Origin of the sequence: Dongia sp. (assembly GCF_041910485.1) — a bacterium.
GTDB lineage: Bacteria > Pseudomonadota > Alphaproteobacteria > Dongiales > Dongiaceae > Dongia.
This window is the reverse complement of record NZ_JAYRQR010000026.1, coordinates 110,654-166,887: the sequence shown is the minus strand read 5'-3', so window position 1 is coordinate 166,887 and position 56,234 is coordinate 110,654. Positions and strand designations below refer to the sequence as shown.

The 56,234-nt window shown below is 62.1% G+C and carries 54 protein-coding genes and 2 tRNA genes (2 of these 56 running past the window's edge); 39 read left to right on the top strand and 17 right to left on the bottom strand.

Annotated elements, in window-relative coordinates; all coding sequences use genetic code 11:
- A protein-coding gene (locus tag ACE3PP_RS08270; RefSeq protein ID WP_374380380.1) for a histidine phosphatase family protein crosses the window boundary here: on the bottom strand, positions 1-240 show its 5' end (the start). Its footprint begins 357 nt before the window's first position; only the first 240 of its 597 coding nucleotides appear in the window; it begins with the start codon at positions 238-240; the stop codon falls past the left edge of the window.
- A 250-nt stretch (positions 241-490) separates the two neighbouring features.
- On the opposite strand from ACE3PP_RS08270, the gene ACE3PP_RS08265 reads away from it, so the two are divergent.
- Positions 491-1,000 (top strand): hypothetical protein, encoded by a 510-nt coding sequence (locus ACE3PP_RS08265; RefSeq protein ID WP_374380377.1) that lies wholly within the window; start codon positions 491-493, stop codon positions 998-1,000.
- Here the strand turns inward: ACE3PP_RS08265 and ACE3PP_RS08260 are convergent.
- Genes ACE3PP_RS08260 through ACE3PP_RS08245 form a run of 4 tightly spaced genes read right to left on the bottom strand, consistent with a single transcriptional unit; the run spans position 997 to position 8,015 of the window.
- Positions 997-1,533, bottom strand: a complete 537-nt coding sequence (locus tag ACE3PP_RS08260) for an RBBP9/YdeN family alpha/beta hydrolase (protein ID WP_374380374.1) — start codon at positions 1,531-1,533, stop codon at positions 997-999. The genes ACE3PP_RS08265 and ACE3PP_RS08260 overlap by 4 nt on opposite strands.
- Positions 1,530-2,003, bottom strand: coding sequence for an NUDIX domain-containing protein (locus ACE3PP_RS08255; RefSeq protein ID WP_374380371.1), 474 nt, complete (start codon positions 2,001-2,003; stop codon positions 1,530-1,532). The genes ACE3PP_RS08260 and ACE3PP_RS08255 overlap by 4 nt, the downstream gene beginning before the upstream one ends.
- A gap of 4 nt (positions 2,004-2,007) precedes the next feature.
- On the bottom strand, positions 2,008-6,555 hold the full coding sequence (gltB, locus tag ACE3PP_RS08250; protein ID WP_374380368.1) for a glutamate synthase large subunit: 4,548 nt from the start codon (positions 6,553-6,555) through the stop codon (positions 2,008-2,010).
- A gap of 14 nt (positions 6,556-6,569) precedes the next feature.
- Positions 6,570-8,015, bottom strand: coding sequence for an NAD(P)-dependent oxidoreductase (locus ACE3PP_RS08245; RefSeq protein WP_374380365.1), 1,446 nt, complete (start codon positions 8,013-8,015; stop codon positions 6,570-6,572).
- Between the two features lie 300 nt (positions 8,016-8,315).
- On the opposite strand from ACE3PP_RS08245, the gene ACE3PP_RS08240 reads away from it, so the two are divergent.
- Positions 8,316-9,137, top strand: a complete 822-nt coding sequence (locus tag ACE3PP_RS08240) for an undecaprenyl-diphosphate phosphatase (protein ID WP_374380362.1) — start codon at positions 8,316-8,318, stop codon at positions 9,135-9,137.
- Between the two features lie 150 nt (positions 9,138-9,287).
- Here ACE3PP_RS08240 and ACE3PP_RS08235 read toward each other — a convergent pair whose 3' ends face one another.
- Together ACE3PP_RS08235 and ACE3PP_RS08230 are read right to left on the bottom strand one after the other, a co-directional pair.
- Positions 9,288-10,022, bottom strand: a complete 735-nt coding sequence (locus ACE3PP_RS08235) for a type 1 glutamine amidotransferase (RefSeq protein ID WP_374380360.1) — start codon at positions 10,020-10,022, stop codon at positions 9,288-9,290.
- 5 nt (positions 10,023-10,027) lie between these two features.
- Positions 10,028-10,969: a complex I NDUFA9 subunit family protein gene (locus ACE3PP_RS08230; RefSeq protein ID WP_374380357.1), complete on the bottom strand. Its 942-nt coding sequence runs from the start codon at positions 10,967-10,969 to the stop codon at positions 10,028-10,030.
- A 168-nt stretch (positions 10,970-11,137) separates the two neighbouring features.
- Between ACE3PP_RS08230 and ACE3PP_RS08225 the strand changes: the two genes are divergently transcribed.
- The 9 genes from ACE3PP_RS08225 (at position 11,138) to ptsN (ending at position 18,726) form a co-directional block, all read left to right on the top strand.
- Positions 11,138-11,222, top strand: a tRNA-Leu gene (locus ACE3PP_RS08225).
- A 98-nt stretch (positions 11,223-11,320) separates the two neighbouring features.
- The gene (locus ACE3PP_RS08220) at positions 11,321-11,944 is read left to right on the top strand and encodes a ribonuclease D (protein ID WP_374380354.1); all 624 of its coding nucleotides are present in this window, start codon (positions 11,321-11,323) and stop codon (positions 11,942-11,944) included.
- A gap of 211 nt (positions 11,945-12,155) precedes the next feature.
- Positions 12,156-13,154, top strand: coding sequence for an SIS domain-containing protein (locus ACE3PP_RS08215; protein ID WP_374380351.1), 999 nt, complete (start codon positions 12,156-12,158; stop codon positions 13,152-13,154).
- Positions 13,155-13,166: 12 nt separating this feature from the next.
- On the top strand, positions 13,167-13,847 hold the full coding sequence (gene lptC, locus ACE3PP_RS08210) for an LPS export ABC transporter periplasmic protein LptC (RefSeq protein ID WP_374380348.1): 681 nt from the start codon (positions 13,167-13,169) through the stop codon (positions 13,845-13,847).
- The gene (locus ACE3PP_RS08205; protein ID WP_374380345.1) at positions 13,844-14,752 is read left to right on the top strand and encodes an LptA/OstA family protein; all 909 of its coding nucleotides are present in this window, start codon (positions 13,844-13,846) and stop codon (positions 14,750-14,752) included. Before lptC ends, ACE3PP_RS08205 begins: the two co-directional genes overlap by 4 nt.
- The gene (lptB, locus tag ACE3PP_RS08200; RefSeq protein WP_374380342.1) at positions 14,749-15,600 is read left to right on the top strand and encodes an LPS export ABC transporter ATP-binding protein; all 852 of its coding nucleotides are present in this window, start codon (positions 14,749-14,751) and stop codon (positions 15,598-15,600) included. The genes ACE3PP_RS08205 and lptB overlap by 4 nt, the downstream gene beginning before the upstream one ends.
- Positions 15,601-15,612: 12 nt before the next feature.
- Positions 15,613-17,187, top strand: coding sequence for an RNA polymerase factor sigma-54 (gene rpoN / locus ACE3PP_RS08195; RefSeq protein ID WP_374380340.1), 1,575 nt, complete (start codon positions 15,613-15,615; stop codon positions 17,185-17,187).
- A gap of 411 nt (positions 17,188-17,598) precedes the next feature.
- On the top strand, positions 17,599-18,195 hold the full coding sequence (hpf, locus tag ACE3PP_RS08190; protein WP_374380337.1) for a ribosome hibernation-promoting factor, HPF/YfiA family: 597 nt from the start codon (positions 17,599-17,601) through the stop codon (positions 18,193-18,195).
- A 63-nt stretch (positions 18,196-18,258) separates the two neighbouring features.
- Complete coding sequence (gene ptsN, locus ACE3PP_RS08185; protein WP_374380334.1) at positions 18,259-18,726, top strand: PTS IIA-like nitrogen regulatory protein PtsN; 468 nt, start codon at positions 18,259-18,261, stop codon at positions 18,724-18,726.
- A 92-nt stretch (positions 18,727-18,818) separates the two neighbouring features.
- Here the strand turns inward: ptsN and ACE3PP_RS08180 are convergent, their stop codons facing one another.
- Positions 18,819-19,049 carry a DUF1150 family protein gene (locus tag ACE3PP_RS08180; RefSeq protein WP_374380331.1) on the bottom strand — a complete coding sequence of 77 codons (231 nt, stop codon included), beginning with the start codon at positions 19,047-19,049 and terminating at the stop codon, positions 18,819-18,821.
- 5 nt (positions 19,050-19,054) lie between these two features.
- A complete protein-coding gene (locus ACE3PP_RS08175) occupies positions 19,055-19,525 on the bottom strand; it encodes an Hsp20 family protein (protein WP_374380328.1) in 471 nt (156 codons plus the stop codon).
- A 237-nt stretch (positions 19,526-19,762) separates the two neighbouring features.
- Here ACE3PP_RS08175 and ACE3PP_RS08170 point away from each other — a divergent pair, with 237 nt between their 5' ends.
- The 3 genes from ACE3PP_RS08170 to ACE3PP_RS08160 all read left to right on the top strand — a co-directional run bounded on the left by ACE3PP_RS08170 (position 19,763) and on the right by ACE3PP_RS08160 (position 22,744).
- A complete protein-coding gene (locus ACE3PP_RS08170) occupies positions 19,763-20,302 on the top strand; it encodes an ankyrin repeat domain-containing protein (protein WP_374380326.1) in 540 nt (179 codons plus the stop codon).
- Between the two features lie 23 nt (positions 20,303-20,325).
- Entirely contained in the window at positions 20,326-20,832 is a 507-nt protein-coding gene (locus ACE3PP_RS08165; RefSeq protein WP_374380323.1) for a PAS domain-containing protein, read from the top strand.
- A 220-nt stretch (positions 20,833-21,052) separates the two neighbouring features.
- Positions 21,053-22,744, top strand: a complete 1,692-nt coding sequence (locus tag ACE3PP_RS08160) for a methyl-accepting chemotaxis protein (protein ID WP_374380320.1) — start codon at positions 21,053-21,055, stop codon at positions 22,742-22,744.
- A gap of 67 nt (positions 22,745-22,811) precedes the next feature.
- On the opposite strand, the gene ACE3PP_RS08155 is transcribed toward ACE3PP_RS08160, so the two are convergent.
- Together ACE3PP_RS08155 and ACE3PP_RS08150 are read right to left on the bottom strand one after the other, a co-directional pair.
- A tRNA-Ala gene (locus ACE3PP_RS08155) sits at positions 22,812-22,887 on the bottom strand.
- 144 nt (positions 22,888-23,031) lie between these two features.
- Positions 23,032-23,361, bottom strand: a complete 330-nt coding sequence (locus ACE3PP_RS08150; protein WP_374380317.1) for a TIGR02300 family protein — start codon at positions 23,359-23,361, stop codon at positions 23,032-23,034.
- 264 nt (positions 23,362-23,625) lie between these two features.
- Here ACE3PP_RS08150 and aroA point away from each other — a divergent pair, with 264 nt between their 5' ends.
- The 12 genes from aroA to ACE3PP_RS08090 all read left to right on the top strand — a co-directional run bounded on the left by aroA (position 23,626) and on the right by ACE3PP_RS08090 (position 36,308).
- Positions 23,626-24,975 (top strand): 3-phosphoshikimate 1-carboxyvinyltransferase, encoded by a 1,350-nt coding sequence (aroA, locus tag ACE3PP_RS08145; protein ID WP_374380314.1) that lies wholly within the window; start codon positions 23,626-23,628, stop codon positions 24,973-24,975.
- Positions 24,972-25,637 (top strand): (d)CMP kinase, encoded by a 666-nt coding sequence (gene cmk, locus ACE3PP_RS08140; RefSeq protein WP_374380312.1) that lies wholly within the window; start codon positions 24,972-24,974, stop codon positions 25,635-25,637. The genes aroA and cmk overlap by 4 nt, the downstream gene beginning before the upstream one ends.
- Before the next feature lie 93 nt (positions 25,638-25,730).
- On the top strand, positions 25,731-27,467 hold the full coding sequence (gene rpsA, locus ACE3PP_RS08135; RefSeq protein WP_374380310.1) for a 30S ribosomal protein S1: 1,737 nt from the start codon (positions 25,731-25,733) through the stop codon (positions 27,465-27,467).
- A gap of 272 nt (positions 27,468-27,739) precedes the next feature.
- Positions 27,740-28,096, top strand: coding sequence for an integration host factor subunit beta (gene ihfB / locus ACE3PP_RS08130; RefSeq protein ID WP_374380307.1), 357 nt, complete (start codon positions 27,740-27,742; stop codon positions 28,094-28,096).
- 121 nt (positions 28,097-28,217) lie between these two features.
- Complete coding sequence (locus tag ACE3PP_RS08125; protein ID WP_374380304.1) at positions 28,218-28,586, top strand: lipopolysaccharide assembly LapA domain-containing protein; 369 nt, start codon at positions 28,218-28,220, stop codon at positions 28,584-28,586.
- An 8-nt stretch (positions 28,587-28,594) separates the two neighbouring features.
- The gene (locus tag ACE3PP_RS08120; RefSeq protein WP_374380301.1) at positions 28,595-29,986 is read left to right on the top strand and encodes a UbiA family prenyltransferase; all 1,392 of its coding nucleotides are present in this window, start codon (positions 28,595-28,597) and stop codon (positions 29,984-29,986) included.
- On the top strand, positions 29,983-31,314 hold the full coding sequence (locus ACE3PP_RS08115) for an FAD-dependent oxidoreductase (RefSeq protein WP_374380298.1): 1,332 nt from the start codon (positions 29,983-29,985) through the stop codon (positions 31,312-31,314). Before ACE3PP_RS08120 ends, ACE3PP_RS08115 begins: the two co-directional genes overlap by 4 nt.
- Positions 31,311-32,069, top strand: a complete 759-nt coding sequence (locus ACE3PP_RS08110) for an SDR family NAD(P)-dependent oxidoreductase (protein ID WP_374380295.1) — start codon at positions 31,311-31,313, stop codon at positions 32,067-32,069. The genes ACE3PP_RS08115 and ACE3PP_RS08110 overlap by 4 nt, the downstream gene beginning before the upstream one ends.
- Entirely contained in the window at positions 32,069-32,998 is a 930-nt protein-coding gene (locus ACE3PP_RS08105) for an NAD-dependent epimerase/dehydratase family protein (RefSeq protein ID WP_374380293.1), read from the top strand. The genes ACE3PP_RS08110 and ACE3PP_RS08105 overlap by 1 nt, the downstream gene beginning before the upstream one ends.
- A 9-nt stretch (positions 32,999-33,007) precedes the next feature.
- Entirely contained in the window at positions 33,008-34,291 is a 1,284-nt protein-coding gene (locus ACE3PP_RS08100; RefSeq protein ID WP_374380290.1) for an NAD(P)/FAD-dependent oxidoreductase, read from the top strand.
- On the top strand, positions 34,288-34,746 hold the full coding sequence (locus tag ACE3PP_RS08095) for a GtrA family protein (RefSeq protein WP_374380287.1): 459 nt from the start codon (positions 34,288-34,290) through the stop codon (positions 34,744-34,746). Before ACE3PP_RS08100 ends, ACE3PP_RS08095 begins: the two co-directional genes overlap by 4 nt.
- Positions 34,743-36,308 (top strand): hypothetical protein, encoded by a 1,566-nt coding sequence (locus tag ACE3PP_RS08090; RefSeq protein WP_374380284.1) that lies wholly within the window; start codon positions 34,743-34,745, stop codon positions 36,306-36,308. The genes ACE3PP_RS08095 and ACE3PP_RS08090 overlap by 4 nt, the downstream gene beginning before the upstream one ends.
- Here the strand turns inward: ACE3PP_RS08090 and ACE3PP_RS08085 are convergent, their stop codons facing one another.
- Positions 36,309-37,496 carry an ROK family protein gene (locus ACE3PP_RS08085; protein WP_374380281.1) on the bottom strand — a complete coding sequence of 396 codons (1,188 nt, stop codon included), beginning with the start codon at positions 37,494-37,496 and terminating at the stop codon, positions 36,309-36,311.
- A gap of 255 nt (positions 37,497-37,751) precedes the next feature.
- Here ACE3PP_RS08085 and xylF point away from each other — a divergent pair, with 255 nt between their 5' ends.
- The 3 genes from xylF (at position 37,752) to ACE3PP_RS08070 (ending at position 40,942) form a co-directional block, all read left to right on the top strand.
- On the top strand, positions 37,752-38,816 hold the full coding sequence (gene xylF, locus ACE3PP_RS08080) for a D-xylose ABC transporter substrate-binding protein (protein WP_374380278.1): 1,065 nt from the start codon (positions 37,752-37,754) through the stop codon (positions 38,814-38,816).
- Between the two features lie 97 nt (positions 38,817-38,913).
- Positions 38,914-40,179, top strand: coding sequence for a sugar ABC transporter permease (locus tag ACE3PP_RS08075; RefSeq protein ID WP_374380275.1), 1,266 nt, complete (start codon positions 38,914-38,916; stop codon positions 40,177-40,179).
- A gap of 16 nt (positions 40,180-40,195) precedes the next feature.
- On the top strand, positions 40,196-40,942 hold the full coding sequence (locus ACE3PP_RS08070; RefSeq protein WP_374380272.1) for an ATP-binding cassette domain-containing protein: 747 nt from the start codon (positions 40,196-40,198) through the stop codon (positions 40,940-40,942).
- Here the strand turns inward: ACE3PP_RS08070 and ACE3PP_RS08065 are convergent.
- Positions 40,939-42,384, bottom strand: a complete 1,446-nt coding sequence (locus tag ACE3PP_RS08065) for a Fic family protein (protein WP_374380269.1) — start codon at positions 42,382-42,384, stop codon at positions 40,939-40,941. The genes ACE3PP_RS08070 and ACE3PP_RS08065 overlap by 4 nt on opposite strands.
- Positions 42,385-42,714: 330 nt before the next feature.
- Between ACE3PP_RS08065 and ffh the strand changes: the two genes are divergently transcribed.
- From ffh to leuC, 7 genes are all read left to right on the top strand, one after another.
- Entirely contained in the window at positions 42,715-44,112 is a 1,398-nt protein-coding gene (gene ffh / locus ACE3PP_RS08060; RefSeq protein WP_374380266.1) for a signal recognition particle protein, read from the top strand.
- Positions 44,109-44,513, top strand: coding sequence for a VOC family protein (locus tag ACE3PP_RS08055; protein WP_374380263.1), 405 nt, complete (start codon positions 44,109-44,111; stop codon positions 44,511-44,513). The genes ffh and ACE3PP_RS08055 overlap by 4 nt, the downstream gene beginning before the upstream one ends.
- Before the next feature lie 42 nt (positions 44,514-44,555).
- Complete coding sequence (gene rpsP / locus ACE3PP_RS08050) at positions 44,556-44,924, top strand: 30S ribosomal protein S16 (RefSeq protein WP_374380260.1); 369 nt, start codon at positions 44,556-44,558, stop codon at positions 44,922-44,924.
- 26 nt (positions 44,925-44,950) lie between these two features.
- On the top strand, positions 44,951-45,505 hold the full coding sequence (rimM, locus tag ACE3PP_RS08045) for a ribosome maturation factor RimM (RefSeq protein WP_374380257.1): 555 nt from the start codon (positions 44,951-44,953) through the stop codon (positions 45,503-45,505).
- 13 nt (positions 45,506-45,518) lie between these two features.
- Positions 45,519-46,271 carry a tRNA (guanosine(37)-N1)-methyltransferase TrmD gene (gene trmD, locus ACE3PP_RS08040; protein WP_374380254.1) on the top strand — a complete coding sequence of 251 codons (753 nt, stop codon included), beginning with the start codon at positions 45,519-45,521 and terminating at the stop codon, positions 46,269-46,271.
- Positions 46,272-46,328: 57 nt separating this feature from the next.
- A complete protein-coding gene (gene rplS / locus ACE3PP_RS08035) occupies positions 46,329-46,724 on the top strand; it encodes a 50S ribosomal protein L19 (protein ID WP_374380251.1) in 396 nt (131 codons plus the stop codon).
- A gap of 200 nt (positions 46,725-46,924) precedes the next feature.
- Positions 46,925-48,322, top strand: coding sequence for a 3-isopropylmalate dehydratase large subunit (gene leuC / locus ACE3PP_RS08030; RefSeq protein ID WP_374380249.1), 1,398 nt, complete (start codon positions 46,925-46,927; stop codon positions 48,320-48,322).
- A 118-nt stretch (positions 48,323-48,440) separates the two neighbouring features.
- On the opposite strand, the gene ACE3PP_RS08025 is transcribed toward leuC, so the two are convergent.
- Positions 48,441-48,923, bottom strand: a complete 483-nt coding sequence (locus tag ACE3PP_RS08025) for a PAS domain-containing protein (protein WP_374380246.1) — start codon at positions 48,921-48,923, stop codon at positions 48,441-48,443.
- Between the two features lie 490 nt (positions 48,924-49,413).
- Here ACE3PP_RS08025 and ACE3PP_RS08020 point away from each other — a divergent pair, with 490 nt between their 5' ends.
- Positions 49,414-51,423, top strand: coding sequence for a methyl-accepting chemotaxis protein (locus tag ACE3PP_RS08020; protein ID WP_374380243.1), 2,010 nt, complete (start codon positions 49,414-49,416; stop codon positions 51,421-51,423).
- Here ACE3PP_RS08020 and ACE3PP_RS08015 read toward each other — a convergent pair.
- Together ACE3PP_RS08015 and ACE3PP_RS08010 are read right to left on the bottom strand one after the other, a co-directional pair.
- Positions 51,420-51,941 (bottom strand): L,D-transpeptidase, encoded by a 522-nt coding sequence (locus ACE3PP_RS08015; RefSeq protein ID WP_374380240.1) that lies wholly within the window; start codon positions 51,939-51,941, stop codon positions 51,420-51,422. The genes ACE3PP_RS08020 and ACE3PP_RS08015 overlap by 4 nt on opposite strands.
- Positions 51,938-52,786, bottom strand: coding sequence for an MBL fold metallo-hydrolase (locus ACE3PP_RS08010; protein ID WP_374380237.1), 849 nt, complete (start codon positions 52,784-52,786; stop codon positions 51,938-51,940). Before ACE3PP_RS08010 ends, ACE3PP_RS08015 begins: the two co-directional genes overlap by 4 nt.
- A gap of 165 nt (positions 52,787-52,951) precedes the next feature.
- Between ACE3PP_RS08010 and ACE3PP_RS08005 the strand changes: the two genes are divergently transcribed.
- Positions 52,952-54,142, top strand: a complete 1,191-nt coding sequence (locus tag ACE3PP_RS08005) for an MFS transporter (RefSeq protein ID WP_374380234.1) — start codon at positions 52,952-52,954, stop codon at positions 54,140-54,142.
- On the opposite strand, the gene ACE3PP_RS08000 is transcribed toward ACE3PP_RS08005, so the two are convergent.
- Positions 54,139-54,834: a response regulator transcription factor gene (locus ACE3PP_RS08000; RefSeq protein WP_374380231.1), complete on the bottom strand. Its 696-nt coding sequence runs from the start codon at positions 54,832-54,834 to the stop codon at positions 54,139-54,141. The genes ACE3PP_RS08005 and ACE3PP_RS08000 overlap by 4 nt on opposite strands.
- A 222-nt stretch (positions 54,835-55,056) precedes the next feature.
- Here ACE3PP_RS08000 and ribA point away from each other — a divergent pair, with 222 nt between their 5' ends.
- On the top strand, positions 55,057-56,234 hold the 5' portion of the coding sequence (gene ribA, locus ACE3PP_RS07995) for a GTP cyclohydrolase II (RefSeq protein WP_374380228.1). The gene runs 1 nt beyond the window's last position; only the first 1,178 of its 1,179 coding nucleotides appear in the window; its start codon is at positions 55,057-55,059; only part of the stop codon is in view: it crosses the right edge, with 2 bases visible at positions 56,233-56,234.

The following is a 56,234-nucleotide window of genomic DNA, read 5'->3' as shown; positions in this document are numbered from 1 at the left end:
GTTGAGAATCTCGGCCGTGCGCCGCGCCCGCAAGAGGGGCGAGGCGGCAATGCTCGCAAAGCCGAAGCGGTCGCCGCTTTGGGCGAGGATCGCAGCCAGGCTTTCCGCTTGGCCTTCGCCCCGCGCATTCAAGGGAATGTCGGCCCAGCCTTGCAGGCGCCCGGCGCGGTTCCAGTCGGTTTCCCCGTGGCGGACGAAATGAAAGGATATTTTCGGGATCATGGTCGGCAAGCTGGTCATGCAAGCGATCAACTTGACCTAATCCGCTGCTTTGTTAAAGTCCCCTCATGACCTCGTGGCGCCACAGCGCGTTCATCGCGCGAATTAGCACCCCGGCCTGATCCGTTCAGGCCGGGCCCGTTGACGCGCCCGCAAAGCTTCCTCGTCGCGATTTCTCCCGATCGAGACCAGCCTTCGCTGCGGCGCCTTTTCCAAAGACGATGGGAATGCGCTTTCCGTTCCGCGCCTTCCGCAGCCAAGGTCAGACATCATGTTGATGAACCATGCAGGCGCTGCTGCCCAGCGCCACCGATCGCAAACGCTGCTGCAACCGCAACCGGTGGGCGATGCCCGCAGCGAGCTGCAGCTTTTCTTCAAATCCTACGATTCCGGCATGCTCGATTTCGACGCGGATCAACTGGCGGGACAGTTCGATCTTCCCTGCCTGCTGAGTGCGCCGGAAGGAAGCGGCAGCTTTTCAGCCAGAGGCGAGCTGCGCGCGGCCCTTGCCCGCACCTTCCTTGAATACCGTCATCAGGGTCTGGTTTCCGCAAGCCTTGCTGCCCTGTCGCTCACGGCCCTCTCGCATGACTTTGCGCGGGCCGAGGCGGTCTGGTCCTTCTGCAACGGGCGCGGCCAGGAAATGCGCAACATCGCCTGCGCCTACACGCTGCGCCGCTCGCCACCGGGTGAGATCGGGCGCTGGCGGATCGTTCATGCCGTGTCGCTCGATGCACCGCTGCGCCATCGGCCGCGCGGCGAAACGCTGAGCCTGCGTTAGCGGGCGAGTTCGCCCAGCAGCAGTCGGCCGAGCGGCCATTCGCCGAAGCCGGAGGCCGTGTTGATATGGCCGGCGGCACCGATATCGACAAAGCGGCTGCCCCAGGCCAAAGCGAAGGCCTGCGCCCGCGCACGCGCGACATAAGGGTCGTCGCCGCTGGCGACGACGGTGCTGGGAAAGGGCAAGCGGCTCATGGGCATCGGGCGGAAGCTGCGCGTTTCCGGTGGCGTGTGCGTATCGGAATCGACATCGGCCGGTGCCACCAGCAGGGCGCCGGCCACCGCGCGCGCCGCCTTCGCCACCCAATGCGCGACCAGGGCGCAGGAGAGGCTGTGCGCGACGAGGACCGGCGGTACCGGCAGATCGGCGATGACCCGGTCGAGCCGCGCCACCCAATCGGCGATGTTGGGCCGGTCCCAATCATCCTGTTCGACCATCCGGGCGTTGTTGCCGAGTTCAGCCTGCCACAAGCGCTGCCAATGCAGCGGGCCGGAATTGCCGAGACCCGGAATGATGACGATGGGGCGCATCATGGCACGGCTCGGAAAGGTGCCGGCGGCCGCTCGACGAAATCATGCCAGATATCGCTGACCGCGCGGCGCTGGCCGGCAAAGCTGAACAAGGAGAGGGCCCGCTCGCGCGTGCACCATTCGAAGGCGTCGCTGCCGTGATCGAGCACGACCGGCACTTCCTGTGCTACGAAGGTGACGAAGATCGGCATCAGCTCGACCACATTGTCGGGCGCGAAATAGAAGGTCTCGGTGAGGCCGCTGGTGTAGAGCGCGGCCGCCCGAATGCCGGTCTCCTCGGCGATTTCGCGCCGCACGGCTTCGGTTGCCGTCTCGCCCGGCTCGATGCTGCCGGTGACGAATCCCCAGGCACCGCCCGCGACCTCGCCGGCCCGGCGCAGGGCCAGGATTTTGGCGGCCGGTCCCGTGCCGGCAATGATCGCCGCCGCTACCGCCCGGCAACGCAAGGGAACGTCGCCATAGCGATTGCCCATGATCCTACTTCGCCTTCTTGGCCGTGGGCTTTGCCGGTTGATCGCTCAAGGGTTTGTCGCTGAGCGGCTGGCCCAATTTGTCGAGCATTTCCTTCGGCACGATCTGCCAGAATTTCTGCCGCTCCTCGGCCCAGTCGTTAAGGATGCTGCCGGCCCATTTCGACTGGGTCTCGGCGGCATGTTCGTCGATGAGTGCCTTGAGGCGGCCCTCCCAATGCGGGCTTTCCAGGCGCTGCCAGATGACGGTCTCGGCATTGACGCGCAAGGGGAAGCGGCCGTCTTCGTCATAGACGAAGGCCATGCCGCCCGACATGCCGGCGCCGAAATTGTCGCCGACGGGACCCAAGATCACCGCGGTGCCGCCGGTCATGTATTCGCAGCCGTTGGAACCGCAGCCTTCGATCACTACATCGGCGCCGGAATTGCGGACGGCGAAACGCTCACCCGCTTGCCCCGCGGCGAAGAGCTTGCCGGCCGTCGCACCATAGAGCACCGTATTGCCGATGATGGTGTTGCGGTTGCTCTCCAAGGGCGAGGAGGGCAGGGTCCGTACCACGATGGTCCCACCCGACAATCCCTTGCCGACATAATCATTGGCATCGCCGAAGACTTCGAGCTTCAGCCCCTGCACCGCGAAGGCACCGAGCGACTGGCCGGCGGACCCACGCAGGCGCACGGTCAGATGGTTGGGCTTCAGCCCACTCATGCCGAAGCGCTTGGTGATGTGCGAGGAAAGCCGCGTGCCGATGGCGCGGAACGTGTTGCGGATATTGTATTGGAGCTGCATCTTCTCGCCGGCCTGGAACAAGGCCGCGGCATCCGTCACCATGCGTGCATCCAGCGTGTCCGGCACTTCGTTGCGGCCTTCCAGCGTGCAATAGCGCGCTTCGTTGCCGGGATCTGCCTGCGAGAGCAGCGGATTCAAATCGAGATCGTCAAGATCGGCGGCGCCGCGGCTCACCTGCTCGATGAGCTCCGTGCGGCCGATCACCTCGTTCAAGGTCTTCACACCCAGCTGCGCCAGGATCTCGCGCACTTCCTCGGCGATGAAGCTGAAGAGGTTGACGACCTTCTCCGGTGTCCCCGTAAATTTCGCGCGCAAGGCGGAATCCTGGGTGCAGACGCCGACGGGGCAGGTGTTGGAATGGCACTGCCGCACCATGATGCAACCCATCGCGACGAGGGACGCCGTGCCGATGCCAAATTCCTCGGCACCCAGGATCGCGGCAATGACCACGTCGCGGCCCGTCTTGATGCCGCCGTCGGTCCTGAGCTTCACGCGGTGGCGCAGGCGGTTGAGCGTCAGCACCTGATGCACTTCCGCCAAGCCCATTTCCCACGGGATGCCGGCATATTTGATGCTGGTATGGGGCGAGGCGCCGGTCCCGCCGACATGGCCGGAAACCAGGATGACGTCGGCCTTGGCCTTGGCGACACCGGCGGCGATGGTGCCGATGCCGGAGCGGGCCACCAGCTTCACGCAGACCTTGGCCTCCGGGTTGATCTGTTTGAGGTCATAGATGAGCTGCGCCAGATCCTCGATCGAATAGATGTCGTGATGCGGCGGCGGCGAAATGAGCGACACGCCCGGTGTCGCATGGCGGAGCTTCGCGATCTCCAGCGTCACCTTGAAGGCCGGCAGCTGCCCGCCCTCGCCGGGCTTCGCCCCTTGCGCCACCTTGATCTCGATCTCGCGGCAATTGACCAGATATTCCGCCGTGACGCCAAAGCGGCCAGAGGCGATCTGCTTGATCGCGGAATTCGCATTGTCGCCATTGGGCTGCGGGCGGAACCGCGCCGGGTCCTCGCCGCCTTCGCCGGAATCCGATTTGGCGCCGATGCGGTTCATGGCGATGTTGAGCGTGCCGTGCGCCTCCGGTCCGAGTGCCCCGAGGCTCATGCCGGGGGTGACGAAGCGCTTGCGGATCTCGGTGATGCTTTCGACCTCGTCGGTCGAAATGGCCGTGGTCCCCGGCACGAAATCGAGCAGATCGCGGATGGCGACCGGCGGCAGCTTGGCAACCGCCTCCGAATAGCGCTTGAAGGTCTGGTAGGATTCGGTCGACACCGACGTCTGCAGCGTGTGGATCAGTTCCGGCGCCCAGGCATGGGTCTCGCCGGATTTGCGGAACTTGTAGAAGCCGCCGACGGGCAGTGCCACGACCGCCTCGTTCCAGGCGCGCTTATGAAGATCGACCACGCGGTGCTGGATGCCGGTCATGCCGATCCCGGAAATGCGGCTCGGCATCGACGGGAAATATTCGGCGACCAGCGTGCGCGAGAGGCCCAGCGCCTCGAAATTGGCGCCGCCGCGATAGGAGGAGATAACCGAGATCCCCATCTTCGACATGACTTTAAGAAGGCCCTGGTCGACAGCAGAGCGGTAATTGTCGAGGCAGGCTTCAAGCGTCAAATCGCCGAAGAGGCCGCGCTTGCGGCGGTCTTCGATGGCGGCCTCCGCGACATAGGCGTTGACGGTGGTGGCGCCGACGCCAATGAGCACGGCGAAATGATGCACATCGAGACATTCGCCCGACCGCACATTGAGGCTGGTAAAGGTCCTGAGCTGCTGGCGCAGCAGATGCACATGCACGGCACCCGTGGCGAGAATGGTGGGGATCGCCGCGCGCGTGGTGCTCACATGCTCGTCGGAGAGAATGAGATGTGTCGCCCCACCGCGCACCGCATCCTCGGCCTGACGGCGAATGAGCTGGATGGCTTCGCGCAGCGCATTGTCATTGCCGGTGACATCGAAGGTGCAGTCGATCTCGGCGACACTCTCGCCCATATAGGCGCGCATGGCCTGGAATTCGGCGGTGGTGAGAACCGGGCTGTTGAGCTGCAGCAGACGGCACTGGCTTTCATCCTGATCGAGCACGTTGCCGAGATTGCCCAATCGCGTCTTCAGGCTCATCACCCGCTTTTCGCGAAGCGAGTCGATCGGCGGGTTCGTGACCTGGCTGAAATTCTGCCGGAAGAATTGGTGAAGGCCGCGATAGCGGTCGGACAGAACCGCCAGGGGCGTATCATCGCCCATCGAAACGACGGCTTCCTTCGCTTCCTCGACCATCGGCTGAAGGACGACTTCCATATCCTCCATCGTGAGGCCGGCCGCGACCTGGCGGCGGCGCAAATAATCCTTCTCGAAGATCGCGGGCTCGCCGCGCTTCTTCTTGATGAGATCGTCGATGACGGTGATGTTCTTGACCCAGGCGGAGAAGTCGGCGGTCGCTGCCAACTTGTCCAGGATCGAATTGTTGTCGTAGAGCCTGCCTTCGGCGAGATCGAGCGCCAGCATCTGCCCCGGCCCCAGGCGGCCCTTGGTCTTCAACCGCGTCTCGTCGAGGCGCACCATGCCGGTTTCGGACCCCGCGACCAGGATGCCGTCCTCGGTGATCGCATAACGCAACGGCCGCAGACCGTTGCGGTCTAGCCCTGCCACAACCCAGGTGCCGGCAAAGCCGCAAATGGCGGCTGGTCCGTCCCAGGGCTCCATCACCGAATTGCAGTAAGAGAACATGTCCTTGATGTTCTGCGGCATGGTCACGCGCCCGTCCCAGACATCGGGAATGAGCAGACTTTTCACCATCGGCAGCGGCCGCTCATGGGTGGTGAGAATCTCGAACACATTGTCGAGCTGCGCCGAATCCGATCCGCCCGCCTGGATGACGGGTTTGAGATCCGCCATGCGGTCGCCATAGACGCTGGAATAGAGCCGTGTCTCATGGGCGCTCATCCAGTTGACATTGCCTTTCAGCGTGTTGATCTCGCCGTTATGGGCAATGACGCGGAAGGGCTGGGCGAGGCTCCAGGTCGGAAAGGTGTTGGTCGAATAACGCTGGTGATAGATGGCGAAGTTGGAAACGAAACGCTCGTCGAGGAGATCGGGATAGAAGGAGGTGAGCTGTTCGGCGAGGAACATGCCCTTGTAGATGACCGACCGGCAGGAGAGGGAGCAGATGTAAAGTTCCGGCACCTGCGCCGCCACGGCCGCGCGCTCGATGCGGCGGCGGATAATGTAGAGGTCGGTCTCGAACTCTTCCTCGCTGACGCCGCGCGCATTGGCGATCATGATCTGCTCGATCTCGGGCCGTGTCGCATTGGCCTTCTCGCCGATGATCGAAATGTCGATCGGCACCTGGCGCCAGCCATAGATCGTGTAGCCGGCATTGAGGATTTCCTGCTCGACGATGACGCGGCAGCTCTCCTGTTTGCCCAGATCGTTGCGCGGCAGGAAGATCTGCCCGACCGCGAACTTCCCCGCCTGCAAGGTCTGCCCGGCGCGGCGGATGAAATCCTCGAAGAAAGCATGCGGAATCTGCACATGGATGCCGGCGCCGTCGCCGGTCTTGCCGTCGGCATCGACAGCCCCGCGATGCCAGACGGATTTCAGCGCCTCGATGCCCATGAGGACGACTTCGCGCCGCGGCTTGCCGTCGAGGGCTGCGATAAGGCCGACGCCGCAGGCATCGCCTTCATCGGCCGGGTCATACATGCCCGTCGCATTGAGATGCGCGGCGTTCTTCCGGAAGAGCTCGATTTCCTGGGACATGTCGTCGGCCCTCCTTATTCCGCCGCGGCCTTACGCGCGGCTGTTTCCTGCAAATAGGCGTCGATCCCGGCGGCGGCGTCGCGGCCGTCGCGGATCGCCCAGACGACGAGCGAGGCACCGCGCACGATGTCGCCCGCCGCGAAGACGCCGGGGATGGTGGTGGACAAATTGCGCCAGTTGACGCGCACCGTATTGCCCTTGGTGACGGAGAGGGCCGGGGACTTCAAACGCTGCGGCAGATCCTCGGGCTCGAAGCCCAGCGCCTTCACCACCAGTTCCGCCGGCATGTCGAAGGCAGAGCCTTCGATGATGCGCGGTGTCTGTCGGCCGCTGGCATCGGCAAGGCCCAGATGGATGCGCTCGGCGCGCACGGCTTTCACCTTGCCCAACTCATCGTCGAGGAAGGCGGCGGGGGCCGATTGCCAGATGAACTCGACGCCTTCTTCTTCGGCATTCTGCACTTCGCGCTGCGAGCCCGGCATGTTGGCGCGGTCGCGGCGATAGAGGCACTTCACCGATTTGGCGCCCTGGCGGATGGCCGTGCGCACGCAGTCCATCGCCGTGTCGCCGCCGCCGATGACGATGACGTTTTTGCCCTTGGCGTTGAGTTCACCGCCCGCAATCTCGGCCACCTGATCGCCGAGCCCGTCGCGGTTGGCGGCGGTGAGATATTGGAGGGCCGGCACGATGCCCTTGGCGCCCGAACCGGGGGCCGCGAGATCGCGCGCCTTGTAGACGCCGGTTGCGATCAAGACCGCATCGTGGCGCGCGCGGAGTTCATCCAGGCTGATGTCACGCCCGATCTCGATATTGAGCTCGAACTTGATGCCGCTTTCGCGCAGCAGGCGCTCGCGCCGGGCGACCACCTGCTTGTCCAGCTTGAAATTGGGAATGCCATAGACGAGGAGGCCGCCTACCCGGTCATAACGGTCATAGATCGTCACCTGATAACCCTTGCGACGCAGCGCTTCGCCGGCGGCAAGACCAGCGGGTCCGGCACCGATGATGCCGATCGATAGCGTGAGCTCGCGCGTGGGCTTCACCGGCTGCACCCAGCCCATCTCGAAAGCCGTGTCGGTCACATGCTTTTCGATGGCGCCGATGGTGACGGTGCCGTGGCCCGATTGTTCGATGACGCAATTGCCTTCGCACAGGCGGTCCTGCGGGCAGATGCGGCCGCAGATCTCGGGAAAGGTGTTGGTGGCCGAGGAGATTTCATAGGCCTCCTCCAGCCGGCCCTCGGCGGTCAGCTTCAGCCAGTCGGGGATGTTGTTGTTGAGCGGGCAATGCACTTGGCAGAAGGGGACGCCGCATTGCGAGCAGCGGCTGGCCTGCACCTGGGCGGCCTTGGCCGCGAACTCGGTATAGATCTCGCCGAAATCGGCGCGGCGCTCGGTTGCCTGGCGCTTTTCCGGCATGGCCCGGGTGACGGAAACGAATTTCAGCAACTTTTCGGCCATGGCGCCCTCTCCTGGGGAAACCTTCGCACCCGCGAAGGCCGGCCACCATAACACCCTCATTTGTCAGAGCAATGACGAAATGGCCGTTTAGGACATTAAAACTGACTTATTATTTATCCGACAGGTCAGATCGAGATCTTTCAGACTCGCGACATCGCTCCGGGCGGCAAAAATAGTTCCAATATGGGACCAATTATCCAATCGGCAGGATTCGGGTCGCGTGCTATAAGCCAAGGCACTGATTCACTTGAGTCTCTGTGACAGGCAGCGCCAGACCGCTGCCTTGGGGATGGCTGCTTCGTGCCGAATATCGACATTCTGATCCTGGCCATCGTGCAGGGGATCACCGAATTCCTGCCTATTTCCTCTTCGGGCCACCTTATTCTGGTGCCAAAGCTCTTTTGCTGGCCCGACCAGGGTTTGACCCTCGACGTCGCCGCCCATGTCGGCACGCTGGTCGCGGTGCTCGTCTATTTCTGGCGCGACGTCGCCAATATGGGGGCGGGGCTCATCAAGCTGGCGCGCGGCAAGCGCGACAACCGGGCCAGGCTCGTCTGGCTGCTGCTGGTGGCCTCGGTGCCGGCCCTCGCCATCGGCTTCGCGCTCGACAAATGGGCCGGCGACGCGCTCCGGGACACGCGCATCATCGCGGCGACGCTCATTGGCTTCGGCATCCTTCTTTATATCTGCGACCGCGTCGGCCTCACCGTGCGGCGCATCGAGCACATGACGGCCGGCTCGGCGCTCGCCATTGGCATTTTCCAATGCATCGCCTTCATCCCCGGCACCAGCCGGTCCGGCATCACCATGACGATGGCGCGGCTCCTCGGCTATGAACGGAAGGAAGCGGCCCGCTTCTCCTTCCTGCTCTCGATTCCGACCATCGCGGCGGCCGGCCTCTACAAGGGCTATCAGTTGGTCAGGGGCGGCGACTTTGCCGAAATGGAACGGGCGGCGATGATGGCGGGCTTCTCCGCCATCGCCGGCTTTCTCGCCATCGCCTTCATGATGTACTGGCTGCGCCGCGCGAATTTCGCGCCCTTCGTCATCTACCGCATCATCCTGGGCGCCGTTCTGCTGTGGTCGATCTATGGCGGCGGCTGGCAGAACGTTTGCTCGTGAACGCCTGAACTTTTCTTTGAACCATCCGGCGCGTGCCGGCGACACAGGGTTGGCAGCCGAGTCCGGCCGGCCGTCCCCTGTGCCAGGGCGGCTGCCTCGGGTGTCGCCGCCGGTTCCCCTAAAGATCCGGCAGCGATGCCCGATTTTATTCTATTGGGCCGCGCGCGAATTCAAGCGCACCAGCCCCATCCAATTTTCATAGAGCTGCCTGGCGGCGCGGTTGAAGTCTGGCATCAAGGCAGCGGCCGCGTCGCGCAATTTCGGCAGCGCGCCCTTGCCCAGCGTATCGTCAAGCGAACAGGCATAGGCCGGTACTTCGCCCCATTCCGGCACGGTGCGGCTGGTGAGCTCCATATGATATTGCAAGCCATAAGCAAGCGCGCCGACACGCATCGCCTGGTTTGGGCAGAGCGGCGATGAAGCGAGGATGATGGCGCCCGCCGGTGCGGTCTGCACTTCTGCACCGTGCCATTGCAATGCTTTCTGTCTGGTTGCCATGCCAGCAAAGATCGGATCGGCACGGCCTTCTGCCGTGAGCTCGACATCGAGGATGCCGACCTCCGGCGCTTTCATTTTGCCGACCTTGCCGCCGAGGGCTGCTCCCAGCAATTGATGGCCGAGGCAGAGGCCGAGATAGGGCATTTTGCGCGTCAGCACGGCTTCGCGGATCGCCGCTTTCTCAGGCTTCAGCCACGGATGCTGGTCTTCTTCCCACACATCCATCGGTCCGCCCATCACCCAGAGCGCATCATATTTGTCGAGCGCCGGAATGGCCTCGCCTTCATCGAGTTCGACGGCGTCGTAAGGGATGCCGTCTTCCTTCAGGAAATCGCGGAAGATGCCGGGATGCTCGCAGGCGATGTGTTGGAACACGAGAAAGCGCATGTGCATCAGCCCTTGTTGTAGAAGCCCGATGGCCGGTATTGATCGAGATAGGTGGGCAGGATCGATTCGAGCGGCGTCGGAATGAGTCCCAACTCCTTGAAGCCGGCCGCGTTGGCGCCCACCACATTGTCATGGCGCAGCAGCCGCACCTGATCGACGGTCAGCAGTTTCACCGGCAGCAATTGCAGAAAGGCCGCCTTGATCGTGGCGATCGCGAAGGGCAGCGGCACCAGCAGACGGCAGCGACCGATCCCTTTCAGCAGCATCTCCATCAACGCGCGGAAGGTATAGGTGCGCGGGCCGCCCAGTTCGTAAGTCTTGCCCATCGTCGCCGGATCGCCCAGCGTGCGTTCGACCGCGGCGGCGAGATCGCCCACATAGACGGGCTGGAATTTGGTATGTCCGCCACCGATCAGCGGCAGGGCCGGCGACATCAGCGCCATGCGCGCAAAGCGGTTGAAGAAATCATCCTCCGGCCCGAAGACGATCGAGGGGCGCAGGATGGTGACATCTGGAAAGGCGCGCTTGGCCGCTTCCTCGCCTTCCGCCTTCGATCTTGCGTAGCGCGCTTCGGATTGCGGGTTGGCGCCGATCGCCGAGATCTGGATGAGGCGCTTAGCCCCCGCTGCCTTCGCCGCCGCGGCGATGCGCGCGGCACCCTTGGCCTGGACCGTGTCGAAGCGCTGTGGCCCACCTTCCGCCAGAATACCTACGAGATTCACCACGGCATCGGCCCCGGCGACGGCGGCGGCCACTGATGTGTCATCGCGGATGTTGGCGGCGATGGGCGTCACCTGTCCGACATCGCCCGCTGTCTTCAGAAACAAGGCTTCGTCGGGCCGCCTGACGGCGATTCGCACCTGCCAGCCGGCTCGGGCGAGGCGTTGCACGACATAGCGGCCGATGAAGCCGGAACCGCCGAAAACGGTGACGAGACCCTGTGACATGGTGCTTCTCCTGCCTCCGAAAACGCCCTGTAACCGGCCTTTTACGCCCCCGAATTCACCCCGGATTATGGACCGGGAGCGCGATTTGGCAACTTGCCGGCCAAACCTCACATATCGGGGTTGACTTTCGGATGCTCCTGAAGAGAATGCGCGGGCTTTCGGCCCCCTGCCCAGGTGGCGGAATTGGTAGACGCGCAGGTTTCAGGTACCTGTGGGGCAACCCGTGGAAGTTCGAGTCTTCTCCTGGGCACCAAACTCCAGCTTCGTGTTGGGGGCTCATCCTCCCTTTTGGAGCTATAGCCCCCACTGGCGGGGTGGCGCCGAAATTTCGGCTGCGCTCAAGGAGGCTTCATGACGATCCATCTGCATCAGGGCGATCTGCCGGAAGGCCTCGATTTCGGGGCGAGCGTTGCCATCGATACCGAGACGATGGGTCTCAACCCGCATCGCGACCGGCTGTGCCTGGTGCAGCTTTCCGCCGGAAACGGCATCTGCCATCTGGTCCAGATCCCGCTCTGCCGGCCTGATCGGCCGCACCGGGCGCCGCGCCTTCAGGCCCTGCTTGAGGACCCGGCGGTCCTCAAGATCTTCCATTTCGCCCGATTCGATCTCGGCGTCCTGTGGCATTACCTGGGAATCGCGTGCCAACCGGTCTATTGCACCAAGATCGCGGCGAAGCTCACCCGCACCTTCACCGACCGCCACGGCCTCAAGGATTTGTGCAAGGAACTGCTCGGCGTCGAAATCTCGAAGCAGCAGCAGAGTTCCGACTGGGGGGCGCCGCAGCTCAATGACGATCAGCTGAAATACGCGGCCTCCGACGTCCTCCACCTCCACCGGTTGAAAGAGAAGTTCGACGAAATCCTCTTGCGCGAGGGCCGGGTCGAGCTGGCCAAGGCCTGTTATGACTTTTTGCCCAGCCGGTCACGGCTCGACCTGCTGGGGTACGAGGACCCCGACATCTTCGCCCACTGAGGTCGGTGCCGATGTTGCCGCAGAGGGGCTAACCCCTTGGTGCCATTGGGGGCTTTTGCTTGACAGGAATCTGCCCTCACCCTAGTTAAGACGGGGGGTGCGCTCTTGGTGGATTCGCCCTTCATTTGGCGCTAGTTTGAAGCCCCGACAGTGAAATTTACATTCCCGCAATCCCGATTCTGACTGTTTGAGAATGGCTTCGGTGCCCATCATGAGCCAAGCGAGCGCCCCGAAAGCCGGGGAAAATGGCGGCCTGGCGGCAGCGCTCACGGTGCTGGCCGAGGAGCATGCGGCGCTGGGTCAGCTTTTTGCGACCTTCGACAGCCGGGACGGCCGGCACCTCGTCGCCAAGGCGCTCGACATCCTCCATGCCGCGACCGGGCGTGTGATCGTCACGGGCATGGGCAAGTCCGGCCATGTCGCCCGCAAGATCGCCGCCACCATGGCCTCGACCGGCACGCCGGCGCAGTTCGTCCACCCGGCGGAAGCCAGTCACGGCGACATGGGCATGGTGACGTCGGCCGATGCGGTCGTGGCCCTGTCCAATTCAGGTGAGACAGCGGAGTTGGCGGACCTCATCACCTATTCGCGGCGCTGGTGCATTCCGCTCATCGCCATCACCAGTCGCCGCAATTCGACCCTGGGGAATGCCGCCGACGTGACGCTGGCGCTGCCGGCGACCGGCGAAGCGGGCGCCCTGGGGCTTGCCCCCACATCCTCGACCACGATGATGCTGGCACTGGGCGATGCCCTGGCGCTGGGGCTCCTCGACCGCAAGGGCTTCTCGGCGGAGGATTTCCATCAGCTGCATCCCGGCGGGAAGCTGGGACAGAAGCTGCTGCGCGTTGCGGATCTGATGCATGTCGAGAAGGAAGTTCCCCTCATCGCCGAGACGGCACCCATGAGCCAGGCGCTCATCGAGATGACCAGCAAGACTTTCGGCTGCGTCGGCGCCGTCGACCACAAGGGCGATCTGGTCGGCATCATCACCGACGGCGACCTGCGCCGTCACATGGGTGGCGATCTGCTGGCGCAGAGTGTCACCGCCGTCATGACCGCCCATCCGCTGACCATTGCCACCCAGGCCCTGGCGGCTGAAGCAGTGCGCATCATGAACGAGAAATCGATCACGTCACTTTTCGTCGTCGACGGCGCACGGCCGGTCGGCATCATCCGGCTTCACGATTGCCTGCGCGCCGGCGTGGCTTGAGGCACTGAACCGATGTCGATGCGCGATTTCATGGATAAGCTGAGGGCGCCCAAGGATCTGGTGGGTCCCAAACTGTCGGACCCGCGCGCCATCTTCAACCGCAAGCGCAGCCGGCTGTTGTGGCTCAAGATCAGCCTGCCCATCCTCGCCCTCGGCGTTATCGGCTATCTGACCTACAGCTCCTATGTGTCGCAGAGCAATACGCGCGTCGCGATCGACAAGGTCGAGGATGCGCCCAAGCTTGATGTCGGCATGAAGGTGAGTGGCATTTCCTTCGAGGGCAAAAGCAAATCCGACCGGCCCTTTTCAGTGACCGCCCTGTCGGCGACCGAAGCCAAAGACAACAAGGATCTGGTCGATCTGGAGGAGCCGCAGGCCGAGATCGAGCTTTCGCAGCAGACCTGGATCGCCATCACGGCCGAACAAGGTCTTTATGACCGCAAACTCGACAAGGTCGACCTCAAAGGCGCCGTCACAGTCTATCACGATAACGGGCTGGTCTTCGTGACCGATGAGGCGGCGATGGATTTGAAGGCCAATACCGCTTTCGGCTCGGCCGCCGTCACCGGCACCGATGACCGGCGCGAAATATCCGCGGAAGGGTTCGAGATGCTGGATGACGGTGCGACCGTCGTCTTCAAGGGGAAATCGCATCTGAAGATCCTGCCGAAACAGAAGGGAAGCGGCGAATGAGTGGGGGTGCCATGACCGCAACTGGCGCTGGCGGCAAGCGCGTCTGGCTCGCTGGAGCCGCCATTTTCGTAGTGTTGGCGCTCGGCACCATGCAGCCTGCCTCGGCGCAGGAAACGACCGACGCTGCGGCACCGGCCGAGACAGCCGCGCCAGCCGCAACCGGCGGCGGCATGGATTTCGGCGATGATTCGCAACCCTTTGAACTCGGTGCCGATCAGGGCATCGAATGGCGCAGCAAGGAAAAGACCTATACGGCGCGCGGCAATGCCGTCGCCACACAGGGCGATTCCTCGATCGGCGCCGACACGCTGGTCTTTTATACCAGCGGCGAGGAAGGCTCGTTCGACCGCATCCTTGCCACCGGCAATGTCAAAGTAACGTCGGGCAGTTCGGTCGGCCACGGCGACAAGGGCGAATATGACGCGACGCAGAAGCTTCTGCTGCTGACCGGCAACAATTTGAAGATCGTCAGCGAGAACGACACGGTGACGGCGCGGGACCGGATCGAATATTGGACCGGGCGCAACGCCATCACGGCGCGCGGCAACGCGGCTGTCGTGCGCAACGACACGCGTATTTTCGGCGACACGGCGACGCTCTATTTTGCCAAGGATGCAGAAGGGAAGAGCAAGCTTTCCCAGATCCAGGCCGACGGCAAGGTGAAGGTGCTGAACAACGGGCAGACCATCTATGCCAAGCATTTCGCCTACAATCCCGACACCGACATCGCGCTGATGACGGGCGATGTGCGCATCGTCGACGGGCAGAACGAATATCGCGGCCAACGCGCCGAGATCGACAACAAGAACAAGGTGAGCCGCATCCTGGGCGGTGGCCAGCGCGTGCATACGTTCATCAAGCCGAAATCGAACGACAACCAGAATTCGGGCACCAACGGTCAATGAGTGACGGCGCCGACAAGAATGAAGACGTGATCGGCCAGCAGGCCGACGCCGCGCCGGCGGCCGATGCCGGCGTCAACGGTCATCCGGCCTTCGTGGTCAACGGCACGGTCATCGATCCGACATCCGTGCAGGGTCTGTGCGCCTATCATCTGGGCAAGAAGTACAAGAAGAAGCCCGTGTTGCGCGATGTGTCCGTGGGCGTCCGGCGCGGTGAAGCCGTGGGCCTCCTGGGACCCAACGGCGCCGGCAAGACGACCTGCTTTTATATCATCACCGGGCTCATCAAGGCGGATGCGGGCGCCATCTTCCTGGACGGCAGCGAAGTGACCGACCAGCCGATGTTCGAGCGCGCGCGCAGCGGCATCGGCTATCTGCCGCAGGAAGCATCCATCTTTCGCGGCATGAGCGTCGAGGACAACATCCTGGCAGTGCTGGAGGTGGTCGACGGCGACGCTGCTTCCCGTGAGGCGAAGCTGGAACAATTGCTGGCGGATTTTTCCGTTTCGCACCTTCGCAAGGTGCCGGCAATGGCCCTGTCCGGCGGTGAACGGCGCCGTGTCGAAATCGCGCGCGCCCTGGCGACCGGCCCCAGCTATATCCTCCTCGACGAGCCGCTGGCCGGCATCGACCCCATCACGGTCAACGAGATTCGCGATATCATCTCGCATCTCAAGGACCGGGGGATCGGCGTTCTCATCACGGACCATAATGTCCGCGACACGCTGGAAATCGTCGATCGGGCCTATATCCTGCACGAAGGGGAAGTGCTGCGCGAAGGCACGCCCGCCGACATTGTGTCCGACGAGGATGTCCGGCGCGTTTACCTTGGAGAAAGATTCTCGCTGTAGTACGCTGAACCTATGGCGATAACGCAGCGCATGGATTTGCGCCAGGCGCAAAGCCTGGTGATGACACCGCAGCTTCAGCAGGCGATCAAGCTGCTTGAGCTTTCCAACCAGGAACTGGCTGCCTATGTCGAGCAGGAGCTGGAGCAGAATCCCTTGCTCGAGCGCGGCGAGGACGAGCGTGCCATCCTTGGTGACGAGAGCGGGCGCCTGGCCAGTATGGAGGCGCTGACCAACGAACCGGCCGAAGCCCCAGCAGGGGATCGCGTGCTCGACAGCAGCGAATATGTGCAGAGCGAGTCGATGGCCGACGATCGGCAATCGCCGCTCGATACCGATTACGACAATCTCTACAACACAGCCGAGGACAGGAGCGCCGAGCGCGGTTCCGATGTGGCGGCCGAATCCGGATTTGCGGAGAACTGGTCGGGCAGCGGGTCCGGCGGGGGGCGCAACGATTTCACCGATTCGGAATTCGGGCTTGAGCAGACGCTGACCAAGGCCGAGACCCTGCGCGAGCATCTGGAGCGGCAGCTCTATCTCGACCTCCAGGACCCGACCGAACGCCTGATCGGGCTGCAGCTCATCGACATGCTGGATGAGGCCGGCTATCTGGCCGGTGATCTCGGCGGGCTAGCCGAGCGTCTTGGCTGTCCGCTGCCACAGGTGGAACGGGTTCTCGTGAAACTGCAGCAATTCGACCCAACGGGCGTCTTTGCACGCTCGTTGTCGGAATGCCTGGCGCTGCAGCTCAAGGAACGCAACCGGCTCGATCCGGCGATGCAGGCGCTGCTCGACAATCTCGAACTTCTGGCCAAGCATGATCGCCATCAGCTGATGAAGCTGTGCGGCATCGATGCCGAAGACCTTGCCGACATGGTGGCGGAGATCCGCGCCCTCAACCCGAAGCCCGGTGCAAGTTTCGAACAGGCGGATGTGCAGGCGGTCGTTCCCGACATCATGGTCTGGCGAAGGCCGGACGGATCCTGGTCGGTCGAACTCAATGCCGAGCAATTGCCGCGCCTTCTCGTCAATCAGCAATATCATGCGCGCGTGCTGCCCAAGACGCAGAGCAAGGCGGAGAAGGACTATCTCAACGAGCGCCTAGCCACCGCCAACTGGCTGGTGAAGACGCTGCACCAGCGCGCGACGACCATCCTTAAAGTGGCGAGCGAGATCGTGCGCCAGCAGGAGGCCTTCTTCCTGCACGGCGTCCAGCATTTGAAGCCGCTCATCCGCCGCGACATCGCCGAAGCGATCGGCATGCATGAAAGTACGGTGAGCCGCGTTACGACGAACAAGTTCATGGCGACCCAGCGCGGTGTGTTCGAACTGCGCTATTTCTTCACGGCGGCCATCCAGGGCGCCGACGGCCAAGCGGCCCACTCCGCCGAGGCCGTTCGGCAGCGCATCAAGGAATTGATCGATGCCGAAGCCGCGAACGATATCCTATCCGACGACCGGCTGGTCACGATCCTGCAATCCCAAGGTGTCGATATCGCCCGTCGGACGGTTGCTAAATATCGGGAATCATTAAGAATTTCTTCGTCGGTACAGCGCCGGCGCGAGAAAGCCTTGCGTTCGGCCTGATTGGGGCCACATCATTTGTTATGGGGGGATTGCGACCGCCCGGTCGCAGCGATTCCTTAACGCCCACCAGAGTATAAGGAGGTGTTAACGCCGGTAGGATGAGGCCTTGAATATGGTCCTCGACCCGCCTCGGTAGACGTTGACATCGCCAACAAGGTCGCTATGGTCCCGGCCGCGCCGCCGGACCTCCATGAGACCGGCGGCGTGACGCTTCTGGAGGAATCTTTCGGGTTGGAAAACCCGGGTCGTGGATTTCGCTGGCCGGCATGGCAGGTGGCCTTTTGGCGCCTGTCGGAATGACCGACCGAAGTGTCGATGGGTTCGATCGTCCGGTGACGCAGGAACGGGTTGGCAGGCCGTCAGCTCTCATTCCATCACCGAGGATCGCACCAAGTTTGCAGGAACATGCCCATGAACCTGACCGTCAAAGGTAAGAACATCGAAATCGGCGACGCGCTGAAGACCCGCGCGGCCGAAAGCCTCGACCATGTGTTCGCGAAGTATTTCTCGAACCCGATCGAAGCCACGGTGACGATGTCACGCGAAGCCCACCTGTTCGCTGCGCAGATTTCCGTCCATGTCGGACGCGGCATCATGCTGCAGTCGGAAGGCGAGGCGGAGACCGCCAACGGTGCCTATGATCTTGCCGCGGAAACGCTGGCCAAGCGCCTGCGGCGCTACAAGCGACGCCTGCGCGACCATCATCGCGCCGCGACCGAGGAGCGTCGCTCGCAATATTACGTCCTGGCGCAGGAAGGTGATGAGGCGGAGGAGCCGGAGCACACGAACGGCACCGACAGCGTCCACCATCCCGTCGTCGTCGCGGAAATGCAGACCAGCATTCCGACCCTGACCGTGGGCGAGGCGGTGATGCGTCTCGACCTCGCCAATCAGCAGGCCATGATGTTCCTGAACCGCGCGCATGGCGGCTTGAACATGGTCTATCGTCGCAACGACGGCAATATCGGCTGGGTCGATCCCGGTCTCGAAGCCGCGGCGCGCGCATAGCGCGCTTCATTCCGGCGCCGCCGACCGCTCATCCGGCCGGCGGCGTCTCACGAGGCAAGGCAAATGGAAATCGAAGATCTGCTCGCAAGCCCCGCCCACGTTCTGGCGAAGCTGAAAGCTGGCAACAAAAAACAGGCGTTGCAGGACATGGCGCGCCGCGCCGCCGAGCTTTCGGGCCTGCATGAGCGCGCCATTTTCGACGTGCTGCTGGAACGCGAGCGTTTGGGCACCACCGGTGTCGGCAACGGCATCGCCATTCCGCATGGCAAGCTGCCGGAAGCCAAGAAGATGTTCGGTCTCTTCGGCCGTTTGGAAACGCCCATCGATTTCGACGCGATCGATGAGCAACCGGTCGATCTCATTTTCCTGCTGCTGGCGCCGGAAGGTGCCGGTGCGGATCATCTCAAAGCACTTGCACGCGTTTCGCGCCTCTTACGCGACCGCGCCATCTGCGAGAAGCTGCGCGGCACCACAGAAGCCGATGCGATCTATGCCTTGCTCACCGACGGCGCGCATTCGCACGCCGCCTGATCGGCACATCAATCGATCGACATGAAAACGCCCCGCTTGCGCGGGGCGTTTTTTCTTATCTGTTCGGCGGAGGTGCGACCAGTGAATCGGGATTAGTGGATCGTCACCGGTGCGAGGCCATTTTCCCAGACGGCCGCTTCGGCCGCCTCGCGGTCGGGAAGAACGGCCAGCTGCTGGCCGTTGGCGGCGAAGATGCCGAAGGCGGTCCCGCCGTCGACTTCCACATCGCGCACATAGGCCACGTTGTTGAGGCCGAGGGCCAGCAATTGCTGCTGCGTCACCGCGGGTGAGGTATCGGTCTTGATCGTGCTCTTATTGGCCATGTGGGTCACTCCCTGGCCGCGGCGTCGACATTGTCGATGGCCACGCGGCCTTCATGATTGTCGCCGGTCGCTTTGCGGATCGGCACGGTACGAACGCGACTCTCGATCTTGGGTCGGTTGAGTTCGATCGACAGCAAACCGTTGTCCAGCGCGGCAGTGCCTACCTCGATGCCGTCGGCCAGCACGAAGCTGCGTTGGAACTGCCGCGCGGCGATGCCGCGATAGAGATAGACGCGGGCAGGGTCGTCCTTCTGCTTGCCGCGCACGGTGAGCTGATTGTCTTCGATCTGGATGTCGAGATCGTCGAGCGCGAAGCCGGCAACCGCCAAGGTGATGCGCAGGCGATCGTCGCCGACCTGCTCGATATTATAAGGCGGATATCCTTCGGCGCCGGCCTTGGCGACGCGGTCGAGCGTGCGCTCGAACTGGTCGAAGCCCAGAAGAAGCGGGCTGTTGAAGAGTGACAGGCGTGACATGGCTCCTCCTTTCGAGCGAGCGGCGGATCGACGGACCCGGCCCCCGCTCAGGCGGCGAACCGGTCTTCACGGCCCAGTCGGCAGCGGCCTCGATGAGGCCGCGCGCAAGAGGCGCCGTTGACAATTGAGATAGTAATCTAGGTTAAGAAATCAAGTCAGCGCTCTGTTGCAAATATCTTGCACTTGGGGGACGCCACGCTAAAGTATTAAAAGACATGGAATATTCGGGGGAATGACATGATCTTGAAGAAATCGCGTCGGCACATGCTGGGCCGACTCGCGGGTTTTGCCGTGCTGGGCGCCGTGGCGCCGATGGTGATCGGCTGCGCCGGCCCGGGCGGCGGCTCGGCTGACGCCGCCCCTGGCCGGCTGGAGATTCCGGACCAACCGGCAAGCCAGGCCACCAAGGATCTGTGGAAGGCATCGGCGGACGGCGATGTGGCGGCGGTAAAGGCAGCCCTTGCCGCCGGCGCCGACATCGAGGGTATCGACTTTTCGGAGAACAAGAACGGCCGACGGGCGCTGAACTATGCCGCCCTCAACGACCATGCAGACGTGATCGAGGTGCTGCTTGCAGCCGGCGCCAATATCGAATCGCAGAACCGCACGCGCTTCACGCCGCTCCATCATGCCGCCGAGGGCGGTTCCATCAACGCCATCAAGACCCTGTTGAAACATGGCGCCAACAAGCGGGCAAAGATGTATCGCGGCGGTATCCCGCAGCAGATTGCGGAATATAAGGGACACCGCGACGCGGCGCTCCTTCTCGTGCCCTAATCCAGACGACCGGGGCGGCGGTCTTGTTTGGGCAAACGCAGCACAATCTGGTCCGACGCGAAACGGATATCGGCCTCATTCCGCCCAGTCTGGTGACGGATTTTCATGCCTATTGGTTGGCCAAGCGCGGCACCTGGGCCCTGCCAAGCTGGTCCGATATCGATCCCAGCGAGATCAAGCGATTGCTGCCCAATCTGATCGTGGCCGGGGTCGAGTATGACCCGCTGCGCATTCGCTACCGTCTCGCCGGGACGATGATCGTCGAGTTCCGGGGCGAGATCACGGGCCATTATCTGGGGCAGATACCCTGGAGTTCGCCCAAGGGACAGGCGACGGTCCTGGAAGGCTTCACGCGCAACATCACCGAGCGGATTCCGCTTTTCAACGAAGTGGAAATCGCCACGCGTCATGGCGCGCGCCGGAAGATCTTCACCGGGGTCTGGCCACTCGCCCCAAGGGACGATGCCCCGATCGATCGATGCGTGGCGATCGAGGATTACGGCAACCTCACCCGCGACGAATTGGCCTAAGACGAACTGGCCTGGGATTCTCGTCCTTAGTGTTTGAGAAACCCTATTCATAGACAGTGAATTCGGAAAATAACCCTAAAGACCCGGGAATAATCCCCGATAATGTTAATCAGGTATTAGGGGCCAAGCCTTAAAGTTTACGCATGTGCAGCAATTTCGGGACGAATGCGCGCGCCGATTTGCGCGTGAATGTCCCGTTCATCGGAGAAGGGGGCTCAACATGCGTTTCAGGGACTTCAAGATCGCCACGCGTCTTGCGCTGGTGGTCCTTGCCGCCGTCGTTGGCATGGTGGCGATCGGCATTCATGCCGCCTTCGACCTGCGTGACACGCTCCTCAACGACCGCAAAGTGAAGACGCAGCATGTGGTCGAAGTGGCGCAAGGCATCGTCGCCTACTTCGGCAACCTTGCCAAAACGGGCAAGATGCCGGAGGCCGACGCCAAGGCGGCCGCGATAACGGCGCTCGAGCAGCTGCGCTACGACGAGAAGGAATATTTCTGGATCAACGACATCAACGCCAAGATGGTGATGCATCCCTTTGCCAAGAAATTGCTGGAGCGGCCAACCCTCGCCGATCTCAAGGATCCCAACGGCAAGGCCTTCTTCGCCGAGATGGTCGACATCGTGAAGACGAAGGGCGAAGGTTTCGTCGATTACATGTGGCCGCAGCCGGGTGCCGAAAAGCCGGTACCTAAAGTCTCGTTCGTGAAGGGCTATGAGCCCTGGGGCTGGGTCATCGGCTCAGGCATCTATGTCGACGACGTCAATCGCATCTTCTATGCGCAGATGCTGCAGCAAGGCTTGGTGATCCTCGTCATCCTGGCCGTGACGGTCCTCATCTCCTACATCATCGCGCGCAGCATTTCGCGGCCGCTCGCGCGCACCACGTCCAGCATGATGCGCCTTGCCGAAGGCGACAAAACGATCAGCGTCGAAGGCACCGACAACAAGGCCGAAATGGGTGCGCTGGCGCGGGCCCTTGCGGTCTTCAAGGACAATGCGCTGGAAATGGACCGCCTCGCCCAGGAGCGCGCGGCCCATGAAGAACGCGCGCGCGAGGAAAAGCGCCACGCCATGATGACGCTCGCCGATACGTTCGAAAGCTCGGTCCAGGCCGTGGTCAACCAAGTCTCCGGCGCCGCGGTCGAACTGCAATCCTCCGCCCAGTCGATGGCCGACAATACCGACCAGACCAACGGCCAGGCATCGATCGTGGCCAGCGCATCGGAGCAGGCCTTCAACAATGTGCAATCGGTTGCCGCCGCGACCGAGGAACTCAGCGCCTCGATCAGCGAGATCAGCCAGCAGGTCTCGCAATCGACCGCGATCGCCTCGCAGGCCGTTACCGAAGCCAAGCAGACCGACGAGACCATCAACGGTCTCGCGCAGGCGAGCCAGCGCATTGGCGATGTGGCAAACCTCATCCGCGACATTGCCAACCAGACCAACCTCCTCGCGTTGAACGCAACGATCGAAGCGGCCCGTGCCGGCGATGCCGGCAAGGGCTTTGCCGTGGTGGCAAGCGAAGTGAAGAACCTCGCCAGCCAGACGGCGCGCGCCACCGAAGAGATCACCGGGCAGATCAGCAGCATCCAGAGTGCGACCGGCAATGCGGTGCAGGCGATCCGCGGCATCACTGACACGATCGGCCGCATCGATCAGATCGCCGCCACCATCGCCGCCGCGGTCGAGGAGCAGGGTGCCGCCACCCGCGAAATCTCGCGCTCGATCCAGCAGGCGGCGGACGGCACGCGCGATGTGTCCCAGAACATCTCGGGCGTCTCGTCGGCCCTGACGGAATCCGGTCGCCTCGCCGGCGGTTTGCTCGGTGCGGCCTCAGACCTCTCGCATCAGGCGGATGTAATGCGCAGCGAGATCCGCAACTTCCTTGACCGCGTCCGCGCCGGGTAAGCCTGTCGATCCATCGGGCAGAAACGAAAACCCCCGCGCCGGGTACCGGTCGCGGGGGTTTTTCATTTGGTGGACCCAAGCGGGATCGAACCGCTGACCTCCACAATGCCATTGTGGCGCTCTCCCAGCTGAGCTATGGGCCCGAAACTCGGGTGACCGCCGGAGGGCTTGATGAGCCGTCCCTGGGGGGCGATCGAACGGGCTGGAACCTAAGTGGACGCCGCCCGGAATTCAAGCAGAAAAAAGGGCAATCTTTTCAAAGGCGGAAAGTCTTCCGCCCTTGCCGATCAACCCTCGTCATCGCCCTTTTCGATGGCCTCGGAGATATCCTCGTCATCCTCGCCGAGTTCGGACGCATCCTCCAGGACGACATCCTCTTCCTCGCCGATATCCTCCTCGTCAGCCTCGGTTTCAACGACGACGTCGTCGACATCCGGCTCGGCGGCGGATTTGACCGGCGTCATCTTCTCGGCGACGCGGCGGCGGCTCTTCATGACGGCGTCAGGATCATAAACCGTCTTGCACTTCGGGCAGACGATCGTTGCCTTGCGCATGTCGTAAAAATGAGCACCGCAACTGCTGCAGACGCGCTTGGTGCCCCATTCCGGCTTGCTCACCTGGTCTCTCCGCTCGGGTTCTTGGGTGGGGGTGCCAATTGCCATAGGGTGCGCCACCTGTCAACGCCTTCAGAACGAGCCCAAATTCGGCCTCGGTGACCCTTGGGATTCGGGATCCGCGTTCCATCTGGAACCCCCGCCCGTATTCACCCCTGCACCTCCCCCCTGTACCTACCTCTGTGCTTGTTTGGCCCCCTTGTGCTAGAGAGGCGCCGCGCCGGCCCCAGATCGGGGCCAACCAGGACATTTCGGACCGGAAGCTGAATGAGCAAGCATCACGCGGAACCACGCCCCCTGATTTCGGGTACGGGCAGCGGCCTCAAAGGCACCATCCGGGTGCCGGGTGACAAATCCGTCTCGCACCGGGCGTTGATGCTGGGCGCCCTGGCCCTCGGTGAGACCGAGATCCACGGCCTGCTGGAAGGCGAGGATGTTCTGCGTACCGCCGCGGCGATGCGCCTCCTGGGCGGTGAGACAGAAAAAGGCAGCGACGGCATCTGGCGTGCGCGCGGCCGCGGGAATGGCGGTCTTGCGGAAGCGGCCGATGTGCTCGACCTCGGCAATGCCGGTACCGGGACGCGCCTTCTCATGGGGCTTGTCGCACCCTATCCGATGACGACCTTCTTTACTGGCGACGCTTCATTGCGTTCGCGCCCGATGGCGCGCGTTACCGATCCGCTTGGTGAGATGGGCGCCAAATTCGTAACAAGGTCCAAGGGCCGCCCGCCACTCGCCGTGATCGGCACCGGCAGCCCGCGGCCCATCACCTACAAGCTGCCGGTCGCCAGCGCACAGGTGAAGTCGGCCATTCTCCTTGCCGCGCTCAACACGCCGGGGACGACCACGGTGATTGAGCCGGAAGCGACGCGCGATCACACCGAACTGATGCTGCGGGGCTTCGGCGTCGAGGTGAAGGTCGAGGAAACGCCCGAAGGGCGGGCCTCTTCGGTGCAGGGCCATGTCGAACTCAAAGGCCGCAAGGTGATCGTGCCGGGTGATCCGAGCTCGGCTGCTTTCCCGATCGTCGCAGCACTCATTCTGCCGGGTTCCGATATCCTCATCGAGAATGTCGGCCTCAATCCGCATCGCATCGGCCTCATCGACACGCTCATCGAAATGGGAGCATCGATCGAGGTGCGACACGCGCGCATCGAAGCTGGTGAGAAGGTCGGCGACCTCCATGTGAAGCATTCGCACTTGAAGGGCGTCACGGTGCCGGCGGAACGTGCCCCGTCGATGATCGACGAATATCCAATCCTGTCGGTGGCGGCGTCCTTCGCCGAAGGCACGACGAAAATGCTGGGTCTCGGTGAACTCCGCGTCAAGGAAAGCGACCGCCTCGGCGCTATGGCGCGCGGTCTCGCCGCCTGCGGCGTTGCTGTCGAAGAGGGCGAAGACTGGCTCGCCGTCAAAGGCAATGGCAAGCGCCCCAAGGGTGGTGCCCATATCGCCGTCAATCTCGACCACCGGCCGGCGATGTCGTTCCTCATTCTGGGTCTCGCCGCCGAGAAACCGGTCAGCATCGACGATGGCTCACCCATCGACACCTCCTTCCCCGGTTTTGTCGAGTTGATGAACGGCATGGGCGGCACCATCGCGGCGGTGAAGGCATGACGAAGCCCTTCGTCATCGCCCTCGACGGTCCGGCCGCCGCGGGTAAGGGCACGCTCGCCAAGCGTTTGGCTGCCCATTACAACCTCGCTTACCTCGATACCGGATCGCTTTACCGGGCCGTGGGCCTTGCAGTCCTGCGGGCGGGCGGTGACCCCACCGACCCGGCAGCTGCGACCGAGGCTGCCAAGACCCTGGGCCACGACCTCCTGTCCGACCCGGAACTGCGCTCGGCCAAGGCCGGCGATGCCTCTTCCAAGGTGGCGGCGATCCCGGGCGTCCGGGCGGCACTCTTCGACTGGCAGCGCCGATTCGCCGCCGAACCACAACCTGATGTGGATGGAAAGAAGCGTTCCGGTTCTGTTCTGGACGGGCGCGACATAGGCACGGTCATCTGCCCCGAGGCGGAGGTCAAAATCTTCGTCACGGCCAGTGCCGAGGCGCGGGCCAACCGGCGCCTCAAGGAGTTGCAAGCCCGGGGCGAAGAAGCTATATACGCCCGGGTTTTAGAGGATATCAGGGCCCGCGACGCCCGCGATGCAGCGCGCGCCGATGCCCCGATGAAAGCGGCCGAAGATGCCGTTCACCTCGACACCTCGGATCTCGATATCGATCAGGTCTTCGCGAAAGCCAAAGCGATCGTGGAGGAGCGCTTAAAGCGCTGATCCTCGGGTTTCGTTTTTTCAACTGCGTACCCATGAGACCGCCGGAGCCAACCGGCTGGCCGGAAAAATGATGATGAAAGGAACTAAACTCTAATGGCTAAATCTGCTGTGGCCCGCGTTGCCACCCACGACATTCCCGCTGCCAAGGAAAGCTTCGCAGCCCTCCTCGAAGAAACATTGGGCTCCGCCCAGGGCCTCGAAGGCTCGGTGCTCTCCGGCACCGTCGTCGCCATCGATGGCGAATTCGCCCTGGTCGATGTCGGCCTGAAGTCCGAAGGCCGCGTGGCCTTGCGTGAGTTCGGCGGCCCGTCGGGCAAGGCCGAGATCAAGATCGGCGACGTCGTCGAGGTCTATCTCGAGCGCATGGAAGACAAGAACGGCGAAGCGATGCTGAGCCGCGAGAAGGCCAAGCGCGAAGAAGCCTGGACCGCTCTCGAGAAGCAGTTCAAGGACAACCAGCGCGTGACCGGCGTGATCTTCGGTCGCGTGAAGGGCGGTTTCACCGTCGACCTCTCGGGCGCCGTGGCCTTCTTGCCGGGCAGCCAGGTCGACATCCGTCCGGTGCGCGATGTGGGTCCGCTCATGGGCACCCCGCAGCCGTTCCAGATTTTGAAGATGGACCGCGCGCGCGGCAACATCGTCGTCTCGCGTCGCGCCGTGCTCGAAGAGAGCCGCGCCGAAGCCCGCAGCGAACTCGTCGCCAACCTCAAGGAAGGCCAGGTTCTGCAGGGCGTCGTCAAGAACATCACCGATTACGGTGCGTTCGTTGACCTCGGTGGCGTCGACGGTCTGCTGCACGTCACCGACATCGCGTGGCGCCGCATCAACCATCCCAGCGAAGCGCTCCACATCGGCCAGACCGTCAACGTTCAGGTCGTCCGCTTCAACCCGGAGACGCAGCGCATCAGCCTCGGCATGAAGCAGCTTGAGGCGGATCCGTGGGAAGGCGTTGCCGCGAAGTATCCGGTCGGTGCGAAGCTGAAGGGCCGCGTCACCAACATCACCGATTACGGCGCGTTCGTCGAACTCGAGCCGGGCATCGAAGGCCTGGTCCACGTCTCCGAAATGAGCTGGACCAAGAAGAACGTGCATCCGGGCAAGATCGTTTCGACCAGCCAGGAAGTCGAAGTCATGGTGCTCGACGTTGATCCGACCAAGCGTCGCATCAGCCTGGGCCTGAAGCAGTGCATGGACAACCCGTGGTCGTCCTTCGTCGACAAGCATCCGGTGGGCACCGAGCTCGAAGGCGAGATCAAGAACATCACCGAATTCGGTCTGTTCGTCGGTCTGCCGGGCGACATCGACGGCATGGTCCATCTCTCGGACCTCGATTGGGATCGTGCCGGCGAGGAAGCCGTGCAGGATTACAAGAAGGGCCAGATCGTGAAGGTGAAGCTCCTCGATGTTGACATCGAGAAGGAGCGCATCAGCCTCGGTATCAAGCAGCTCAAGAAGGATACCTTCGCTGAGTCGGCCGGTACCTTGAAGAAGGGCGAAGTCGTCACCTGCACCGTGACCGCGGTGACCGATGGCGGCCTCGAAGTCACCGTCGGCGACGGCGTCCCGGGCTTCATCAAGAAGGCGGACCTCTCGCGCGAGCGGACCGAGCAGCGTCCCGACCGTTTCGCGGTCGGCGAAAAGGTCGATGCGAAGATCGCCCAGGTCGACGCCAAGACCCGCAAGCTCACGCTCTCGATCAAGGCCCGCGAAGTCGAAGAAGACAAGCAGGCGATGGCCGAATTCGGTTCGTCCGATTCGGGCGCCAGCCTCGGCGACATCCTGGGTGCGGCCCTGAACAAGGCCAAGAAGAAGAAGGGCGACGACGAGTAACTCGAAAGTCGAGTAACTTTGTTGCGCATTTGACGCTTTAAACGCGTCAAAATGAGTTAAGACGGGCCGGAAGGGGCGACCTTTCCGGCCCGAACTTATTCCGGATCGCCTCTTCCGCCAAAAAACATAGAGAAATGAGCGGCTTATCCTTGACGAGGCCGATTTTTCCCGGCACGCTTCCACCACTAATTGGGCAGGGGATGCGCCCGAGGGCCTTGGGCGGACTGGGAAAATGCCGTTTTGGGCTCGCTGGGCGGATGGGGACCTAAGAAATGACCAAATCGGAATTGATTCTGCGCATTGGCGAGCTTAATCCGCATCTCTATCACCGGGATGTGGAGCGGATCGTCACCGCCATTTTCGAGGAAATCACCAATGCGCTGGCGCGGTCCGACCGCGTCGAGCTGCGCGGTTTCGGCGCTTTTTCAGTCAAGCAGCGCGATGCCCGCAAGGGTCGCAACCCGCGCACCGGCGAAACCGTGGCTGTTGACGAGAAAGTGGTGCCGTTCTTCAAGACCGGCAAGGAATTGCGCGATCGCTTGAATGCCAAGGCCGAGGCGGCCAAGCCCGCCGGCGATGCGGGTGCAGCCATCCCGCCGCAACCGGCCAAGGAACCCGGCAGCAACTGAGTAGCCGTCGGCCCGCCTCCTTTTTGAGCGGGCCTGGTGTGGGGAGTTCGCCCGGGCAGGTCCATCGTTGCCGACCGGGACGGGGGCGCCGCTTGGATGAGGTAGAACGGAAGCGAAGCCCATGAATCGCGTAGCCTGGATCGTCACCCTGCCGATCGCCTTGCTGGTGATCCTCTTTGCCTTGATGAACCGCCAAGAAGTCAGCCTGAGCCTGTGGCCCTTGCCGTGGGACATCAGCGCGCCGCTCTTCCTCTTCACGCTCGGCGCCATCGTCTTCGGCTTCCTCTTCGGTGCCCTGGTCGCCTGGCTCTCCGGCGGGACCACGCGGCAGAAGCTCCGCGACACACGCCGCGAACTCGCTCATTCACGCGATGAGCTCGCCCATGCCCGACGCCAGCAGCCGGCGGCAGGTGCTTCGTCCCTCGCACCGCACCGTTCGCCGACCGTCGTCTCGCCGCCCGTCATTTCGCCGCCAGTCATCGGATCCTGAGGCACGGCGTGGGCTCGGACAATCTGCGACACGATCCAGCTCCCGATACCTCCACAAGTCAGCAACCGGAGGGCGCGGCGCATCTGCCCATCGTGATCGAAGCTGATGGCACGATCTTTCCCGTTGATATCCTGCACGAACAACTCATCGCCGGGCTGCTGCATCAGCAGCGCACCCTGTGCAGCGCGCTGGGCCGTGGAGGTTACGATTCTTGGCGGGACCGAATTGCCCGGACCGTGCAACTTGATGCCAAGGCGTTGCCGATCGCCGCGCCGCTCGTCGACTGGTTGACCGATCGGCATAAAGCCGGAACGCCCTTGTTCGTGCTGTCTGATGCGGCCGGCATGATCGCGCTCGAGGGCCCGTTACGCGGCATTGCTTCGCCGCTGCCAGCGGATGAAATGCTTGCGGCACGCTTCCCCGGCGGATTTCAATTGCTGGCGCATCCGGCGCGGTCCGCACATGCCGGGTCCATCTCCGCATCACCGCCGCTGTCCGTCACCGAAACATATCTTCTGCCAGCGCCCGGGTGGCGGCAGTGGCTGCAGGCCATTCGGCCGCATCACTGGGCCAAGAACGTGATGATCTTCGTCCCCTTCCTGCTTGACCGCGGCTGGAGCAGCGGGGAAAGCCTGACGCGCATTCTGGTTGGATTTGCCATATCGTTGCTGGTCGTTTCTGCGACCTATCTCTTCAACGATCTCTGCGACGTCAGCGCGGATCGCCGGCACTGGTCGAAGCACCAGCGGCCGATTGCCAGCGGTGCTATCCCGGTCCTTCACGCAGCTCTTGCATCCATGATCGGCATTGTCGGTGGGGTCGCACTCGGTTGGCTGTTGTCCGCAGCCTTTGCCGGCTTCCTTCTCGTCTATGTAACACTGACGCTTCTCTACAGCCTCTGGCTCAAAACGGTGCCGCTGCTCGATGCCGTCGTCATTGCCGTGCTTTTCACCAATCGCTTGACCATGGGCATTGCCCTGACCGGCGGCAGATATTCCGAATGGTTGCTGACATTCGCGATGTTCTTCTTCTTCGATCTGGCGCTGGCCAAGCGACATGCCGAGCTGCTTCGATCACAGGAACTCGGCAATGCTCTTGCACGCCGCGGCTACGTACCGGAAGATGCCGCCCTGACATTGGTGATCGGCGTTGGTTCAGGCATTGCCGCCCTTGTCATCATGATCATCTTTCTGGTGCTGGATGCGTTTCAGCGCGATACCTTTTTGCACCCAACGGCGTTGTGGGCAGTGCCCTTGCTGCTGGCGATCTGGCTTGGCCGCGTTTGGTTGCTGGCGCATCGCGGCAAGATGCCGGATGACCCGATCACATTCGCCCTGCGGGACCGGCCCAGTCTGTTGCTGGGTGCCTTGGTTGCCGCTGCTTTCGTTATGGCCTTATGAACGCGTTTCGCCGAACTGAGAATCGCCGTTCCTGGGGGCGAATCCCCACCGCCAGTCAATGGATGGCACCGGTGCATTGGCGGGATGAAATCGCAGCGCTTATCGATGAAGCGTCTAAGTCCCGAGGCAGTTTACTCGCCGTCGGCCTTGGCCGATCTTATGGAGATAGCGGCACCAATGACGGAGGGGCGATCCTCGACATGGTGCCTTGCGACCGGCTTCTCGCATTCGACCCTCAAGCGAAGGTGATTCGGGCCGAAGCTGGAATTTCTCTCGACGCTTTGCTGCGCTTTCTGCTGCCGCGCGGTTTCATCGTTCCGGTCATGCCGGGAACCCGCTTCGTCACCCTGGGCGGCATGATCGCCAATGATGTGCATGGCAAGAATCATCATCGAAACGGCACATTCGGGAAATGGGTCAGGGCGATGGAATTGCGGCGCAGTGACGGCGCCACGCTTCTTTTGACGCCAGACCAGAATCCAGACCTCTTTGCAGCGACCATTGGCGGGCTCGGCTTGACCGGCACAATTGCCTGGGCGGAGATTGCCGTGCTGCCTTTGGGATCCAATCGGTTGGAAGTAGAAAGATTGCCCTTTCATTCGCTCGCCGATTTCTTCCGTATTGCCGAAGAGAGCAGCGACAGCTGGGAATTCACAGTCGCCTGGGTCGATTGCCTCGCCCGCGAAACCTCGCTTGGTCGCGGACTTTTCTCGCGCGCACGGTTAGGTTTGGCATCGGACGGTCCGGTGCGATTCCCGCACGGGCCGACTGTTCCGGCGGACCTTCCTGCAGGACTTCTCAACAAGCACGGCTTGCGGCTCTTCAACGACCTCTACTTCACGGCGGGACGCCTTGGTCGCCAGGCCTATCGGCAGGAGCTCATCCCCTTCTTCTTTCCCCTGGATGCGATCGGCCAATGGAACCGGTGCTATGGGCGTGCCGGCTTCTATCAATATCAATGTGTCGTTCCCACCGAATCGGCGGAGGGCGCAGTTCACGAACTTCTCGACACGATCTCAAAGTCCGGCCAGGGTTCGTTTCTGGCCGTCCTGAAGACATTCGGCGATGTCACCTCGCCGGGGATGCTCTCCTTCCCGAAGGCGGGAACGACTTTGGCGCTGGATTTTCCCAATCGCGACCGCGATACAATGGCCTTGTTCGAGCGGCTGGATGCCATCGTCAAGGCCGCTCGCGGTCGCCTCTATCCGGCAAAGGATGGCAGAATGTCGGCTTCCATGTTCAAATCCGGCTATCCGGAAGCTGACCGGTTTGCATCCTTTGTCGATCCCCGATTCAGCTCCACCTTCTGGCGCCGTGTGTCGGCATGAGCGGATCGACAGCACCCAAGAATGTCCTGATTGTCGGCGCCACATCCGCCATTGCCGAGCAATTGGCGCGGCTCTATGCGGCCGAAGGTGCTTCATTGCTGCTGGTCGGTCGGAATGAAACACGCCTGGAGCAGATTGCAACAAATCTGCGCGTGCTTGGCGCCACCGATGTCAGTGTTCATGCGATGGATATCGTATCGTCGCCAGATATCGAGGCGCAATTCGTGCGTATTGTCGGAAGCGGTGCCGTGATCGACCATGCCTTCATCGCTCACGGCTATCTTGGCGACCAGGGTCAGTCTGTCACGGATCCGGAAGAATTGGATCGTCAGATCGATATCAACCTTCGTTCGATCGCGCGGTGGATGATGGCCGTGCGCGCCATCCTGCTTCGGCAAGGGCACGGAACGCTGGTGATCTTCGGCTCCGTTGCCGGTGATCGTGGCCGGCGCGCCAATTATGTTTACGGCGCCATGAAGGCTGCGGCGGCCACCCTGATTGAAGGCATGGCGCACGAATTCGCGGCGGACGGGCCGCGAGCGATTATCGTGAAGATCGGCCCGACAGACACACCCATGACGGCAGGCTTTGAAAAAAAGGGATTGCTGTGGGCGGACGCTGCCCGGGTTGCGCGCCGAATCCGGAAAGCCGCTGACGGCAAGGCTGTCATCGTCTACGCGCCCGGATTCTGGCGTTGGATCATGCTTGTCATCCGGCACCTTCCCAGTGCGATCTTCAACCGGCTGTCGATCTGATGAAGAAAGTCGTCATCACCGGAGCGGCCGGGCTGGTCGGACAAAACCTGGTTGCCAGGCTGAAGGATCGGCCCGACATTGGCCTGGTCGGCATCGACAAGCATCACGCCAATGTTTCGATCTTCCGCCGAATTCATCCGGAGGTCGAGATCATTGAGGCGGATCTGGCCGATGCCGGCAACTGGCGAGAAGCGCTCATCGGCTGCGATACGCTCATTCTCTGCCACGCACAGATCGGCGGCATCGACGCCGAAGAATTCGTGCGCAACAACATCACCTCGACTGAATTGGCCCTGAAAGCCGCCAAGGCCGCCCATGTCGGCTACATCATTCACATCAGCTCGTCGGTGATCAATTCGCAGGCGGTCGACGACTATACCGAATCGAAGAAGCAGCAGGAGGCCATGGTCGCAGCGGCGGGTATTCCGCATGTCATCCTGAGGCCAACTTTGATGTTCGGATGGTACGACCGCAAGCATCTCGGATGGCTGCGCCGCTTCATGGAAAGAAGTCCGATTTTTCCTATCCCCGGGACGGGGCATTTCATTCGCCAACCGCTTTATGTCGGCGATTTCGCCGCCATCATTCTGAGCTGCCTCGCCGACCGGCGGGTCGGCAGTTTTGACATTTCCGGTCTGGAGCGGATCGCCTATGTCGATCTCATCAAGGAGCTCCGCGACGTCGTCGGGGCAAGAACGCTGCTTATTCATATCCCCTATCGGCTCTTCTGGTGGCTGTTGCGCCTCTATGCGGTCTTCGATCGATCGCCGCCATTTACCACGCGGCAGTTGGAAGCACTGGTGATACCCGAAGAGTTTCCGGTGATCGATTGGCCACGTATCTTCGGCGTTCGATCAACACCATTGCGCCAAGCGCTTGTCGAAACCTACCGCGATCACGAACATGCCGATATCGTTCTGGAATTCTAAGGAAGGGTGATGGCACGGCTCGTCGTCATTGGCGCAGGGGCAATGGGGCTGGCAGCCGCCTTCCATGCCATTCGGCGCGGGCTTCAGGTCACTGTGCTGGAGACAGACAGTGTGGCCGGTGGCATGGCCGCCCATTTCGACCTTGCTGGCCTCGATATTGAACGTTTCTATCATTTCGTCTGCCGGCCGGACCGCGCGACCTTCGATCTCCTGGCAGAACTCGGTCTTGCTGACCAGATTCGCTGGCGCCGCACCAGCATGGGATATTTCTATCAGGGCGCCGTGCATCCGTGGGGTGATCCAATCTCGCTCCTGCGCTTTCCTCATCTCAGCTTGATGGCCAAGTTGCGCTACGGCCTCCATGCCTTCGTGTCGATGCATCGCCGGTCATGGCTCGATCTCGATGAGATCGAAGCGGTAGGCTGGCTCAGGAAATGGGTGGGCGCCGAAGCCTATGACGCCGTGTGGCGCAAACTGATGGAGCTCAAGTTCCACGAATACACGGATCGGATCTCGGCAGCATGGATCTGGGCGCGCATCCATCGTGCCGGCCGGTCACGCCGCAGCATGTTCCAGGAAGAGCTTGGCTATATCGAAGGCGGCACGCGAACCCTGATCGATCGTCTGTCGCAGCGGATTCTGAACGCGGGCAGCAGCATTCGCCTTGCATCGCCAGCGAGTCGGGTGCTGGTCGAAGGTGGCGCTGTGACGGGTGTCGTTGTCGGCGACGAGACGCTGCCGGCGGATGCAGTCATTTCGACCGTGCCGTTGCCGCTGGTTCCGCGCTTGATTCCAGATCTGCCGGTTGCCGAGCTGCAGGCGTTGGAAGCCATGCAGAATATCGGTGTCGTTTGCGTGGTGCACAAGCTGAAGCGCTCGTTGTCGCCGCACTTCTGGATCAATATCAACGATCCACGCATAGATGTTCCCGGCATGATCGAGTTCAGCAATCTGCGACCTCTGGGCGATGCGCATGTCGTCTATATTCCCTACTACATGCCGGTTTCGCATCCGCTGTTTCAGGCGGATGATGCGGATTTCGTGGCAAGAACCAGAAATTACATGCGCATGATCAATCCCAGCCTCTCTGAGACGGACTTCTTGGCGAGCGCGGTCGGCCGGCTGAAGCATGCGCAGCCGATCTGCATGCCCGGCTTTGCCAAAACACTGCCGCAGGTCAGGTCGAAGATAAGCGGCCTGCAGGTTGCGGATACGTCGAGCTACTACCCGGAAGACCGGGGAATATCTGAAAGCGTCCGGCTCGGCCGGTCGATGGCAGAGGCAATCCCGTGAGATCCGTTCGCTGGCTCGTTCGCCAATTCTTCAATCGCCAGTTCGGCCTCTTTCTTTTAGTCGGCGGCACGGCGGCGGCAGTCAATTGGCTGGCACGGCTCTGGCTTCAATCATATGCAAGCTTCGCAGCGGCCGTCGCATTGGCCTATGGTGTCGGCGTCATCGTTGCTTTTATCCTCAACTGCATATTCGTCTTTCCGAACTCGCGACAGACGTTGCTGCACCGCATCTCGTTTTTCGTTGCGACCAATCTCGCGATGTTTCCGCTGGTGTGGATCGTGTCGGTCATCACCGAGCGCTACGTGATGCCGCTTCTCGGCATTGTCGCCTATGCCGAAGGACTGTCGCATGGCATCGGCCTTGCGGCGCCGGTGCTGGCTTCCTTTCTCATTCACAAGTTCTTCACATTCGGCAGAAATGATGCCAGTCCATCCACTGTAAGAGGTAAAGAGTGACGCTGGATCGCCACATTGCACGCAGCATGCAGTCGGCGTGGCTAAGAAAATGCCTGCTGGCGTTGATGTTCCTTGTCGCTTGGGCGTTCTACAACAGCATCCAGCTGCATCATGATGTCGCCTGGTACGTCTATTGCAATTTGCGGCAGCTGGAAGGAATGCGGCCGTATATCGATATCATTGAGGTCAGTCCGCCAATCGCCTTCTATCTGACGCTCCTGCCGGTTGCCGTGTCGGTCCTGACAGGCCTGTCCGTCAAACTCTGCGTTGTCACCTATGTCCTTGCGCTGACGGCGCTGTCATTGTGGTTGGCCCTGAGCTTCGACACTGCCGCCGGACCGTCGGAGCGACAATGGAAGGCCATCGGCATCGCGGCGGTGCTCCTCATCGTACCTATCGCTGTTTTCGCGCAGCGCGAACATTTTGCCGTGCTGCTGGGATTGCCCTATTTTTTTGCCGCCGCGGCGCGCCGCGAGGGCCGGTCGATTGCATGGTGGCCGGCGCTGGTGGCGGGTCTGACGGCGGGTATCGGCCTTTCCATCAAACACTATTTCCTCCTCGCGCCGTTCCTGGTGGAAGCCTATCTGGTTGTTTCCAGCCGCAGCCTGCGTTCCCTGTTTCGCCCGGAAATCTACGGTGCACTGATTTCCGGAGCAGCCTACGCAGCGTTCGTCCTGCTGGTGCATCCAGAATATCTTACTGTATCGGTGCCGCTGATCCTGGCTGCCTACGAGGCCTACAGCCTGCCTCTTTGGCTGGCGAGCATCCAGCCGGTCGCCCTTGCCATGCTGCTTGGGTCTGCCTTCTTTCTGATGGCGCGGCGCTTCATTGCCAATGTGCCGACTGCAGACGTGTTGTTCGTTGCTGGTGTCGCCTTTGTGATCTGTTACTTCTGGCAGGGAAAGGGGTGGCCCTATCATGGACTGCCCGCCAACCTCTTGCTGTCGATGGCGTCAATCGAACTTGCATCGCGCGCAATAAGTGGACGGGCAGTGATCTTGCGTCTCAGCGCTCGTCAAAGATGGACCCTGCCGCTGGCGTCGTTTTTCCTCATTCTCTGCCAAACCATTCAGTCGGGGTACTACCGAAACCAGTTTGCCGAAGATGCGGCGCCATACATCGCGCGCTACGCGCCGCATGGTCGTATCTTCATGATGTCGTCCAATCTCTCGACGGGATTTCCACTTGTCCTTGATACCGATGCGCGCTGGAGTTCGCGCTATGCCACGCAGTGGCTGTTGCCGGACATTCTGCGTGGCCAGCAACTCGGCGCGGCCAACAGTCCCGCGCGTCGACAGCAGCTCGAATGGCTTACCAAAACAGATATCGATACGACTGTTGCGGACTTTGAGACCTATAAGCCAAATCTGGTCTTCGTCGATCTGACATATCAGTCGCGCCCCACCCGAATCTACAATGGGATCAGCGTCGATATGATCGCCTACTACAATCGCGATCCTCGCTTTGCCGCGATCTGGCGGCACTACCGGAAGGTGGCGACGATCAATTCGTATCTGTCGGATGAGGAGCGCAACGTCGAACTTTGGGCACGGCAGGATTGATCATCCACCGCGCACGCCGTCCAGTACCTGCAGGACGATGCCGCGGATGGTGAGGTCGGCGGTCCAGGGATAGGGGCGGATCTCGGTCTGGGTGAGCAATGTGTCGACCAGAGCTTCATCGAGGGCGCGGCGCATTTCCGGTTCCATCTGCTCATAGCCGCGCACGCCGCTTCCCGTCACCAGGATGAGATCCGGGCCGATCAGCGCGATGAGATTGGAAAGACCATAGCCAAGCGCGCGACCGGCCTGCTGGAACAGGCTAGTTGCCACCGGATGGCCGCTCTGGGCGAGGTCCACCAGCGCCTGCATCTGCTCTTCCGACGGGTGCAGTGCGTCGGTGTTGGGGAGATCGAGCATGGAGCGCGCATCGCGATAGAGCGCGTAATCGCCGACAAAGCTTTCAATGCAGCCCCGGCGCCCGCAATGGCACAAGGGGCCGTCGATCTGATACTTGGTGTGGCCGAATTCGGCACCGGCCCCGGAGCTTGCCGAATGCAGCCGCCCACCGAGGATGAGCCCCATGCCGACACCCGTCCCCAGCATGACGACGGCTAGATTTTCGATCGCCTCAAGCTCCGCGCGGTGACGGATGGAAAGGGCGATGCAATCGGCATCGTTCATGGCGATGACGGGCAGACGAAACCGTTCCGCCAAGGGTGCCGCGATATTGTGATTGCGGATCGAGAGCGCCGGCGACCAGACCAGCGTCTCGTTCTTGTGCACCAACCCCTGGATCGCAAGGCCGATGCCGGTCAAGGGGCCGAAATCGGCCGGGATTGATTTGATGCATGCGTCGATCATGTCGGCGAAATGGCCGATGAGCGCCTCGCCGGTGAGTTCAAGCGTGTTGAGCGCCCGCACCGCAACGGGGCCGATGCCGCCGGCAAAATCGCCGAGTGCCACTTCGATGCGGTTGATGGAAAGCTTCACCGCCACCATGCAGGCGGCCTGCGGCGTCAACTCGATGAGGACCTTGGGTCGCCCGCGCCCGCGTCCGGATTCGCCGCCCGGGACTTCGCGGATGAGCCCGTCGCGGATCAGGTCGCCGGTGATGCTGGAAACGCTGGCCGGGGACAGGCTGACAATGCTGCCGAGATCAACCCGCGCCAGCGGTCCGTGCAAGCGCAGGGCCTGCAGGATGCGGTGGCGGTTCTGGTTCTGGCTGTGCTCCTGCTCGAATCTGTCCATGGGCCCGGCCGCAGCGAAAGCGATCACAATCGATGTCTTTTATTTCAATGGGCGAATGAAATCGAGCCCCATTCAACGGCCATACTTATTCATTTGCACAAAAACCATGCTGCAGTTGCGAAATTTAGAAAGACACTTGACCGCTACTCCAGGTGCGCGTGATATTAAGTTCGATAATCGAAAATAATAGATCGAGGCAACTCGGCGGTTCGGGGTATTTCGCCCTGTCAGGCATCTCGTGGGAGGAGACATAAAATGTTGAACGTCATGGCCCGGCCATTGGGCCGTCGCCTCGCAATGGTCATGGTCGGTGCGGGCCTCATGACCGCTGGCGCGATCTCGCTCGCCCAAGCCGAAGACCTCGTCGTCGGTGTCAGCTGGTCGAATTTCCAGGAAGAGCGTTGGAAGACCGACGAAGCGGCAATCAAATCCGTGCTCGATGCCGCCGGCGTCAAATACATTTCTGCCGACGCGCAGAGCAATCCGTCGAAGCAGCTCTCCGATATCGAAAGCCTCATCGCCGGCGGCGCCAATGCGCTCATCGTGCTGGCGCAGGATTCGGCCTCGATCGGCCCGGCCATCACGGCTGCCACCAATGCCGGCATTCCCGTGGTGGGCTATGACCGCCTGATCGAAGATCCCAGCGCCTATTACCTCACCTTCGACAATAAGGAAGTGGGGCGCATGCAGGCCGCTGCCGTCTTCGCGGCGCAGCCCAAGGGCAATTACGTCTTCATCAAGGGCAATCAAGCCGACCCAAATGCCGACTTCCTGCATGAAGGCCAGCTCGAAGTGCTGAAGGCCGCCATCGACAAGGGCGACATCAAGGTGGTGGGCGAGCAGTACACCGAAAACTGGGAGCCCGCCGTCGCCCAGCGCAACATGGAACAAATCCTCACCGCCAACGACAACAAGGTCGATGCGGTCGTGGCGTCCAATGACGGCACCGCGGGCGGCGTCGTCGCGGCGCTGACCGCCCAAGGGTTGGCGGGCATCCCGGTCTCCGGCCAGGATGGCGACAAGGCCGCTCTCAACCGCGTGGCACTCGGTACGCAGACGGTCTCCGTCTGGAAGGATGCGCGCGAGCTTGGCAAGGCGGCCGCCAACATCGCCATCGATCTTGCCAAGGGCAAGAAGCTCTCCGAGGTGCCCGGCACCGTGATGTGGAAGAGCCCGAAGGGCGTCGATATGAACGCCACGTTCCTGAAGCCCGTACCCATCACCAAGGACAATCTGGATACCGTCATCAGCGCCGGCTGGATCACCAAGGAAGAGGCCTGCCAGGGTGCGGATGCTTCCAAGGTCCCGGCCTGCAAGTAAAGTTTGAGCCTGCCCAAACTAGGGCCACTTGGGCCGTGGTTGGCCTTCCCGCCAACCACGGCATTCTTTTTCCAGCTTTGTTGAAGAGCCAGACGACATGAATGCGGTGCGGGGAGTGTTTGCGCGGCTGGAGATCGACGAGCGTCTGCTCGGCATGATCTTCTGCCTCATCGCCATCTGGATCGGCTTCGACATCCTGTCCGAGGGCCGCTTCATCACGCCGCGCAATCTTTATAACCTGTCGCTGCAAACCGCCTCGGTCGCCATCATGGCCGTGGGCATGGTGCTCATCATCATCATCCGCCAGATCGATCTCTCCGTGGGCTCCATGCTCGGCGTCACCGCGATGATCGTCGGCGTCGTGCAGACTTTCTGGCTGCCGCCGGTTCTCGGTGGCGGGCATCCGCTCATCATGCCGATCGCGGTCGTCGTGGGCATTTCCATCGGCGCCTTCCTGGGCGGCCTCAACGGCGTGATGGTCGGCTATCTGGGCGTCCCATCCTTCGTCGTGACACTGGGCGGACTTCTCATCTGGCGTGGTTGCGCCTGGTGGGTGACGCAGGGGCAAACCGTGGCGCCGCTCGATGAAACCTTCACGCTGCTCGGTGGCGGTGTCTATGGCACGATCGGCGAGACCGCCAGCTGGATCGTGGCATTGCTCGCAGCCATCGCCATCTTCTTTGCGGCCCTGCGCCGCAGGCGCCGCCACATTGCCTATGGCTTTCCCGTGCGCCCCCTCTGGGCGGAAGGAATCGTGGTGCTGGTGCAATGCCTGCTGCCTATAGGCTTTGCCGCCGTCCTCAATGCCTATGAAATGCCGGCTGTCGCCGCGCAGAAGCTCGCCGAGATGAAAGGCTGGGAAATCCCGGCCGACGGTTTGCATATCTTCATGGGCATCCCGATCCCGGTCATCATTCTTGTGGCGCTTGCCGTTGCCGTCTCGCTGCTCCTCAACAAGACCCGCTTCGGCCGCTATGTCTTCGCGATGGGTGGCAATCTCGAAGCGGCAGAGCGTGCCGGCATCAATGTAAAACGCATGACGGTCTGGGTTTTCGTGCTGATGGGGGCACTCGTCGGCGTCTCGGCCATCGTTGCGTCGGCGCGCCTGCAATCGGCCGGCAATTCCATCGGCTCGCTCGATGAACTCCGTGTCATTGCCGCAGCCGTTATCGGTGGCTGCTCGCTCGCGGGCGGCGCCGGGACGGTTGCCGGTGCCATCCTCGGCGCCGTGATCATTCAGTCATTGCAGAGCGGCATGTCACTCTTAGGGTACGACGCATCCCTGCAGAACATCGTCACCGGCGCTGTGCTGGTGATCGCGGTCTATGTCGACCGTCTCTATCAACAACGCCGCCCGGCCTGACGAGGGAGCAAGAGACATGGCAACCCCCCTCGTTGAAATGCGCAACATCTCGATCAGCTTCGGTGGCGTGCGCGCGGTCGACGATGTGTCGATCGATCTCTACCCCGGCGAAGTCGTGGGCCTCCTCGGCCATAACGGCGCCGGCAAATCGACCCTCATCAAGATCCTCTCGGGCGCTTACCAAGCCGACAAGGGTGAAATCCTGATCGACGGAAAGGTCGCCGACATCAAATCATCGCGCGATGCCCGTGACCACCGGATCGAGACGATCTACCAGAACCTGGCCTTGGCCGATAATCTCGACGCCTGCGCCAATCTGTTTTTAGGGAGAGAGATCACCAGCGCCGGTCTCCTCGACGAACCGGCGATGGAAGCGGCGGCGAGGCAAGTCATCGGTCGCCTCAATCCCAATTTCAAGAAATACCACGCGCCGGTCTCGGCCCTCTCCGGCGGCCAGCGCCAGTCGGTCGCCATCGCCCGCGCCGTCCATTTCGACGCCCGCATCCTCATCATGGACGAGCCGACGGCAGCACTCGGCGTCCAGGAAACCAAGATGGTGGCCGAGCTCATCCAGCAGCTCAAAAAAGAAGGCATCGGCATCTTCCTCATCAGCCACGACCTCCACGACGTCTTTGATCTCTCGGATCGTCTCTCCGTCATGAAGAATGGCAAGCTCGTCGGCACCGTGCGCACCCAGGACGTGACCAAGGACGACGTCCTCGGCATGATCATCCTCGGCAAGCAGCCGGGTGCCGCGGCCTAACTCTTAACTGTGCCGAGGCGGGCCTTGGCGAAAGCTCCTGGTCGCCGCTTTCCTGCCGCGCTTTGATGTCCCCGGAGCTCTCGCTTATCTCCGAGCTTGTCTAACCGCTCCTGTAGATCGGGAAAGGACCGGAAGGCCAACGTCTTTCCTATCTTTCTCTCTTCCACCAACCCGCGCTTGCTTAGCGTCAATAGGTCGCTCTTTGCCGTCTGATAACTAATTCCATGCTCGTTCTGATGATCGCGAGTTGCGATAATCATACCTGGATGCTCGATGAATTTCCTTAAGACGTCTAGCTGCCGGTAATTGAATGTCTGCGCGTAGGCGGGGGTAGAAAATTGTCCTTCGAATTTCTGGAGGTCGAGAGCCTTCTTCGCGAGATGATTGTGCAGCTCCTGAATCGCCTTATCGATGGTCGTCAATTGATGAAGAATGAAATAGGTGAGATCGTTGTCGTCTGTTTCCGTCTCTAGATATGCTTTCCCATATTGGATAGGCGCATCCAGAATCACATTAGAGATCGATATATACTCAATGAGCCAATAATGCTGTTTGACTGCTTGCCAATAGAACAAAGCGCGTGCAGTGCGTCCATTGCCATCAACGAAAGGATGGTCGTATCCAATCATGAAGTGAAGGATGATTGCTTGAACGATCGGATGTACGAAGACCTTCAGGTCCTCGTGTTGTTCGCCCTGATGATTCGCGAAATCACATAACAATTGAAGTCGATGCGAGAGGCTTTCTGCTGGTGGCGGTTCGTGCAAAACATTGCCTTCGTCGTCTTCCACCACAATTCTATCTTCGGGTCGGCGAAGCACACCCGCCATCTCAGGCCGATCAAGGGTGCCCTTTGTCACGATACGATGTAGTTCGAGAATCATGTCTAACGACAAGGGGTCATCTTTGTGTGCTGTAATGAACTCCATCGCTTGGAAGTTGTTGAGCACCATCCGCTCACTTTTGTCGCGCGGTTCTCTACCTTCATTGATGATTTTTTTTGCGCGTTCTCTAGTGGTCGCTGCCCCTTCAAGCCGACTTGAGCTAAAAGCTTCCAGGATAAGCGAAGCGATCTGGAAGGATTTGCCAATGGCTTTGTCGTTGAGCGGCAGCGGCATTGCGATTTGACCATGTGCCTTGCTGTCGATGTGGTGTAGAAGGCGCCGGATCGAATCCGTTTCCATAAAGCGAAAGTGTCGTTTGTTCTTGTCCACAAAGACCGTCTGACGCATCTGTTTGTCGCGCGCCATCTTTGTGCCGACCCAAGCATCGATCGCGGTCAAACCTTCTGGGATCGGCTTAAAGCGGAACTCTTCCCAATGCAGGTAGCGACCACGGTCGTCTGTGGCATCGAGCCTGAAAGCTCGGCTGAACTTCTCCGAATCATGGATAAGTTTGTTGAGCGCCTTGCCAAAGTCTGGAGGTGTTTGAGGAACTTTCATCAGCTTCCTTTTGATAACACATCATACATTATCAAATAGACATTTAATTCGTTGATTTCAAATAAAATAGTGTCAAGAAAGTTAGTTCTAACGTTTCTAAATAGTGGCCAATGCCCCAGTTGCTCACCACAACATCCCCAATTCGACCCCGCCACATTGACTCTCCCCCCCGAAAAGCCTAGTTTCCGGCCCGCTTTACCTACTTTGGCAGAGCCTTGGCCCCGAGGGGCCCCGCCCGTCTGCGAGTTTCGCACACGGGCGCGAATGCGTTTTGGGCCATCGCTCAGAATTCTAAGGCATTGAAAAAGTGGGTTTTTTGACGGGAACGCAATGTTCGAGAAGCTGAGCGAAAGATTAGGCGGTGTCCTCGATAAACTGACCAAGCGCGGTCAGTTGTCGGAGGCTGACGTCGACGAGGCGCTGCGGGAAGTCCGCGTGGCACTCCTCGAGGCTGACGCCGCGCTCCCCGTCGTCAAAGATTTCATCACCCGCGTGCGCGCTGAAGCCGTGGGTGAGAAGGTCATCAAATCGGTCACCCCCGGCCAGATGGTCATCAAGATCGTTCATGACGAGCTGGTGAACGTCCTGAAGGCGCAAGGCAACGAAGCGCCGGGCCTCGACCTCACCCATACCCCGCCGGTGCCGATCCTGATGCTGGGTCTGCAGGGTTCGGGCAAGACCACCTCGACCGCCAAGATCGCGCGCCGCTTTGCCGAACGCCAAGGCAAGAAGGTGCTGATGGCGTCGCTCGACACGCGCCGCCCCGCCGCCCAACAACAGCTCGCCATCCTCGGCGAGCAGACCGGCATCAAGACGCTGCCCATCGTCCCGGGCGAGCCGCCGGTCGCCATCGCCAAGCGCGCCATGAATACCGGTCGCCTCGAAGGCTATGACATCGTCATGCTCGACACTGCCGGTCGCCTCGCGATCGACGATGAGCTGATGGCTGAGTTGGCGGAAGTCCGCGATGCGGTGAAGCCGCATGAGAGCCTGCTCGTCGCCGATGCGATGACCGGCCAGGACGCGGTCAACACAGCCAAGCACTTCCAGGACAAGATCGGCATCACCGGCATCATGCTGACCCGTATCGACGGCGATGCGCGCGGTGGCGCGGCGCTTTCTATGCGCGCTGTTACCGGCAAGCCGATCAAGCTGCTGGGCACCGGCGAAAAGCTGGATGCGATCGAAGACTTCCACGCCGACCGCGTTGCCGGCCGCATTTTGGGCATGGGCGACATCGTCTCCCTCGTCGAAAAGGCGATGGAAGCGACCGAACAGGAAGAAGCCGAGAAACTCGCCCTCAAGATGCAGAAGGGCCAGTTCGACTTGAACGATCTCGCCCAGCAGATGAAGCAGCTGCAGAAGATGGGCGGCATCGGCGGCATCATCGGCATGCTGCCCGGCATCGGCAAGATGCAGAAGCAGCTTGAAGGCAAGGTCGACGAGAAGGTGATCAAGCGTTCGCTCGCCATCATCTCGGCGATGACGCCCAAGGAACGCCGCGTTCCCGACATCATCAAGGCCTCGCGCAAGAATCGCATCGCCAAGGGTGCCGGCGTTCAGGTGCAGGATGTGAACAAGCTTCTGAAGCAGCACCAGGAAATGGCGCGCATGATGAAGCAGGTGTCAAAAATGGGCCAGAAAGGCCTGATGCGCCACGGCATGGCCGCCCTTATGAAGGGTGGCATGGGCGGTATGGGCGGCGGTGGCTTTGGAGGGATGCGATGATCGATCACGTCTCCATCGGCGTTTCGGATCTGAAGAAGGCGCGCGCCTTCTATGACGTCGTGCTCCTCGCCCTCTCTTATATCCGCGTCCACGATGTCGACATTCCGGGCCAGGGTCTTGTTGCCCACGGCTATGGCGAAGCCGGCGCCCAGGCGCGCTTCTGGATCGGCGTTCCCGATCACGTCAATCAGGACGCCAACCGCACCGGCGGCAATCATTTTGCCTTCCAGGCGAAATCGCGGCTCGAAGTCGATGCCTTTTACCAGGCCGCGATCAATAACGGCGCCAAGGATAACGGGGCTCCCGGCATCCGCGCTCATTATCACCCGAATTACTACGGCGCCTTCGTCTTCGACCCCGATGGGAACAAGATCGAAGCCTGCTGTCATCTACCCGAATAACACCGCTTACCAAGTTTTGAATCTGAAAGGAGAGTACCCCTCATGTCGTTGAAAATCCGTCTCGCCCGTGGTGGCGCCAAGAAGCGTCCGTTCTATCGCATCGTCGTGGCCGAAAGCCGCTTCGCCCGCGATGGCCGCTTCGTCGAGCGCATTGGTTCCTACAACCCGATGCTCGCCAAGGAAGACCCGAACCGCGTCGTGCTCGAAATCGAGCGCGCGAAGCATTGGCTCTCGAAGGGCGCGCTGCCGACCGAGCGCGTGCAGGGCTTCTTTGCCAAGCTCGGCCTGACCGAGGCCCCGAAGAAGCACGAGCAGTCGAAGCAGCATCTGCCGAAGGCGAAGGCCCAGGAGCGTGCGAAGGCGAATGCCGAAGCCGCTGCCAAGGCTGCTGAAGCTCCGGCCGAAGCTTAAGGCTCGACTTGAGCGGGAAGCCGGCAATGGTCTTGATGGGCGCCATCATCGGTGCGCATGGCATCAAGGGCGAGGTGAAGGTGAAGTCCTTCGCCGGCGCGCCGAAGGCCATTGCGTCCTATGGTCCGCTCAGCGATGCCAAGGGCCGCTCCTTCGCGCTCTCGGTGACCGGCCGGGCCAGTCCCGGCAAGAACGGTGCCGGACAGGACGTCCTCATCGCCCGCATCGCCGGTATCGGCGATCGGAACGCAGCCGAGGCATTGAAGGGCGTCGAGCTCTTCGTGGCGCGCGATCGCCTGCCCAAGATTGCGGACGAGGAGGAATTCTATCTGGCCGACCTCATCGGTCTCTCCGTCCTTGACAGCCAGGGCACCGATCTTGGCCGCGTCGTCGCGGTCGAGAATTACGGCGCCGGTGACGTGATCTCAGTCGATGGCGGCGCGCAAGGCGCCTTCGACGTTGCGTTCACCAAGGCGCTGGTGCCGGTGGTCGATGTGGCGGGCGGCAAAATCGGGCTCGATCTCCCGGTCGATTTCTTCGACCGGCCGGAGGGTGAACCCGAAGATGTCGTCCTCAACTAGGACAAGCGTGGAGGTGACTGAGACAAGGAAGCCCACCGACAAGAGCTGGACGGCACGCATCCTGACCCTGTTTCCGGACATGTTTCCGGGGCCCTTGGGTCAGAGCCTCGCCGGCAAGGCCTTGGAGAAGGGGATCTGGCGACTGGAGACGATGCAGATTCGCGATTTCGCGACCGACAAGCATCGCACGGTTGACGATACGCCCTTCGGCGGTGGTGCCGGCATGGTGATGCGTCCTGATGTGGTCGATGCGGCACTCGCTGCGGCCACGGAAGACGGCCTCGGCACCAACGGGAACGGGCCGGCGATCTATCTCACCCCGCGCGGGCGCCTGTTGAAGCAGGATCTCGTGCAGGAGCTGGCGGCGGGGCCGGGTGTGGTTCTGCTCTGCGGCCGGTACGAGGGATTGGACGAACGGGTGATCGAGGCGCGTGGATTGCTGGAGGTAAGCCTTGGCGATTTCGTGCTCTCGGGCGGCGAGCCGGCGGCTCTCGCACTGATCGATGCCTGTGTCCGTCTTCTTCCCGGTGTGATGGGAGCTGAGGCGACCTTGGACGAGGAGAGTTTCGAAACGGGCCTCTTGGAATATCCGCATTACACGCGGCCCGCGGAATGGAATGGAAGATCGGTGCCGGAGGTCTTGATCTCGGGTCACCACGAAAGGATCCAAAGCTGGCGTGCGCGCGAAGCCGAGGAGACGACGAAATTGCGGCGGCCCGATCTCTGGGACGCCTATCAGAAACGCGGTTCCGAGAAGGGCCGCTGAACAATCGGGTGGAGCGACAGCGCCATCCAAGAAGTTGAAAGAAGAAAGGATACGACCATGACCATGTTGCATGAATTCGAAGCGGCCCAGTTGGCGAAGCTTCAGAGCGCCACCAAGGTGCCGGATTTCCGTCCGGGCGATTCGGTGAAGGTGAGCGTGAAGGTCGTCGAAGGCGAGCGCGAGCGCGTGCAGGCTTTCGAAGGCGTTTGCATCGCCCGCAAGAATGCCGGCGTGAACTCCTCGTTCACGCTGCGCAAGATCTCCTATGGCGAAGGCGTCGAGCGCGTGTTCCCGCTCTTCTCGCCGCGCCTCGTGGCGATCGAAGTGGTGCGCCAGGGCGACGTCCGTCGCTCGAAGCTCTATTACCTCCGTGGCCTGCGCGGCAAGGCTGCCCGCATCACCGAGCGTGAGCGCAACACGACGACGACGGCCGCCGAAGCCGCCAGCGAGTAATTGCTGACCAGCAGAGTCTTAAGTGCATAGCTCGGCCGGTGGAAATCGGTCGCGCCAGGCGCTTAAATATCTGGTGTGAGATACCCATCCTTTCTCGCCACGGCCACCCCTTCACCGGGGTGGCCGACGGCGGCGGGGATATCGGCAAATGACGGTCGCGTTCAATGGGACGCGGCCCCAAGATCACCAAGGACAAGACCATGGCGAAGACGCTGTTCGATAAGATCTGGGAAAACCATCTGGTCCACCGTCAGGATGACGGCACCTGCCTTATCTATATCGACCGCCACCTTGTCCATGAAGTGACCAGCCCCCAGGCCTTCGAAGGTCTGCGCACTTCCGGTCGCAAGGTGCATCGTCCGCAGGCGACCTTGGCCGTGGCCGATCACAACGTGCCGACCTCGAACCGGGCCCAGGGCATCACGGAAGAGGAAAGCCGCATCCAGGTCGAAACGCTGGAACAGAACACCCGCGATTTCGGCGTGCCCTATTTCGCGATGGACGATATCCGCCAGGGCATCGTCCACATCATCGGCCCGGAGCAGGGTTTCACCCAGCCGGGCATGACCATCGTCTGCGGTGACTCGCATACCTCGACCCACGGCGCCTTCGGCTCGCTCGCATTCGGCATCGGCACGTCGGAGGTCGAGCACGTCTTGGCCACCCAGACGCTCATTCAGAAGCCGGCCAAGAACATGCGCATCTCGGTGGAAGGTAAATTGGGTGCTGGTGTCACGGCCAAAGATATCGTGCTCGCCATCATCGGCCGCATCGGTACGGCGGGCGGCACCGGCTATGTCATCGAATTCGCCGGTTCCGCCATTCGCGGCCTCTCGATGGAAGGCCGCATGACGGTCTGCAACATGACCATCGAAGCCGGTGCGCGTGCCGGCCTCATCGCGCCTGACGAAACCACCTTCGAGTACATCAAGGGCCGTCCGATGGCGCCCAAGGGTGCCGCCTGGGAGCAGGCCATCGCCTTCTGGAAGACGCTGCCGACCGATAAGGACGCCAAGTTCGACGTCGAAATCGAATTGAAGGCCGAAGACATCATCCCGCAGGTCACCTGGGGTACCAGCCCCGAAGACGTGCTGCCGATCACCGCGAAGGTGCCGAACCCAGCCGAGGTCGCGGATGAGGACAAGCGCCGCGCGATGGAACGCGCCCTTGATTACATGGGCCTCACCGCCGGCACGCCGCTCACCCAAGTGAAGGTCGACCGCGTCTTCATCGGTTCCTGCACCAACGGCCGTATCGAGGACATCCGCGAAGTGGCGAAGCTCGCCAAGGGCCGCAAGGTCGCGTCCCACGTCAATGCGATGGTTGTTCCAGGTTCGGGCCTCGTCAAAGCACAGGCCGAGGAAGAAGGCCTCGACAAGATCCTGACCGAAGCCGGCTTCGATTGGCGCGAGCCCGGCTGCTCGATGTGCCTTGCCATGAACCCGGATCGCTTGAGCCCCGGCGAGCGTTGCGCCTCGACCTCGAACCGCAATTTCGAGGGTCGCCAGGGCCGCGGCGGTCGCACGCATCTCGTCAGCCCGGGCATGGCCGCAGCGGCCGCAATCACCGGCCATTTGGCGGACGTCCGCGATCTCTGACGTATAGTCGGTCCATGCGTGCGAATAGCTGACCGAGTATTTGCACGCAGCGACCGCCTCTCCGATCGACAAGGTTGCCGAACAGAGGCGTGCCGCCGCCCGGTAGGCAGCGGCAGCGTCACTCGATCGGGAGCGTCACCCGCTTCTGCACCGTATAGACCAGGATCTTGTCGACCTCGGCATCGTCTTCGGACAAGGGCAGGAAGATCGTTTCCATATCGAGCCACTCGCGGTCCTTGGCAACCCAGGGTGTCGCATCGACATGCGGTTTCCGGGACAGCACCACCGTATCGTAGTTGCGCAAGGCCAGGGCACGGTCGATGAAGCCGTGTTCCATGACGGGCTTGCCGGTCGGGTCATTGCCGCGCATCTTCACCTCGCGCGTCCCGACCAGGCGATAGACATAGAGGCGTTCGTCCGGGACCACATCGACCAGCAGGATGCTGGGCAGGTACGGCACCAGATCCGCAGGATCGAGATCGCTCCGCCGCGGCATCTGCCGGTCCCCACGCTTGCTGTCCCAATATCGGTATAGCGCCCGAACATCGTCCGGCATCGCGCCCAGCCAATCCGGTGCCGGGCGGGCTTGGTCACCGGCCATGACGCACCCCGGCCGAACCATCCGCCGTCCATCCGCCCGGGACAAGCATGGGCAGATTGTCACAACATTGTGTAGTCAATTTCATAACATCCTAAAAAATTCCTTGGTTCGTATATTGGCGCGCCCCGCGAATATTAGAATGATTATAATGCGTTAAGCGGCAATTGAGACAAACGCCGTCGGCCGCGCGTTAACCACGCCGCCCAAGCGCGCAACGCGCGCGACGAGGGGAAAACAACCCCGATCAACGGTTTGGGCAGCGAAGGAAAAAATGCCGCAGCTCTGACCCCGACCCCCGTTAACCATCAGGAGCATCGGCCTAAACAATTGATGCGTAAGGCGGCGCGAGCCGAAAGCAACGTGAAAGGAAAAAGGATAGATAACCTATGTATGGCTCAACTTCGCAGCCGCAATAGGACTTTAACTCATTCTTTATGAGAGATAGGCAAGTTCTCCGGTTGTTAATATCTGACGTTCAGGAGAATTTGAGGTGCGCATCAACGAGCCGGTGACCGATCGCGAAATCCAGATGCAGGATGGCGATGTCTTGGTCACCAAGACTGATACCGGCGGGCGCATCACCTTCGTCAACCAGGCCTTCCTGCGCATCAGCGGCTTCACCGAAGAAGAACTGATCGGGCAGCCGCACAATATCGTCCGGCATCCCAGCATGCCGAAGGAAGCCTTCGCCGACCTCTGGTCCACCATCAAATCGGGCAATGCCTGGGAAGCGCCGGTGAAGAACCGCGCCAAGTCCGGCGACTATTACTGGGTGCGCGCCAACGCGACGCCGATCATCGAGAACGGCACCATTACCGGCTTCATCTCGGTCCGCAGCAAACCCAGCCGCGAAGAAGTCGCAGCGGCGGGCAAAATCTACGACGCCATCCGCAAAGGTCAGCAGGGCAATCTCACCGTCGAAGGCGGGCGCGTGAAGCAGACCGGAGTCAAAGCCGGGCTGATCCAGGCCAAGCAGAGCATCGGCCTGCGTGTGGGCGCCACACTCGGCGTCCTCATTCTCTGTCTCCTCACCATGACGATCATCGGTCTCGTGGCGCCGGCCGAGACGGCGCTCTATGCGATGTGGACCGCCTCCAGCATCGGCTTTGCCTTTGCCAGCGCCATGTGCCTGTGGCTTCATGCCGGCATCAAGTCGCCCTTGGCGCGCCTCAAACAGCAGCTGACGGCGATCACGCGCGGCGAACTGGGCCGCGCGGTCCCCGACGATCCCATCGTCGAATTCCGGGACATCAGCAATATCGTCCGCGCCATGAAGGCGCAGCTCAGTTTCGCAACGGAAGAAAAGGCTGAGCTCGACCGCCACTCGGTCGCTCAGCGTAACAAAGTGCTGCGCGAAATGGCCGACACGGTCGAGGCCCAGGTGGCCGGTGCCGTCGGCAATGTCGCGGGCTTTACCGAAAACATGTCGACCAACGCGCGCCAGATGGCGCAGGCGGCGCATCTGGTCAGCGAGAATTCGCAAGCCGTCTCCGCGGCAGCGACCCAGATGTTGGCCAACACCCAGACCGTCAATGGTGCAACCGACCAGCTTGCCGCCTCGATCCGCGAGATCGCAGGCCAGCTTGAACAGACCGTGACGGTCAGCCGCGCCACGATGGCTTCGTCGGAATCGACGCGCGCCGATATCGAGAAACTGTCCACCGCCGTCGACCAGATTTCCGTCATCACCGGTGTCATCCGCGATGTCGCGGCCCAGACCAATCTGCTGGCGCTCAATGCCACGATCGAGGCGGCCCGTGCCGGCGAAGCCGGCAAGGGCTTTGCCGTCGTCGCCAACGAGGTGAAGAATCTGGCGGCGCAAACAGCCAACAGCACGGCCGAGATTGAGCGCACGGTGGGCGAAGTCCGCGCCGCGACCTCGGCTTCAGTCATTTCCGTCAATGACATCGTCCAAAAGATCCGCGAGGTCGACAGCTTCGCCACCATCATCGCTTCGGCGGTGGAACAGCAATCGGCCGCCACCAGCGAGATCGCGCGCAATGTGGGCCAAGCGACGGATGCGGCCAAGGAAGTGGCCGAACGCATCATCAAGGTGGCCGAGCAGGCCGAGGCCACGGGTGGCCAGGCGACATCCGTCAACAGTTTGGCCGGCGATGTCGACAATTCGATCCACGATCTGCGCGAAGCCGTTGTCCGCGCCGTGCGGCATGTCGATGCGTCGGTCAACCGCCGCAAGAACGAACGCTATCAGCTTGCCATTGATGTCGATGTCGCAGCGGGCAGTGAACGCCGGCAGGCGCGGATCATCGATCTCTCCGCCGGTGGCGCGCGCTTTGTCTGGCCGGCGGACAGCAACGTCAAATCCGGCGAGATGGTAACGCTCACCTTGCCTGGCCTTCCGCCCCTTCGCCTCCTCGTCAAAGAGGCGAACGGCGAATGGTTGCGCGGCAAGTTCGAAATCGGTGCGGCCGAGTTGCAGGGCCTTCAGCGCTTCATCGAGCAGGCCAAGGACACACGCCGCGCGCAGAAAGTGGCTTAAGGCCCCTTCACGACCACGGCATCTTCGGCGCGCAACGCCGCCAGGACTTCTTCAAGATCCGGTCGGCTGAAGGCGATGCAGCCTTCGGTCGGCCGATAATCTTCGTGGGCCAGATGCACGAAGACAGCACTGCCGTGATAGGGCTGGGGCGGCGCGTCATTGTGGCCGATGACCAGGACCAGATCGTAGAGATGATCGTCGCGCCACATCTTCTCGTGGCTCGCAGCAAAGGGCAGGGGCACGGCCTTGTTGTAGGCGGGATGATCCGGCGCATCGCACCAGCCATCCTCTGCGCGGGTGACGTGTGCCGGTACCGGTGCTGCCGGCAGCGCGCCCTTGTCGGCGCGATAGTAAAGCTGACGTAGGGGGAAGCGGCCGACCGGAGTCCCGCCATCGCCTTCTCGTTTTTCGGCGATGATCCCGCCGCGTCCCAGGGCACAGCGATAGCGTCGCGCGCCGAGCGTTGCCCAGCCATGCGTGGCACCGGGAGCATCGGCCACGACGATCAGATCGCTCATGGTGTCAGAACCAGGCCTTCCTTGGCGACGAGCGTGCCCGGGCGCATCTTGGCGGCTTCGGCGGCGACGCGGTCCATGAAGTCGTCGTCATGGCTCGGATCATGGTGGAAGAGGACCAGCGTCTTGACGCGTGCCGCCTCAGCCAGGCGCACCGCTTCCTGCCAGGTCGAATGGCCCCAGCCTTTGAAGCGCGTATATTCCTCGTCCGTGTAGGTGCTGTCATAGACGACGATGTCGGCATCCTCGATGAGCGCGAGGATGACCGGATCGAGTTGCTTCGGATCATGCTCGCAATCGGTCACATAGCAGACCGACTTGCCTTTCCAATCGACGCGATAGCCGGTGGCGCCGTTGGGATGGTTGAGCGGACAGGTCTGCACTTTGAGACCCGGATAAGGCTCCAGCACCTCGCCGGCGATGAAATCGTGATAGACCGGCTCGGCCGAGAAAATCTCCAGCGGCACAGGAAAGAAGGGCTCGGCCATCAGTCCTGACAGCGCGTCCTTCAGGCCGCGCTCGGGCTTCAAATGACCGGCCCAGATGCGGATCTTGGAACCTGGCAGATAAAGCGGCGCGAAGAAGGGCAGGCCCACGACATGGTCGATATGGGTATGGGTGAAAAACAGATCTGCTTCGACCGGACCCTTGGCCGCCAGCTGCTTGCCCAATTGCCGGATGCCCGTGCCGGCATCGAAAACGAGCACATGCTCGCCTGCGCGCACTTCAAGGCAGGATGTGTTGCCGCCATAGCGCACATATTCAGGACCGGAACAGGAAAGGGAGCCGCGCACTCCCCAGAAACGAACGGACAGATCGCCCGACGAGGCAACAACCGATTGCGACAAAACACACTATCCTTTTTCGGCGTCCCTTTACTCCAAGTCCGCCATCCCACGCTGCCGGTCACCCCGCTATCCGGCACGGGGGAATGATGGCATTGTTTGTGTCACTTGCAAAGATGCGGTTAAGCTCTTGCGGAATCGTAAATTAGACCTACGGAGTTTGAGTAATTGACCAGATCTGGCGCGCAAACTGGCCCGGTCGACAGAACCTGCTGGCCAGTGGCCCTGCTGGGTGTAGGGATCAGTGCTTTCGGGGCCTTTCTGCAATTCAAATTGCCGCCGGTCCTGCCGGCGTTTCTCACCGCCTATCCGCACAGCCCGACGATTGCGGCCTGGTTCATGTCCGTCTTCGCGCTGGTGGGCCTCGTTGCCTCCGCACCGCTCGGGCGCCTCATCGAGCAATATGCGCTCTGGGTGGCGCTCGCCCTGGGACTGGTCATTGCCGCACTCGGCATCGCCTGCGGCCTTGCCGCGCCACAGTCCGGGCCGGTCATGCTGCTCGGCCGCGGTCTCGAAGGATTGACCTTCGCCATCTTCGCGGTGATCGGGCCGGTCATTGCCAATTCGGCGACCGCGCGGCGCGATCTCGGGCTTGTCACCGGGCTTATCGCCGCCTGGATTCCGATCGGCCAGCTGCTGGCCGGCGGGCTCGCGCTGGGTGGGGCCGATTGGCGGTCGTTATGGTTGACCAACCTGGCCTTGATCCTGCCGCTGGTCGCCGCGGCCTTTGCCTATCGCGCCTGGCTTGGGCGGGTGAAGCGGCCGGGGCCGGGTGTCGCGATGCAGAAGACGCATCCCGGTCTTCTCATCGGCGCCGGTCTCTTTCTGCTGTGGTCGTTGCAGTTCTTTGCCTTCATGACTTGGCTCACCAAATATCTGACCGGTGAACTGCATTTGAGCGACAAGGTGGCGATTCTCGCCTACCTCACGCCGGTCGTCGTCGTCATGACCTTCAACATCGCCACGGGCTATGCGCTGGCGCGCGGGCTGAAGCTGCTGCCGGCCTTGGTCATCGCGCTGGGGTCGCAGGGGATCGTGTGGCTGCTCGCACCCTTCGTGGGTGGTTGGGCGGGCATCGCCTTGCTCGTTCTCTTCGGCATCGGTGCCGGGGTGGCGCCGGCTTGCTTCTTCCACCTGCCGCATCGCCTCGCCGGCGTTGCGGCGGGGCCGAAGGCTTATGGCGTTCTGATGACGGGGCGCAATTCAGGCGTGTTCCTGGGGCCGATCCTGATGGCTTGGCTGTTTCAGGGGAGCCTCGGCTGGAACGGCGCCGCGCGCGTTCTCGCCATCATCTGCGCTCTTTCGGCGCTCCTCGCCCTCACCCTGGCGCCGCGCCTGAAGCACGCCCGTCCCGCTTAAGGCACCAGTTTATAGCCGCCCGCGTCGGTGATGAGGATCTGTGCCTTCGCGGGGTCCTTCTCGATCTTCTGGCGCAGGCGATAGACATGGGTCTCCAGCGTGTGCGTGGTGACGCCGGCATTATAGCCCCAGACTTCGCCCAGCAGCGTCTCGCGACCCACCGCGCGCTCGCCGGCGCGGTAGAGATATTTGAGGATCGCGGTTTCCTTTTCCGTCAGGCGGATCTTCTTCCCCGCCTTCTCGTCGACCAGCATCTTCACGTTGGGCTTGAAGACATAGGGGCCGATCGGGATGAGCGCGTCCTCGCTGTGCTCGTGCTGGCGGAGATGCGCTTTGAGGCGCGCGAGCAATTCGCCCAGGCGAAAGGGCTTGGCGATATAATCGTTGGCGCCCATGTCGAGGCCGCGGATCGTATCCGCCTCGCCCGACGAGGCAGTCACCATGATGATGGGCACATTGATCCCCGCCTTGCGCAGCGCCTCGCAGACCTGGCGGCCGTCGCCATCGGGCAGGCCGACATCGAGGAGGATCGCGTCCGGCTTTTCCTTCTGCGCCGTGGTGATGGCGGTGGCGGCCGTTCCCGCCTCGACGCAGGCGAACTCGCCGTCCATCGAAAGCTGCTCGGCAAGCGTCTTGCGCAGGGCTTCGTCATCGTCGACGAGGAGGATGCGGCGCTGGTGGACTTGGGGCATGGGTGCGGGAACTCCCTTTTCTCTTTTTGTGAGATATCACCGGCCCCTCTTCGTGGCAAGGCGGCAGGACCTGGGGCTATTCCTGAAAAGTTCCATATTCACGCGGACTTAGCGTCGGGACAGCCGTGCCTGCGGCGCATGGCGCCATCCGGGCGGTGGGCTTGACCGGATCAGCAAATCGTCCCCATATGCGCCTTAAGAGCGTGAACCCCCGGGATGAAGATGACCCCCATCGATCCGGCGGCCCTCGACCCCAGCGTCTGGACCGCCACCTGCCTAGCCCAAGTCGAACGCGCCGTCGCCGAATTGCGGCGGGGCGGCGTCGTGGCTTTGCTGGAAGGCGAGCAGGCGGCCCTGGTCCTCGCCGCCGAAACCGTTGAGCAGCCGGCCCTTGCCGCCTTGCAGACCGCCAGTACGTCCGGCCGCAAGGGCGAGCTGCGCCTGGTCCTCACCGCGGAGCGGGCGCAGGCCCTCATGAAGCGCGGCCTGGCACTCCCCGCCAACACACCGGCCGAGGAATATCGTCTTCTCTCGGTCAGCGGCGCGCTGGCGGCCGAAGCGGTGCGCCAGCTGGCCGACCCGACCGTCGCCGCCCTCGATGCCCAGGCGCTGGGTGTCGGTGCGGCGACCGACATCGCCCCCGCCATCGCGCAAGGGGCGATCGAACTGATGAAGGCGGCGCGCTTGCTGCCGGCCGCGATCCTCGTTCTGGTCCCGCGCGCGGGCCTCGACCATTGGGTCGATCCCGCCTTCCGCCTCGAGGCGCGCGACCTTGCGCATTGGCGCCGCAACGCGGCGGCCAATCTGCGCCGCGTCAGCTCGGCCCGCGTGCCGCTGGAAGGCGCCGAGGATGCCGAAATCATCGCCTTCCGCCCGCATGACGGCGGCAAGGAGCATCTCGCCATCATCATCGGCAAGCTGGATACCGGCCGCCCGGTGCTGACGCGCCTCCATTCCGAATGTTTTACCGGCGATCTCTTGGGCTCGCTCCGCTGCGATTGCGGCGAGCAGCTGCGCGGTGCCATTTCCGCCATCGCCAATTCCGCTCCGGATGGCACTGGCAGCGGCGTCCTCCTCTACCTCGCCCAGGAAGGGCGCGGCATCGGCCTCGTCAACAAGCTGCGCGCCTATCGCCTGCAGGATGCCGGGGCCGATACGCTGGATGCCAATCTGCAGCTGGGTTTTGGTGCCGACGAGCGCCTCTACCAGCCGGCGGCCGAAATGCTGCGCCAGCTCGGCATCGGCGCGGTGCGGCTCCTCACCAACAACCCGGAAAAAGTGACCGGGCTCGCCCAGTGCGGGATCAATGTGACCGAGCGGGTTCCGCATGTGTTCCCGTCGAACGATCATAACGAACGCTACCTCTCCACCAAGGCGATGCGTTTCGGCCATATGTTCTG

Coding starts and splice junctions, on each gene's coding strand:
- ACE3PP_RS08265 (WP_374380377.1), top strand. CDS start 491: ATGTTGATGAACCATGCAGGCGCTGCTGCCCAGCGCCACCGATCGCAA.
- ACE3PP_RS08260 (WP_374380374.1), bottom strand. CDS start 1,533: ATGATGCGCCCCATCGTCATCATTCCGGGTCTCGGCAATTCCGGCCCG.
- ACE3PP_RS08255 (WP_374380371.1), bottom strand. CDS start 2,003: ATGGGCAATCGCTATGGCGACGTTCCCTTGCGTTGCCGGGCGGTAGCG.
- gltB (WP_374380368.1), bottom strand. CDS start 6,555: ATGTCCCAGGAAATCGAGCTCTTCCGGAAGAACGCCGCGCATCTCAAT.
- ACE3PP_RS08245 (WP_374380365.1), bottom strand. CDS start 8,015: ATGGCCGAAAAGTTGCTGAAATTCGTTTCCGTCACCCGGGCCATGCCG.
- ACE3PP_RS08235 (WP_374380360.1), bottom strand. CDS start 10,022: ATGCGCTTTCTCGTGTTCCAACACATCGCCTGCGAGCATCCCGGCATC.
- ACE3PP_RS08230 (WP_374380357.1), bottom strand. CDS start 10,969: ATGTCACAGGGTCTCGTCACCGTTTTCGGCGGTTCCGGCTTCATCGGC.
- ACE3PP_RS08220 (WP_374380354.1), top strand. CDS start 11,321: ATGACGATCCATCTGCATCAGGGCGATCTGCCGGAAGGCCTCGATTTC.
- ACE3PP_RS08215 (WP_374380351.1), top strand. CDS start 12,156: ATGAGCCAAGCGAGCGCCCCGAAAGCCGGGGAAAATGGCGGCCTGGCG.
- lptC (WP_374380348.1), top strand. CDS start 13,167: ATGTCGATGCGCGATTTCATGGATAAGCTGAGGGCGCCCAAGGATCTG.
- ACE3PP_RS08205 (WP_374380345.1), top strand. CDS start 13,844: ATGAGTGGGGGTGCCATGACCGCAACTGGCGCTGGCGGCAAGCGCGTC.
- lptB (WP_374380342.1), top strand. CDS start 14,749: ATGAGTGACGGCGCCGACAAGAATGAAGACGTGATCGGCCAGCAGGCC.
- rpoN (WP_374380340.1), top strand. CDS start 15,613: ATGGCGATAACGCAGCGCATGGATTTGCGCCAGGCGCAAAGCCTGGTG.
- hpf (WP_374380337.1), top strand. CDS start 17,599: ATGAACCTGACCGTCAAAGGTAAGAACATCGAAATCGGCGACGCGCTG.
- ptsN (WP_374380334.1), top strand. CDS start 18,259: ATGGAAATCGAAGATCTGCTCGCAAGCCCCGCCCACGTTCTGGCGAAG.
- ACE3PP_RS08180 (WP_374380331.1), bottom strand. CDS start 19,049: ATGGCCAATAAGAGCACGATCAAGACCGATACCTCACCCGCGGTGACG.
- ACE3PP_RS08175 (WP_374380328.1), bottom strand. CDS start 19,525: ATGTCACGCCTGTCACTCTTCAACAGCCCGCTTCTTCTGGGCTTCGAC.
- ACE3PP_RS08170 (WP_374380326.1), top strand. CDS start 19,763: ATGATCTTGAAGAAATCGCGTCGGCACATGCTGGGCCGACTCGCGGGT.
- ACE3PP_RS08160 (WP_374380320.1), top strand. CDS start 21,053: ATGCGTTTCAGGGACTTCAAGATCGCCACGCGTCTTGCGCTGGTGGTC.
- aroA (WP_374380314.1), top strand. CDS start 23,626: ATGAGCAAGCATCACGCGGAACCACGCCCCCTGATTTCGGGTACGGGC.
- cmk (WP_374380312.1), top strand. CDS start 24,972: ATGACGAAGCCCTTCGTCATCGCCCTCGACGGTCCGGCCGCCGCGGGT.
- rpsA (WP_374380310.1), top strand. CDS start 25,731: ATGGCTAAATCTGCTGTGGCCCGCGTTGCCACCCACGACATTCCCGCT.
- ihfB (WP_374380307.1), top strand. CDS start 27,740: ATGACCAAATCGGAATTGATTCTGCGCATTGGCGAGCTTAATCCGCAT.
- ACE3PP_RS08125 (WP_374380304.1), top strand. CDS start 28,218: ATGAATCGCGTAGCCTGGATCGTCACCCTGCCGATCGCCTTGCTGGTG.
- ACE3PP_RS08115 (WP_374380298.1), top strand. CDS start 29,983: ATGAACGCGTTTCGCCGAACTGAGAATCGCCGTTCCTGGGGGCGAATC.
- ACE3PP_RS08110 (WP_374380295.1), top strand. CDS start 31,311: ATGAGCGGATCGACAGCACCCAAGAATGTCCTGATTGTCGGCGCCACA.
- ACE3PP_RS08105 (WP_374380293.1), top strand. CDS start 32,069: ATGAAGAAAGTCGTCATCACCGGAGCGGCCGGGCTGGTCGGACAAAAC.
- ACE3PP_RS08100 (WP_374380290.1), top strand. CDS start 33,008: ATGGCACGGCTCGTCGTCATTGGCGCAGGGGCAATGGGGCTGGCAGCC.
- ACE3PP_RS08085 (WP_374380281.1), bottom strand. CDS start 37,496: ATGGACAGATTCGAGCAGGAGCACAGCCAGAACCAGAACCGCCACCGC.
- xylF (WP_374380278.1), top strand. CDS start 37,752: ATGTTGAACGTCATGGCCCGGCCATTGGGCCGTCGCCTCGCAATGGTC.
- ACE3PP_RS08075 (WP_374380275.1), top strand. CDS start 38,914: ATGAATGCGGTGCGGGGAGTGTTTGCGCGGCTGGAGATCGACGAGCGT.
- ACE3PP_RS08070 (WP_374380272.1), top strand. CDS start 40,196: ATGGCAACCCCCCTCGTTGAAATGCGCAACATCTCGATCAGCTTCGGT.
- ACE3PP_RS08065 (WP_374380269.1), bottom strand. CDS start 42,384: ATGAAAGTTCCTCAAACACCTCCAGACTTTGGCAAGGCGCTCAACAAA.
- ffh (WP_374380266.1), top strand. CDS start 42,715: ATGTTCGAGAAGCTGAGCGAAAGATTAGGCGGTGTCCTCGATAAACTG.
- ACE3PP_RS08055 (WP_374380263.1), top strand. CDS start 44,109: ATGATCGATCACGTCTCCATCGGCGTTTCGGATCTGAAGAAGGCGCGC.
- rpsP (WP_374380260.1), top strand. CDS start 44,556: ATGTCGTTGAAAATCCGTCTCGCCCGTGGTGGCGCCAAGAAGCGTCCG.
- rimM (WP_374380257.1), top strand. CDS start 44,951: ATGGTCTTGATGGGCGCCATCATCGGTGCGCATGGCATCAAGGGCGAG.
- rplS (WP_374380251.1), top strand. CDS start 46,329: ATGACCATGTTGCATGAATTCGAAGCGGCCCAGTTGGCGAAGCTTCAG.
- leuC (WP_374380249.1), top strand. CDS start 46,925: ATGGCGAAGACGCTGTTCGATAAGATCTGGGAAAACCATCTGGTCCAC.
- ACE3PP_RS08025 (WP_374380246.1), bottom strand. CDS start 48,923: ATGGCCGGTGACCAAGCCCGCCCGGCACCGGATTGGCTGGGCGCGATG.
- ACE3PP_RS08015 (WP_374380240.1), bottom strand. CDS start 51,941: ATGAGCGATCTGATCGTCGTGGCCGATGCTCCCGGTGCCACGCATGGC.
- ACE3PP_RS08000 (WP_374380231.1), bottom strand. CDS start 54,834: ATGCCCCAAGTCCACCAGCGCCGCATCCTCCTCGTCGACGATGACGAA.